This window comes from Streptomyces sp. CB02056 (genome assembly GCF_001905545.1).
Taxonomy (GTDB): Bacteria; Actinomycetota; Actinomycetes; order Streptomycetales; family Streptomycetaceae; genus Kitasatospora.
Genome location: NZ_LIPD01000020.1, coordinates 1 through 56,920, shown reverse-complemented (window position 1 = coordinate 56,920; position 56,920 = coordinate 1). Strand labels below are relative to the sequence as shown.

Below are 56,920 nucleotides of genomic sequence, written 5' to 3'. Positions count from 1 at the left end.
CGCGGCCACCCTGACCGCTGCCGCCCTCGCGCTCAGCGGCTGCGGCAGCGCTGCCACGTCCTCGACGAGCACCCCCCTGGTGGACCGCGGGACCGTCCGGATCGCGGCGGCCGGCGAGACCCCGAGCTTCGACCCGTACTCCACCTTCGGTGCCTCCCAGGCCCGCTACGCCTACGACTCCCTGGTGAACGTCGCCCCCGACGGCACCCTGGTCACCGGCCTGGCCACGTCCTGGCAGGCCACCGCCACCACCGCCGACTTCACCCTCCGCCCGGGCGTCACCTGCTCCGACGGCACACCCCTCACCGCCTCCGCCGTCGCCCGGTCCCTCAGCTACGCGGGCGACCCGGCCAACCAGCTCGCCGGCGCCCAGACCGTCCTGCCGAACGTGCCGTTCACCGCCACCGCCGACGACGCGACCGGCACGGTGTCGGCGACCACCACCGCCCCCTTCCCGTTCCTCACCCGCAGCATCGGCCTGCTGCCGATCGTCTGCCCGGCCGGCCTCGACCACCCCCGGTCGCTGGACCGCACCACCCAGGGCACCGGCCCCTACGTGCTCACCCGCTACACCCCCGGCGGCCCGTACGAGTTCACCGTCCGCGACGGCTACACCTGGGGCCCCGCCGGGGCGAGCACCGCGGAGCCCGGCCTCCCCGCGCGCATCGTCATCTCCGTCGTCCCCCAGGCCTCCACGGCGGCGAACCTGCTGCTCACCGGGGGCGTCGACATCGCGAACGTGAACGGTCCCGACCGCGGCCGGCTCACCGGCCACGGCCTGGCCGTCACCGACGTGGCCACCGTGGTCGGGCTGACCTTCTTCAACCAGCGCCCCGGCCGGGCCCTCGCCAACCCGGCGCTGCGCCGCGCCCTGGTCTCCGCCCTCGACCGCCAAGGGCTCGCCAACGTCGCGGTCGGCGGCACCGGCCGCCCCGCCACCGACTTCGGGGCCGAGGGCGGCGTCTGCCACGCCGACCTCGCCGACGCCAACCTGCCCGCCCAGGACGGCGCCGAGGCCCTGCGCGTGGCCGGCTGGACCCGCTCCCCCGGCGGCCCGCTCACCAAGGACGGCCAGGCGCTGCGGCTCCGCCTGATCACCAGCCCCGACCTCGGCCCGACCCTCACCTCCGTCGCCGAGCTGATGGCCCGGCAGTGGACGGCGCTCGGCGCGCGGGTCGACCTGGTCAGCGAGAGCCTGCCCGCCCTCGTCAACGCCATGTACCAGAGCGCCGACTTCGACGTGGTGGTCGGCACCTCGCCGGGCTTCGCCCTGCCGGTCGGCTTCATCCCCTTCTTCTCCGGCCCCACCCCCGCCCAGGGCCTCAACTTCGCGGGCGTGCGCAACCCCGAGTACGACGCCCTGGTCGCTCAGGCCCTCCGGGAGACCGACACGACGGGCTGCGGCACCTGGAACCGGGCCGCCGCCGCGCTCTTCCGCGCGGCCGACGCCCTGCCGATCGCCGACGGCCGGAGCGGCGTGTACGGCCACCGCACCACCTTCGCCACCACCTTCGGCGGCCAGCTCGTCCCCACCAGCATCCGCCTCCACCAGTGACCGGGGCCACCATGTCCGTACCCCGACTGCTGCGGCACCCCTGGACCGTGTTCCTCGGCCGCCGCACCGTCCGGCTGCTCCTCTCCCTCGCGGTCGTCCTCACCGCCTCGTTCGCGATGATCCGCTTCGTCCCCGGCGACCCGGTCCGCGCCGCGCTCGGCGTCGACGCCGCCCCCGCCCTGGTCGCCGCCCGCAGACACAGCCTCGGGCTCGACGCGCCGTTCCTGTCCCAGTACCGGCACTACCTCGGCGGCCTCCTGCACGGCGACCTCGGCACCTCGCTGACCACCGGGACACCGGTCGCGGAGCTGGTCCGCACCCGGCTGCCCGCCACCCTGGAGATCGCCGGGCTGGCCTTCCTGGCCACCCTCGCCGTCGCCCTGCCCGGCGGCCTGCTCGCCGCCGTCCGCACCCGCGACGGCCGCCGCCCGCGCACCGAGCTGGCGTTCACCGCCGTCACCGCCGGCCTGACCGGGGTCCCGGACTTCGTCCTGGCCGCCGGACTCACCGCGCTGCTGGCCGTCGGCCTCCAACTCCTCCCGGTGGCCGGTGCGGCGGGCGTCGAGTCCTTCGTCCTGCCGGTCCTCGCCCTCTCCCTCGCGCCCACCGCCGTCCTGCTGCGCATCGTCCGGGTGGAGGCGTTGAAGGTGCTGGACGAGGACTACCTGCGCACCGCCCGGAGCAAACGGCTGTCCCCCGCGCGGTACTACCTGCGGCACGCGGCACCGAACACGGCCACCGCCGCGCTCACCGTCGCCGGGAGCCTGCTGCCCGGCCTGATCGCCGGCACCGTGCTGGTCGAGAAGGTCTTCGCCTGGCCCGGCATCGGCTCCGCCCTGGCGCAGTCCGTGGTCGCCCAGGACTACCCGGTGGTCCAGGCGATGGTGCTGGTGCTGGGCACCACCGTGCTGCTCGCCGGCCTCCTGGTCGACGTGCTGCTCGCCGTGCTCGACCCCCGCTCGGCGATCAGGGAGATGTGACCATGAGCCTTCCGTCCGGCCTCCGGCGCTCGCCCATGGCCTGGGTCACCGCCGTCATGCTGGCCTCGCTCGTCCTGCTCGCGCTGGCCGGACCGCTGGTCTGGGGCGCGGCGGCCGAGCGCCCGGACCCCTCGGCGGTGCTCCAGGGGCCGTCCGCGGGGCACCCGTTCGGCACCGACAACCTCGGCCGGGACCTGCTCGCCCGGGTCCTGGCGGCCACCCGGCCCTCCCTGCTGCTCGCGCTGGCGGCCGTCCTGCTCGGCGCGAGCGCGGGGGTCCTGCTCGGGGCCGCCACCGCCGTGCTCGGCCGGCGCGCCCGCCGGCTGACCGCCGGACTGGTCAACCTCCTGCTCGCCTTCCCGGCGCTCCTGGTCGCGATGTTCCTCGCGGTCGTGTTCGGCGCGGGCGCCGCCGGGGCGATGCTGGCCCTCGCGGCCGCGGGCGTCCCCGGCTTCGCCCGGCTCGCCCAGACCCTCGCCGCCGGGGTGGCGGGCACCGACCACCTGGCCGCGGCCCGGGTCCTCGGCCTGCGCCGCCTGCGGCTGCTCTGGCGGCACGTCCTGCCCAACATCGCCGAGCCGCTGCTCCTGGCCACCACCACGGCGGCGGGGACCTCCCTGGTCGCCCTCTCCGGGCTGAGCTTCCTCGGCCTGGGCGTCCAACCACCCGGCTACGACTGGGGGCAGCTGCTCAACCAGGGGCTCGACCGCGTCTACGCCGAGCCGCTGCCCGCCCTCGCACCCGGTCTGGCCATCCTCTACGCGGCCCTGACCTTCCAACTGCTCGGCGAGGTCCTGGCCGGGAGCGTCGCCCGGCGCGGCCCGGCGCCGCGCACGCCCGTACCGACGCCCGCCGCGAGCGGCCCCGCCGAGGACGGCCTGGTGCTCCAGGTCGAGGACCTCCACGTCGAACTCCCCACCCCTGACGGCGTGATCCGGCCGGTGCGCGGAGTCAGCCTCGCCCTGCGGCCGGGCGAGACCGTCGGGCTCGTCGGCGAGTCGGGGTCGGGCAAGTCGCTCACCGCGCTCGCCATCGCCGACCTGCTGCCGTACGGTGCCCGGGCACCCCGGCGCACCCTGCGGCTGCTCGGGGCCGACCTCGCCGCCCTGCCCCCGAAGGAACGGGACCGGCACCTCGCGACGGGCCTGGCGGTGATCTTCCAGAACCCGGCCTCGGCGCTCAACCCGTCCCTGCGGATCGCCACCCAGCTCACCGAGACCGTCCGGGCCCACCGGGGCGCGAGCCGCGCCAGGGCCGCCGCGGAGGCCGCCGACGCGCTGCGCCGGGTCGCCCTCCCCCCGGCGCTGCTGCGCTCCCGCCCCCACCAGCTCTCCGGCGGCCAGCGCCAGCGCGTGATGATCGCCTCCGGGCTGATGGTGCGTCCGGGCCTGATCATCGCCGACGAGCCGACCACCGCGCTCGACGTCACCGTGCAGCGGCAGATCACCGGGCTGCTGTCCGAGATCCGGCGGGACACCGGCGCTGCGATCCTGTTCATCAGCCACGACGTCGCGCTCGTCGGGGAGTTCTGCGAACGCGTCCTGGTGATGTACGCGGGCACCATCGTCGAGGCCCTGCCCGCCGACCGCCTCGCCGACGGCGCCCGGCACCCCTACACCCGGGCCCTGGTCGCCTCGGTCCCGGAGCTCACCGCCGACCGCGACCGGCCGCTGCGGACCGTCGACGGCGCACCGCCCGACCCGCTGGTGCCCGCCCCGGGGTGCGCGTTCGAGCCCCGCTGCCCGCGCCGCCGGGACCACTGCGCCGAGCAGGCCCCGCCGCTGGAGGACCTCGACGCCGGCCACCGGGTCGCGTGCTGGTCCCCGGTACCGGTGGCGGCGGACCCGGAGACGGTGGCCGCGTCATGACCGAACTCCAGGTGACCGGCCTCACCGTCCGCCACCCCGGCCCGCGCGGCCCGGTCACCGCCGTGGACGGCGTCTCGCTGGAGGTCCCGTCCGGTACGACGCTCGGGCTCGTGGGCGAGTCCGGCTCCGGCAAGTCGAGCCTGGCCCGCGCGATCGTCGGCCTCACCCCCGTGCACGCCGGCCGGGTCCTGCTCGACGGCCGGGAGGCCCGCACCCGCACCGTCCGCGACCGCCGCCGGCTCGGCCGCCTGGTCCAGGTCGTCCTCCAGGACCCGGACACCGCGCTCGACCCGCGGATGACGGTCCGCCAGACGCTCGTCGAAGCGGCCACCGTCTTCCGCCGGCTCGACCGGCCCGCACGCGCCGAACGCGTCGCCGAACTGCTCGGCCTCGTCGGCCTGGACCCGCGGCTCGCCGACCGGCTGCCGCGCCGGCTCTCCGGCGGGCAGCGCCAACGGGTCGCCATCGCCCGCGCCCTGGCCGTCGAACCCGGCCTGCTGATCGCCGACGAGATCACCTCGTCGCTCGACGTCTCGGTGCAGGCCTCCGTCCTCAACACGATCCGGGAACTCCAGCAACGCCTCGGCCTGTCCATGCTGTTCATCGGCCACAACCTGCCGGCGGTCTGCCACGTCTCCGACGCGGTGGCGGTCATGCGGCACGGCCGGATCGTCGAGACCGCCCCCACCGGAACCCTCCTGCGCGCCCCGCGGCACCCGTACACTCGGACGCTACTCGCCGCCGTGCCGAGCCTGCGCACGCCGCCGCCCGGGGAGGGGCCGCCATGACCGACGCTCGACCGGACGCCGTGGTCGTCGGAGCCGGGGTGATCGGCGCCGCCGTCGCCCTCGAACTCGCGCGCGCCGGGCGGCAGGTGGTCGTCGTGGACAAGGCGGGCGCCGTCGGCCACGGGTCCACCAGCGCCTCCAGCGCGATCATCCGCTTCAACTACTCCACCTTCGCGAGCGTCGCCACCGCCTGGGAGGCGCAGCACCTCTGGACGTCCTGGCCCGACCACCTGCGGCTCACCGGCCCCCGCCCGCTCGCCGCCTTCCACCGCACCGGCGCCGTGCTGCTCGACTCCCCCGAGGTCGAACCCTCCGAGACCGCCGCCCTGTTCGAGCGCGCCGGCGTCCCGTACGAGCGGTGGGACGCCCCGACGCTGCGCGAGCGCCTTCCCGGGATCGACCCCGGACGGTACTGGCCGCCGAAGCCGGTGGACGACGACGCCTTCTTCGCCGACCCGTCCGGCGAACTCGGCGCCCTGTTCACGCCGGACGCCGGGTACGTCGACGACCCCCGGCTCGCCGCCCTGAACCTCGCCGACGCCGCGATCGGGCTGGGCGCCCGACTCCTCCTCCACCACACCGTGGTGGCCGTCGACCGGCACGCGGACCGGGTCACGGGCGTCCGCCTGGCCGACGGCTCGCGGATCGCCGCACCGGTCGTGGTCAACGCCGCCGGCCCGTGGTCGGGCGGCCTCAACCGGCTGGCGGGCGTCGGCGACGACTTCACGATCGGTGTGCGTCCGCTGCGCGAGGAGGTCCACCAGGTCCCCGCACCGGACGTCCGGACCGCCGACCCCTTCCCCCTGGTCGCCGACCTCGACGTCGGCACCTACGTCCGCACGGCCCCCGGCGGGCAGCTCCTGGTCGGCGGGACCGAGCCGGACTGCGACCCGCACGAGTGGATCGACGACCCGGACGGGGCCGATCCCCGCCCCACCGCCCGGCGCTTCCGCACCCAGGTGACCCGGGCGGCACGCCGGTTCCCGGCGCTCCGGGTCCCCAACCGGCCCCTCGGCGCGGCGGGCGTGTACGACGTCGCCGACGACTGGACCCCGATCTACGACCGCACCGCCCTCGACGGCTACTACGTCGCGATGGGCACCAGCGGCAACCAGTTCAAGAACGCCCCGCTGGTGGGCCGCTACCTCGCCACCCTGATCGACCGGGTCGAGGCCGGGCACGACCACGACGGCGACCCGGTGCACTTCCGCTGCGACCACACCGGCACCGTGGTCGACCTGGGCGCCTTCTCCCGTCGCCGCCCGGTCCGGACGGACTCCGCGCGGACGGTCATGGGCTGATCGGGGGCAGCTCGCGCACCAGGTCCCCGACCACGCCGACCACGAACTCGGGCGCCTCGTGCGGGAAGTCGTGGCCCGTCCCCGCCGGTGTGTACACCAGCCTCGACGCCGTCGACGCCGCCAGGTAGCGGACCCGGCTGCGGAGGTAGAAGCGGCTGATCCGCTCGGCCTCGACCACGTCCCTGGCACCGGCCAGCACCGCCTCGCCGCCGATCAGGTCCCGCGGTACCACCAGCACCAGCGGCAGGTCCCCGAGGTCCCCGTCGTACACCACGGTGTCCCAGCCCACCTGTGCCAGCCCGGACGGCGACAGCTCGGCGAAGATCGACGCGGCGGCGCAGCACGGCCCGGTCCGGCCGCCGGGGCCCCGGTGCGCGCCGAACAGCTGTCGCACCGCCGCCAGCAGGACGCCCCGGCGCAGCGCCGCGAGCTGCCCGTTGGGCGGCGCGAAGGCGATGACCTCCAGGGGGGTCGGGTCCAGCAGGACGAGCCCCGCCACCAGGTCCGGCCGGCGCCTGGCCACGTTCGCGACCAGCAGCCCGCCGAAGGAGTGGCCGACGAACACGAAGGGTGCCCGCTCCCCCGCCGCCTCCAGCGCCGCCGGCAGCTCCGCCGCCTCGGCCGCCGTCGTCCGGGGGAACGGCCCGACGTCGCTCCAGCCCGTCCCCGGGCGGTCGACCAGCACCGACCGGGCCTGGGCCGACAGCATCATGTGCAGTTCCCGGAGGTCCTCGCCGGGGGCGTGCCCGCCGGGCATCCAGACCACCGTCGGCCCCGCCCCGGCCCGCCCCTCGGCGAGGACGTGCATCCGATGACCGCCCACGTCCACCAACCGCCCCGGCGGCGGGTGCGCCCGCGCCTCCCGGGCCACCAGCACCAGATGCCGAACGGCCCCGGCCGCCAGCACAACCCCGACGGCCAGCGCCAGGCCAGCGAGCACCACCGCCCAGGCCGCCCCCACCGCGAGGAGGCCGCCGCCCGCCGCCGCCACCGCCAGCGCGACCGGCGCCCCGATCCAGTCCCGGCTCACCACCGCGAGCAGGGAGTTCGCCATTCGTCCGTCCCGTCGCATCGGCCCTCCGCGACAGCAGCGCGTCCGACAACTGCCCCCTGGCCTTCTCTTTCCCGCCCGCTCGTGCCCTCACCCTGATCAACTCCCCCACAGTCCGGCATTCCGGGCCCCGGACGCACCCGGGGCCGGGCCGGTCGGCTGCCGGCCGGGCACCACCGGACCGACCCGATCCGTCCGGCCCCCTGGTCCCGGCTCCGTGACCGGCCGAAGATGGCGGCATGGGTGTCGACGGAGCGGGTGCCGGGCTGCTGGTGACGAACGTGCGCGTCTTCGACGGGACCGGAGCCGAGGCGGCGCCGGGGTACGTCCGGGTGGAGCGGGACAGGATCGCGGAGGTGGTGCTGGGCCGCCCCTTCCCGTCCGGTCCCACGGGTGGCGCGACGGTGCTCGACGGCGGCGGCCGCACCCTCATCCCCGGGCTCACCGACGCCCACGTCCACCTGTTCGCGGCCGGCGGCACCATGGCCGAGCTCCAGCTCGCCCCGACCGGCACCGTCTACTACCAGGCCCTGGCCGCGGCCCGCTCCATGCTGATGCGCGGCTTCACCACGGTGCGGGACATGGCCGGCGACACCGAGCCACTGCGGCGGGTGCTGGACCGCGGGCTGTTCCCCGGCCCGCGGATCTACCCGAGCCAGGCGGCCGTCTCCCAGACCTCCGGCCACGGGGACTTCGGGACGGTCCACGACGCCCCCACCGCCCTGGGCGGGCCGCCGGCCCGGAGCGAGCAGCTCGGGTTCACCCGAGTGGCCGACGGGCCGGAACGGGTGCTCGCCGCGGTGCGCGAACAGCTCAGGAAGGGCGCCACCCAGATCAAGCTGATGGCCGGCGGCGGCGTCAGCTCCGAGTTCGACCCGCTGGACGTCCTGCAGTTCACCCCGGCCGAACTGGAGGCCGCCGTCGCCGCGGCCTCCGACTGGGGCACCTATGTGACCGTGCACGTCTACACCTCCGAAGGCGTCCGCCGCGCGGTACGGGCCGGGGTGCGCTGCGTCGAACACGGGCACCTCCTCGACGAGGACACCGTCCGCCACCTCGCGGAGCAGGGCGTCTGGCTCAGCACCCAGCCGTTCGAGGTCGACGACCACCACTACGCCTCCCCGGACAGCGCCCGCAAGAACCGCGAGGTCTGCGAAGGCGTCGCCCGCACCATCGGCTGGGCGGTGCGGCACGGCGTTCGGCTGGCCTTCGGCACCGACCTGGTCTTCGACCCCGGGAAGGCCCACCGGCAGAACGAGATGCTCGTCCGGCTCGGCGAGCACCTCGGCCCGGTCGAGGCCCTGCGGACGGCCACCTCCGGCAACGCCGAGCTGTTCCGCCTGTCCGGCCGCCGGGACCCCTACCGCGCCGCGCCGCTCGGCGTCATCGCGCCGGGCGCCTGGGCCGACCTCCTGGTCGTCGACGGCGACCCGACCTCCGACCTGTCCGTCCTCGCCGACCCCGAACGCAACCTGCGACTGATCGTCAAGGACGGCGTCGTCCACAGGAACGAACTCGGCTGACCCCCTGGCTGGCCGGTCAGACGTGTCGGCCGGTCAGGCGTGCCGGAGGCAGAGGGTTCCCCACTGGAATCCCGCACCGATCCCGGACAGCACATAGGTGTCCCCCGGGAGCAGGGCGCCTTCGGCCACGGTGGCGTGGAGCGCGGTGAACAGCCCGGCCGACCCGGTGTTGCCCAGCCGCTCGACCGTGACGGGGACGCGCTCGCGGGGAACGCCCAGGGCGGTCATGGTCTCGGTGAGGATGTTCAGGTTGGCCTGGTGCAGGAAGAAGTGCCGGATCCGGTCAACCGGCACACCGGCCCGGTGTGCGGCGCTCGCGATGCTCTCGGGCAGGCGGGCGGTGGCGGTGTTCCAGACGGCACGGCCGTCCATCCGCAGGTAGTGCTCCCCGGCGGCGACGGTGGCCGCGGTGGTGGGCAGCCGGGAGCCCCCGGCGGGGATCTGGACGCCGTAGGAGAGCTGGGATCCCAGGTCGTAGGAGAGCAGGCCCGCTCCGGCCTCGTCGGTGCGGGCGAGCACCACGGCCGCCGCCGCGTCTCCGAAGAACACCCCGGCGGTGCGGTCGGTCGGATCGGTGACCCTGGAGGCGCAGTCGGCCGCGAGCAGCAGGACGGTGCTGATGGAGGGGTTCTGCAGGAGGTGGGCGGCGATCAGCATGGCCTGGACGCCGGAGGCACAGGCCGCCTGGGTGACGTCCAGGGACAGGGCGCGGTGGGCACCGAGGGCGTCCTTGACGATCAATGCGGTCGACAGGAGCGGCTGGTCCCCGGTGTAGGAGGCGACGACGACCGCGTCTAGCTGGGCAGGCCCGACCCCGGCGGCCTCCAGGGCCGGGTGGGCCGCGGCGACGCACATGTCGGAGGTCGCCAGGTCCGGGGCCAGCCGCCGGCGCTCACGGATCCCGGTGCGGCTGGTGATCCACTCGTCACTGGTGTCCAGGGTGCGGGTGAGCTCCTGGTTGGTGACGACGGCCGGCGGCAGGTGCACCCCCGTCCCGGCGACGGCGAACGGCACGGGCAGGCCGGCGCCGGTCTGGTGGTGCAGCGTCTGCTCCACGGTGACGGTCACAGCAGGGTGCTCCGCCCGGATTCGATCGGTCCGCCGCGAGAGGCTCCCATGGTTCTTTTCCTTCCCCTGCCGGTCCGTCATTTTTCAGTACCGTCGCATCGTTCCACGAAACATCGGGGCCAGATGTCTCGTGGTAATCCGTAAGCGTGACGAAGCCGCCGACGAATTGACATCCAGCCGCCGTGATGTGCTATCGACCGGATTCCTGAAATGGATCCGCGCAGGAAAGATGAATACGCCGCTCTCGCAATTGACCGTCCACTCCGAAAAGTCGTACGAAAAGAGCGCGGATGACCGATCCAACGGCGTATCGGGGGTCGCCGGCGGTGAGGACGTCGAACTGCGGGGCTCGACGGCGGCCCGGGCATCATCGCCGCCGGTGGCTGCGGCGAGTCGCGAATCTCGATGGCGTTGCGGCGCTGGTGCTGCCAGGGTGTCCCCGTGCTGAAGAAGTTACTCTTCATGACTCTAGCCGGACATGGACACATCAATCCAATGGTGCCGTTGGTCGAGGAACTCGTACGGCGCGGGCACCAGGTGGACTACGCCACCGGAGCAGGCCACGCCGCCGCGGTCACCAGTGCCGGCGCACGCTGGTTGGAACTGCCGCCGCTGGAGCCGTTCACACCACCATCGAAGATCGGCCCAGAGGCCGTGGCCGGCTGGTTACGCCACTACTTCGCGGCGATGCGCGCGACCTACCCGGTGTTGCAGAAGTACTGTGCCTCGGAGCCGGTGGACGCAATCTGTTACGACACGACGAACTGGCCTGCCCGGACCATCGCCAGGAGGCTGGGGATCCCCGCCGTGCAGTGCTTCCCTCACCTCGCCTCGAACGAGGCGTACTCACTGGACCGGCAGTTGACCGCGGGGCTCGACACCGGCGATCCGGCGATGGCCTTGCTCGCCGCTGACTGTGAGGCCTTCTCCACCGAGTACGGCGTCCCGCTCGGTGTCGCCGACACCATGACGATGGCGGACGGGCTCAACCTCGTGTTCGTCCCGCGAGAGTTCCAGCCGGCCGCTGACAGCTTCGACGAACGTTTTCACTTCGTCGGCCCCTCGATGGGCAGTCGCGAGCAGACCGAGCACTGGTCGCCGCCCGACCCCGACGCGCCACTGCTGTATGTCTCACTGGGCACCGTCTTCAACGGTCGCCCGGAGTTCTACCGCGCCTGCATCGACGCCATCGCCGACGGGCCCTGGCAGCTGGCGATGACCGTGGGCGATACGGATGCCGCCGTACTCGGCGCCATCCCGAGCCGGGTGGACGTCCGGTCGCGGTTCCCGCAACTGGCGGTACTCCGCCATGCCACCGCCTTCGTATCGCACGCCGGGATTAACTCCGTTATGGAGGCGCTGCATTACGAGGTCGGCCTCGTCGCCGTCCCGCGGACACCCGAGCAGGCTGCCAACGCCGGGCGCCTGGGGGAACTCGGGCTCGGCGAATGCCTGGACGCCGACATGGTGAGCGCCGAAGCACTGCGGGCGGCGATCGACAGGGTCGCCTCAGACCCGGCAGTACGCGTCAGCCTTGCGGGAATGCGCCAAGCCATCCTGCGAAGCGGTGGAGTCACACGCGGCGCCGACGTGATCGAGCAGTACCTCCGTCAGCACTCCGTGTGACTCTGCGCTCCTGCGTCGCCCTCACCGGAAGCGGGTGCGGCCACCGCGTGATCGTCAAGAGCTGTGTGGACCGGTCGTCGCCGTCTCCGTCGACGGCGACCGCCTGGACTCCGGGACACCGGTGTTCACGAGGACGGCTGTCCCGGAGCATCGGTGGCGGCCGGTCCGGCACCAGGCCGGTCCGTCACCAGGTGGCGGGCAGGTGCAGGGGGCTGCGGGTGGAGGTGCCCAGCCGCCATTCGATCCCGGTGGTCGGCAGGGTGAGGCGCAGGCCGGGCAGGCGGGCGGCGAGACGGTGGAGGGCGATTCGCATCTGGAGGCGGGCCAGCCACGCGCCGGGGCAGAAGTGGGGACCGGCGCCGAAGGCCAGGGTGCCGGCTTCCAGCGGGTCGAACAGCCGGCTGAGGGAATCGGGTGGGAAAACGCCCGGGTCCCGGCTGGCGGTGGTGCGGTCGGCCGCGACGATGTCGCCGGCGCCGATGGTCACGCCGCCCAGCTCGACCTCCTCGGCGGTACGAAGGAGGCTTCCGGGGCGTTCCCTGTTGGCGCCCAGGGGGATGGTGTGCAGCAGCCGCTCCGCCGCCAGGGCGGCCGCCGCCTCGTCCGAGCCGATGCGCCTCCAGGCGTCGGGGCGTTCGGCGAGCAGGTAGAGCACCGCGTTGGCCAGCGTGGTCATGCTGGTCTCGTGTCCGGCGACGAGCAGTCCGCACACCAGGTTGACCAGTTGGCGATCGGACACCTCACCCTCGCGGTCCGCGGCCCGGACGATGGCGCTGACCAGGTCGTCGCCGGGTGCGCGCCGACGGCCGGCGAGCAGCCTGGCCACGTACGCGGTGAACTCCCGCATCGCGCGGCTGACTTCGGCGGGGTCGCGGTCGGCGGTGGCGAAGGCGAGTTCGGTCCAGTCCCGGACGCGTCCGAGGTCCTCGCCGGGGAGGTCCATCATCCTGGCGATCACCGCGCTCGGCAGCGGCCTGGTGTACCCGGTGACCAGATCGGCCGGGGCCCCGTGCCGCACGAGGTCGTCCAGCAGCCGGTCGACCACGGAGGTCACCCACGGACGCGACCGCTCGATCGCGCCGGGGGTGAACGCCCGTTGGAAGACGCGGCGCATCCGGTGGTGCTCGATCCCGTCCTTGTGGAACATCGAGTCCCGGTCGCTGCCCAGATTGGGCGTGTCACTCAGCGGCGGCGCGTCCGGGGCGAACAGCAGCGACCGCTTGAACCGGGCGTCCACGAGAGCCCGGCGGACGTCGTCGTAGCGCGTGACCAGCCAGATCGGAGTGCCGTTCGGCAGCTGCTCACGGCGCGGCGGCCCCACGGACGGCAGCTCCATGCGGTGCATCGGGACCAGCCGTGCTCCGGGGACAGTGATTGTGAGGTTCTCGGTCTGGGGCAACGGTTCCCCCTGGGATCGTCGGATGGCTGCGGTGCGGTCGGCAGGCACCGGCGGCTCTCGGGCGGGTCACCGCCCGCCGTCGGCGTCGGACGGACGGGCACGGTGGTTCGCGGACGTCATGGTGGCGAAGCGGCAGCCGGGGCGCCAACCGGCCCGCGCAGGGTTCACCCGTCCGGCGGCAGGCGGCCGGGCGTCCCGCCCCCGATCCGACGGTTCCCCTACCCCTGTCCACCTACCGCCGGCCGCTCGCCGCGAGCGGGCGGGAGCGCAGCAGGGCGCGGGTCGGCAGGGCCGTCGCGGCGAGGCAGAGGACCACGGCCGCGGCGGCCAGCGGCAGGGCGGTGCCGGGCGGGACGTACGGCGGGGCGTCGGCGAGGCCCCGGGCGATCGGGACCAGGGTGATCCAGGCGATCAGGCCGCCGAGCAGCAGCCCGGTCACGGCCACCAGCAGGGCCTCCCAGCGCATCATGCCGCGTATCTGGCGGCGGGTGGCGCCGGTGAGGCGGAGCAGGGCCACCTCGCGGCCGCGGTCCAGGACGGTCATCACCAGGGTGTTGGCGGCGGTGATCGCGGCGAAGCCGCCGAGGACGGCCGCCATCACGGAGTTCGCCCAGTCGCCGGCCTCGCGCCTGCGGTCGGTCTGCGCGACGTACCCGGCGCGGTCGGCCACCGTGAGCCCGACGACCGTGGCGGCCCCGGTGGTGGAGGCCTCGGCGGGGAGCTTCGCCAGCCGGGCGGCGACGTCCGCGCGGTCGGCTCCGGGTGCGTCCGCGACGAGCACCTGGCTGTCGTAGGCGACGGCGGCGTGTGCGGCGACGGCGGCCCGGGGCAGGATCAACTGCCCGAAGCCGAGGCCGCGTTCGTAGGTGGCGACGACCGTCAGCTGTGTCTGGGTGCCGTCGCCGAGCCAGAAGGAGGCGCGGTCGCCGACGCTGTGGCCGAGCCTGTCGGCGAGGGCCGCGTCGAGGGCGACGGTGTCCGTGCCCCGGGCGAGGTCGGCGAGCGAGCCGCTGCGCACGCCCAGGTCGAGGACCCGGGGCAGCCTCGCCGGATCGCCGGACACGCCGAGGGCGTTGGCGGAGCGGAGCTTCCCGTCGGAGCGGTAGACGGCTCCGGTGCGCAGCACGCCCACGGCGGCTTCGACGCCGGGCACTTCGGCGGCCCGTTCGGCGGTGGCGGCGGGCAGGCCGCGACCGGTGGAGCCGAGCACGTGGTCGGCGACGACCCCGGCACGCAGCTGTTCGCCGGTGGCGTGCCCGACGCTGCTCTGGATGAACAGCATGGTGCCGCAGAAGGCGCTGACCATCACGATGGGTGTGATCGCGGAGGTCAGCCGGCGGGCGTCGGCCCGGGCGTTGTCGGCGGCCAGCGATCCGGCGGTGCCGCCCACGCCCGCCCGCAGCGGCAGGCCGAGCACCCCGGCGGCGACCCGGGCCACCCAGGGGCCGAGCAGGGCGGTGGCCACCAGGAAGCACATGACCACGCCGAGCGCGGTGTTGGCGGCGTTCTCACCGCTCAGGCCGGCGGCGACGGCGGCCAGCACGACGCCGCCCACGACCGCCGCCAGACCGAGGAGGGCCCGCACCACGCCCGCCCGTCCGGCCGGCACCGAGGCCTCTCCGAGTGCCTGGCCGGGGCGCAGGCGGGAGGGACGGTGCGCGGCGAGGTAGCCGGCGGCCAGCGCGGCCAGCGAGCAGGTGGCGACGGCGACGAGCGCGGGGACCGCTCCGACGTCCAGTTCGACGCCCTCGGGGACGGCGCCGCGGGAGACCAGTCCGTCGAACCACCAGCGGGCCAGCGCCACGCCCGGGACGAGGCCGAGCAGGCCGGCGAGGGGTGCCACCAGCATCGCCTCGGTGGCGACCGTACGGCGGATCTGGCGGGGGGTCGCGCCGACGGCGCGCAGCAGGGCGAACTCGCGGGCCCGCTGACCGACGGCCAGGGCGACGGTGGACACCACCACGAAGACGGCCGTCATGGTGGCGGTGCCGCCGAAGGATCCGCCGATCGCGATCAGCAGCGTCCGGCTCTGCCCGAGCCCAGGCTGCTCGACGGAGCCGCGGTCCTCGCCGGTGACCACCCTGATCCCGGTGGGCGACGCCCCGGAGGCCCGCGGGCCGGCGGTGTCGCGCAGGGCCTCGCGGAGCTGGCGGGCGAGGTCCTCGGCGCCGACGCCCTCGCTCGGCTGGACGGCGATGGCGTCCACCCGGCCGGGGTGACCGGAGAGCTGCCCGGCCACCGCGTCGGCGAACCAGGCCGTCGGGCCGGCGTTCTGCGGCGCGGCCAGGCCGGAGATCCGGTAGGTGCCGCTGCCGCCGGGTGCGACCAGGGTGAGGCTCGCGCCGGGTGCCAGCCGGGCGTCCCGTGCGGTGGCGGCGTCCAGGACCACCTCGTCCGGGCCGGGGGCGCGGCCCTCGACCAGGGTGTCCGCGCCGCCGGCGATGCCGAGCGCCGCGTACCCACGCCCGGTCAGGCCGGGTGCGGCCGGACCCGGTTGGATCGGGAAGGCGGTGTCGGGACGGGCCGCCGCGACACCGGGCAGGGCGGCGATGCGCTGGGCCAGGGCCGCGTCCACCCGGGGCCGGTCGGGCACCGGCCGGTCGACGGCCTTCTCCTTCTTGTTGACCTTGCGGACGATCCCGATGTCCGGACCGGCCGCGACGACGACCGGCGCCTGCGCGTAGCGCACCGGGGGCACGTTCGCGGTGACGCCGGTCTGCAACAGGGTGCCGCAGCCCATGATGACCGCCGCGCCGAACAGCAGGGCGACGAAGGTCCCCGCGAAGGAAGGCGGCCGGAAGCGCACCGAGGCGCGCGCGAGTCCGTTGCTCATGCCGCCGCCCCCGACACGGCGGTGGAGCTGTCGCGGCCCGGCGCGAGGTCGACCCCGCGCACCGCGTGCACCGTCTCGCCGCCGCGCCCGTGGCCGCGCCGCACCGCGCGCGGTCCGATCGCGGGGCGGGCGGGGGCGTGAGGCTCGGGCGGTTCGTACTCCGGGCGGTGGTGGCGGGCTGCCATGGTGCTGCCATCCCTCGTGGATCGTGTCCGTCAGCGACGGGGTCCAGGCTAGGAACGGCGGGTGGGCACGAACCATGGTGGCGACCGGCGTGCGCGGGGTGGGGATAACCCCACCCGACGCGCGCGGGCCTCGGGCGGGCCGGACCGGCTCCAGCGGGCCTTGCCGCCCGGCCACGGCTCAGCCGCAGTGCTCGAAGCTGTAGCCGGTGTCACCGGTGCCGGAGAACTCGTTGTACTTCAGCCCCCCGATGAAGTCGATGCAAGCCCCCTTGGCGTACGCGTAGACCGGGCCCGCGTACTGGGTGTAGTTGCTGCCGACACCGTCCTTGATCCAGGTGCTGTCGCGGGAGCGCCGTATCTCGACGAAGATCTCGTGCTGGCCGCTGACGACCGCGTCGTTGCCGCGGGCGATCGCGCAGTTGTACCCGTTTCCGCTGTTGTAGTAGATGTCGATGAAGCCGACCACCGCGGCCACGTTGTGGATGTCGTTGATCTCCCAGCTCCGCTTGAAGTCGTACGCGCTCCCGCACTTGTTGACCCGGGCGGAGGCGTGGGCCGCGCCGGCGGAGAGGCCGACCAGGCCTCCGGCGAGGACGGTGGCCGCGAGGACCGTCGCGAGACGCTTCCTGATCATCGAGAACTCCTTCGAGGGCCGGGGTTCGCGGACCGCTTCCGCGATCCGCACGGAACTGCCGGCGGCGGGTGGTGCGTTGCTGGATCGCGTCGCCGCCGGGTGGTACGTCGGGCGGCCGACCGCCCCCGTTGTCGTCGGTCGGCCGCCCGGTCGCGGCGCTCGGGGTTCGTGGTGCGGACTCCCCGGCGCCCGTCAGAGGGCGGCGCCCGGCCCGCTCGAACGGGCCCTGCCGCCCGGCGATGGTTCAGCCGCAGTGCTTGGAACCGTAGCCCGAACCCCCTTGCCCCGTGAACTCGTTGTACTTCAGCCCACCGACGAAGTCGATGCAGGCCCCCTTGGCATACGCGTAGACCGGGCCCGCGTACTGGGTGTAGTTGCTGCCGGCACCGTTCTCGATCCAGCCGTCCGTTCCGGAGCGCCGTATCGCGACGTAGATCTCGTGGTGACCGGTGACGGCCGCGTCGCGCCCGCGGGCGATCGCACAGTTGTACCCGTTCCCGCTGTTGTAGTAGATGTCGATGAAGCCGACCACCGGAGCCGCGCTGGAGTTGTCGGTGATGTCCCAGCTCCACTTGAAGTCGTACGCACTCCCGCACTTGTTGACCCGGGCGGAGGCGTGGGCCGCGCCGGCGGAGAGGCCGACGAAGCCTCCGGCGAGGACGGTGGCCGCGAGGACCGTCGCGAGGTGCTTCCTGATCATCGGGAACTCCTTCGAGTGCGGTGGTTGCCAAGGTCCGGGGCCGTCGGGTGACCGCCGCCGCGGGACGGCGCAGCCCCGGCTCCGGCACCGGAGGTCCCGGACTGCGTGTCCCGTCGCAGGCGGGCTGCGACAAGTTGTCCGAAGACCCGGTGGAGTTCCCACAGTGCGGGCGTATTTGATTGTCCATCTACAAGACTCGGCCGCGGCCCAGGTGAACAGCGGACAACCCGGATTGACCACGGACACGGCAGGGGGCAGGGAATGGGGAGCGCCGGACGCCCACAGGGGCGGTTCAAGGGCGAGACCGAGCAGGCGAACGACCTGGCCGGGCTGGTGCGGGAGGTGACCTCCGGGCTCACCGTCCGCGAACTCGCGCGCCGGTACCCGGCCGGCAGGACCAGCTGGAGCGAGTACCGCTCCGCGGAGAAGGACATCCCGTGGCACCTGCTCCGGCAGCTGATCCACGACCGCGTGACGGACCCCCGGGCCCAGGCGGTGCTCCTGGCCCGGGCCGGTCAGCTGCACGAACGGGCCGGCCTGGCGGCCAGGGGACTCCCGTCGCCCGCGGCGGGGCGGTCGGACGCGCGGCAGGCACTGGATCTGGCCAGGCAGGCGCAACGGCAGGCCGAGGCCGGCGTGGCGGAGGCGGAGGAACTGATCCGCGTGCTGATCGCCATCGTGGCCGAGCTACGGGGTGAACTGGGCGCCGCCGGAGCGGACGGGCCGGCCCCCGTCGCGCCGCTGCCGCCCGGCGGCGGCGATGCGGGGCAGCGGCGGGCCCGGCTGTTGGAGGCGACGCGCTGCCTGGACGAGGTGCGCCGCATCCGGGAGAGCGCGTACGACGCACGGCGGACCGCGGAGCAGGAGCAACGCGCCATGGGGCTCCTGGTCGACCAGGAGCAGTCGCCGGCCGGGGCCGACGGTGGCCGACAGCCGGGTACGGAGCCGGCGGTGGCCGACGGGGTGCCGGCGCACCTGCCCGTGCTCCGGCGCCTGCACACGGACCTCCTCGCGGTACGCACGGCCCTGGCCGGCCGGTACCTGGAGGTGGCCCGGATGGCCCCGGCCACGACCGGCCCCGCGGTTGTCCGCGGTGAGCTGGTCCCGGTCACGGACAATCGCCCGACCAGCCTCTTCCCGCCGGGCCCGGCGTTCGACGGCCCTCCGCCCGTCGATCCGCTCTACCCCACCGAGCCCGCCGGGACACCGGGGCGTCGGGCCGTCAGGACGGGCGCGGCCGTCGGCGCGGCGGCGGTCCTGGCCGGGGCCCTGGTCCTGGCGGGCGTGCTGGTGGGCGTACAGCTGCGCCCGGTGCCCGCCTCCTCCGGCGCGCTCCCCCTGGCGGTCGGTACCGACCCCGCGCCGACGCCCGGCACGAGCGCCGAACCGTCCGCGCCATCGGCGGGCAGCCCGTCGGCGCGGCCCCCCGGCGACGGTCCGGCCACCGCGTCGACCGCACCCCCACCGGACGGCGGGCCGGCTCCGGCGGCGGGGGTTCGGAGCGCAGCGGCGCAGCCCGGTCCGACGGTTCCCGGCGAGCCGCCCCGTGCGCTGTCGGAAGCCACCGGCCCTCCGGCCTCGACCGGGGGCGACCGACCCGCGCCGCCCCCGGCGCCCACCGCCTCCGCGTCCGCATCCGCGTTCCCGGCACCGGGGCGCCTCGGCGGCACCCCGCTCGTCCCGCCGACGGGATCGGTGGCGATCAGGAACAACAACAGCCTGCAGTGCATCGCCACGCCCGGCGGGAGCCGGGAGGAGGGCGCGCAGGTCCAGCAGTATCCCTGCGGGGACTTCCCCGACCACTTCTGGCAGACCCAGCAGGCCTACACGGACGCCGACGGCGACACCTACTACCGGATCGTCAGCTACAACAGCGCCCTCTGTCTCTCCGTCCAGGACTCCAGCACCGAGGCCACCGCCCAGGTCGTCCAGTCGGCGTGCCGGAACAACCCCGGGCAGGCCTGGAAGATCGAGAAGTGGCCGCACGGCATCCGCTTCGTCAACGGCAACAGCCGCCAGTGCCTCGCCGTCTCCCACGGCAGCAACGCCCCGCAGGCCCCGCTGATGCAGTACCCGTGCGGCGACTACCCGGACCACCACTGGGGCTACGGCTCACGCCGCTGAGGCTCGTTCCAGAGGCCGGGAACGGGGACTTCCCGGCACGAGCAGGGTGTCGCGGGCTGGCCCGGATGCCGTGGCGCGACGGGCGCACGCCATGCGCCGGCGTGGACGCAGACCGCCCACAGGGAGGGGGTCGCCGGATAGCGGTCGCGTACCGCCCGGACGCCGGGGTCCGCGGTACTGCGGGCGGAGAGGTACGCCAATCCCGGCCAGGGGCGGGCCCGTTGGGCAGTGCTGATCGCGGCTGTCGGCCGGCCGCCGGCGAGGCGGGCGGGCGCCGGCGAGGCGGGCGGGCGCCGGTGCCTCGCCGCGGCGGGGCGGCGGCCGGCCGGCTAGACCGCGGCGGTCAGGGCCACTTCACCTCGGAGAGGTGCTCCTCCACGCGGAGGATGTCGGCGTCGGTCAGGGCGAAGCACGCGCGGACGTAGGGATAAGGGGCCGGCCCGAGATGGAACGCGTCGGCCGGGATGGTGGCGATGCCGGCGGCACTCAGGATCGTCTCCGCGACCTCGCCGCTGTCGCCGCCCAGCGGAGTCCCGTCCACCAGGAGGTAGTAGGCGCCTTCCGGGTCGTTGGTCGCGAGGCCCGCGTCGCGGAACGCCGCGGCGATCCGGTCGCGCTTGCGGCGGTAGTCCTGGCGCGTCCGCGCGTAGAAGGAGTCCGGCAGGGTGAACGCCCGTGCCGCGATCTGCTGCAGCGGGGTGGGGGCGCACACCGAGAGCGCGTCGGCGGCGATGCGCAACGGCGCGATCAGCTCCGGGGGTCCGGCGGCGTAGCCGAGCCGCCATCCGGGGATGCTGTAGGTCTTGGAGAGGCCGGAGACCGTGATCGTGCGGTCGCGCAGCAGGTCGAACGACGCCGGCGAGCGGTGCGGTTCGTCCCCGTAGTAGAGGTGCTCGTAGATCTCGTCGGTGATCACCAGCAGGTCCCGGTCCGCTGCGAAGCGCGCCACCTCCTCGATCTCGTCCGGTGGCATCCGGTGGCCCGACGGATTGCCGGGTGTGCACAGCACGATCGCCCTGGTGCGGTCCGTCGTGGCCGCCTCCAGGGCCGCCCTGTCGATCCGGAACCCGGGGGCGTCCGTCCTGACCGCCTGGGGAACGACCCCGTGGATCTCCGCCACGGTGCGGTGGTAGCCGTAGAAGGGTTCGGGCAGGAGCAGGCCGTCTCCCGGGTCGAGGTGGGCCAGTACCGCCGCGTTGTACGCGCCGGTGGCACCGATGGTGGCCACCACCCCGTGCTCCGGGTCGACGTGGACTCCGTTGTACTCCGCCAGCTTCCGCGCGACGGCCTGCCGGAGGACGGCGTCTCCGTGGGCGGGGCTGTAGGAGTGGTCGGCGGACGCGAAGTGTGCGGTCGCGTGGTCGAGCAGGTCGTCCGGGGGCGGCGTGCGGGACAGGCCCTGGCCGAGGTTGATGCCGCCGACGGCGACGCACCGCTCGGTCATGGCCCTGATGGTCGACTGCCGGAACCCGTCGAGCCTCCGCGCGTGCGGCTTCATCGGTGCCTCCTCCCGTGTTCGGGCCGGTCGTGGGGTCGGTGGGTGTTCACCCGGTGGGTGTTCATGCGCTGACTGTTCATGCGGTGGGTGTTCATGCGGTGACTGTTCATGCGGCGGTCCATCCACCGTCCGCCTCGATGACGGCTCCGTGGACGTAGCTGGACGCCTCCGAGGCCAGGTACAGCACGGTCCCGACGAGCTCCTCGGGCCTGCCCCAACGCCCGGCGGGTACCCGGGTGAGCAGGCCCGCACTGCGCTGCGCGTCCGTGCGCAGACCGGCGGTCAGGTCCGTCTCGAAGTAGCCGGCGGCGATCGCGTTCACGTGGACGCCCCGCCCGGCCCACTCCGCCGCACAGGATCGGGTGAGCTGTACCAGCGCGCCCTTGCTCGCCGCGTAGGCGACGACGTTGCGGCCACCGCTGTGGGCCAGGACCGATGCGATGTTGACGATCTTTCCGCTGCCCTGCCGGAGCATGGCCCTCCCGGCGGCGCGTGACACGAGGAACGCGCCGGTCAGGTTGGTGTCGATGACGCGCTGCCAGGTCTCGGCCGGGTAGTCCTCGGCCGGGAACCTGTCGATGATGCCGGCGTTGTTGACGACGATGTCGAGTCCGCCGTGTTCGCGCACCGCACGGGAGAGGACGTCCTCGACCTCTGCCTCCCGCGTCACGTCCAGCCCGACACCGACGGCGGATCCTCCGTCGACGGCCAGTTTGCCGGCGACCGCGTCTGCTGCTTCGCTGCTGCGCCCGGCGACGATCACTCTGGCACCGGCGCGGGCCAGGCCGGCCGCGATGGCCTGGCCCAGCCCGCGGGTGGCCCCAGTGATCAGGGCCACCTTGCCTGTGACGTCGAACAGGTGCAGCGGACTGGTGTCATCCATGTCCGCCACCACAGTCCTCTCCGTTCTCTCCGTCCGGGTGTTACGCCGTCAGCTCGGACTCGATGGTGGTGCTGTGGTACCAGGGGTTTCCGGCGGATTCGGAGATGAGGTCGCGCGACCGCGTCTCGTGGTGCCGGCCGAGGCGGAGTGCCGCGTGCTGCACCACGTTGAGGGCGGTGAAGTACTTCCGGAGGAAGTCCCCCTCCGAAAGGTGCACCCGGGAGAACCGGATGTTCCGGTTCTCCGGTCGGTCGTCGGTCAGCAGACGCTGCAGGTTCTCACCCTTGGCGAGGGTGTACTCGTCGTCGTCCGCGTCGGAGAACCAGACCGTGCTGTGCTTCCGCACCGGGTCGGAAAGCGTGGCCACCTCGCTGTGGCAGAATTCGTGGAAGTAGTTCCGGGCGGTCGGAACCATGGCCATCTCGTTGAAGTGCATCTTGGCCAGCTTGAGCAGGCTCTCGTGCCATTTCGGGGACGCGATCATGATGATGTTCGCGTCCTCGCTCGCGTCGGCGATCCGACGGGCGGCCTCGCGGCCGTTCTCCTCGAAATCCGCCTCGAGCAGGCCCGCCAATTCGCCCAGCCGGGCGTGGTGGTCGTCGCTCAGCACCCCGAATTCGTGGAACATGTCCATCAGGATGGCGAAGTACTGCGAGACGTGGAAGAGCGGGTACTCGCGGTCCGGTTCGCGCAGCCGCCAGTAGGCGATGGAGGCGCCGTCCGCCCGCCCGAGCTCGGCCAGTTTGCCGCCGGAGGTGAGCAGGAGCACCTGGTCCCGGACGGCGCGAAGCCGCTGGTAGGCGAGGACCGGCTCCTGCGAGTGCCCGCTGTAGGAGCTGATGATGTACAGGGTCGCCTCGTCCTCGAGGACCGAGGGAGCGGCCAGGAAGCGGAAGTCGTAGTCGTTCACGACGTGCACTTCGAGGGGCAGGCCGATCTCCGTGAAGTAGCCGCGGACGATATCCGAGACGATGGCCGAGCAGCCCATTCCGGTGAAGACGATGCGCTTGAACCTCCCTTCGGAGAGACGCTGTCGAAGGTCCGGGGTGACGTCGTCGAGCGAGTACTCGTCGGGCTTCGTCAGGCCGGCCCGGTACTCCTTCTCGATGAATTCCTCGTAGCGGTCGAGTCGGGACTTCATGCGATCTCACTCCATCACGGTCGCGTGCGGGTCGAAGAAGTCGTGCGACTCCGGATACCGAACTCCGGAGACCCGGGTTGCTTCGGGTGATTCGACTCTAACAAGCGCGGAAGGCCTCGTGGCATTCACATCGGTAAGTCTGCGAATCGACCAGGGACCGCATGGTCCGATTTCGCCGGTCTCACATGCTGAGAGGGTTTCTGACGGAATATGAGAACGGCGGCGGCAGTCGAACGGACAAGTCCCCTGAATGCAGACGACCGCCACGCTTCGGGACACGGAGGAACCGGCCGTTCTCACCAACTTGCCCAAAACCCTTCTCAACCGCGCCATGATTGGTGTATGACTGCGCAGCTACTGACGTTCGTACTCGCTTCTCTTCTGATCATCGTTGTTCCGGGCCCCGACCTGGTGCTCCTGCTGCGGAACGCGGCACGGGGCGGCCGCCGGGGCGCGGCCGCGACCGCGATGGGCATCATGCTCGGCAACGCGGTCCTCGCCGGCGCGGCCGTCGCGGGCCTGACCGCGCTGCTCACGGGCTCCGAAGTGCTCTACACCGCCGTGCGGATCGCCGGCGCCCTGTACCTCGCCTACCTGGGCATCCGGTCCCTGATCGACTTCATCCGCCTCGGCCGACGCGAGGACGGAGCTGACGACGCGACGGCCGCGCAGCCCGCCGGTCACGGCCGCGGAGGCGGTGGCGGGGCGCCGGACAGCGGGGCGGACTTCCGCCAGGGCCTGCTGAGCAATCTGCTCAACCCGAAGGTCGCCGCCTTCTACCTCTCCCTCTTCCCGCAGTTCCAGCTGCCCGGCATGTCCGAGCTCTCCCAGCACGTGCTCCTGGCCGGGCTGTTCTGGCTGCTGGCCCTGGCCTGGTACGTCGTGGTGGTCGCGGTCCTGGGCGCGATCCAGCGCGTCCTGCTGCGGCGCAAGGTGCAACGGGGGCTGTCGGGGGTGGCCGGGGTGGCGCTGCTCGGGCTCGGGGCGGCGGTGGGGGCCCGTCAGTAGCGCGTTCCCGACTCCGGCGAGGCGACGGGGGCAGCCCCGGCGGGGGGCGCTCCGGTCGCCTCGGGGGCGCGGTCGGTGAGTCCGGTGACGCGCAGGGTGATGTTGAGGCGGCCCCGGGCGGGGCCGACGGCGGGGTCGCCGGTGCCGGGGAGGATCTTCGGCACGGCGTGGTACGCGAGGCGGGAGGGGCCGCCGAAGACGAGCAGGTCGCCGGAGGCGAGGGTCAGGTCGGTCCAGGGCCGGTTGCGGGTGCGGGTGTTGCCGAAGCGGAAGAGGCAGGTGTCGCCGATGCTGAAGGAGACCACCGGGGCGAGCGAGCGCTCGTCCTTGTCCTGGTGCATGCCGAGCCGGGCGTCGGCGTCGTAGAAGTTGACCAGCGCGGCGTCGGGTTCGTAGGCGGCGCCCTGGCCGGGGTCCTGGTAGGCGTCGGCCACCGCCCGGCGGCCCAGGTCGGCGAGCCAGTCGGGGAAGCGGGCGACCCGTCGGCCGTTCACGTCGTCGGCGGTGCGGGTGTAGGCGTACGGCTGCCAGTGCCAGCCCAGGCACACGGTCTGTACGGACATGACGCCGCCGCGCGGCAGCCGGGTGTGCCGGATCGGGACGGGCCCGGTGGCCCAGGCGCGGCAGGCGGCGACGAGGTCGCGCTGCCGGTCGGGGGTGAGCCAGCCGGGCAGGTGGACGGCGCCCGGCGCGATCTCGCGGCGCTCGTAGCCGGCGGGCGGCGGGCCGAACAGGGCGGGGGTGGTGGTCACGCGGCGGCGCCCGGGGTGGCAGGCGGGAAGGAGTCGGTCCAGCCGGAGGCGATGCGCCAGGTGCCGCCGTCCGCGCTCGCGCCGCGTACGCCGTCCAGGACGCCGGGCCCGGCGAGCGCGGCGGCGACCGGCTCGGCGAGGGACGCGAAGCCGAAGGTGCGGTCCGGGCGCCAGGGGGTGCTGTGGCGCAGGCGTCGGGCGAGTTGGGCCCAGCCGAGCGGGGCGGCGGCGATGACGAGGGCGTCGGGTTCGGGGGCGGTGAGGCGGTGGGCGGGCCGCAGCCAGGAGGCGGCCTGTTCGGGCCAGTCGACGACGGCCAGGACGGCATGGCCGGCGGCCTGCCAGGCGTCGGCGAAGGCGGCGGCCGCCGCGCGGGAGGCGTCGTCGCGGCTGTGGCCGATCGCGACGCCGTGCAGGGGCGGGCGGCGGTGGTCGGCGAGCAGGCGCAGCAGGGCCGCGAGTTCGGGGGCGGTGTGGGGGGCGGGTGCGGGGAGGTCGCCGTAGGCGGTCGGCCCGGGTTCGGGGAGGAGCGGGGAGCGGTCGGGTGCGGGGCGGGGGTTCACGGGGTGCGGTCCTTCCGGCGGGTCTTCCACTGCCGGTACCTCTCGGGCAGGCACACCGAACAGGGCCGGTAGGCGGCGGCGATCGCGGTGGCCTCGTCGGCGAAGAAGACGCGGTGGCGCACGTAGCCGCCGGCGGCGATGGTGCGCAGGGCGGAGGGGCAGTCGAGGCGGCCGTAGAGGCGGCCCCGGCGGTGGCCGCCGAGGGTGCCGGGCGTGGTGCTGGAGTAGGGGCGGTTGTCGGGTCCGGTCAGGGTGTAGCGGCGGGACGGGACCGGGGCGGTGCCGACGGTGGGCGCAGCGGTGTCGGCAGTGGGCCCGGGTGTGCCGGTGGCGGCCATGGCGGCGGGGCCTCAGGCGTCGTGGAAGACGAGGCCGAGGGTGTGGCGGCGGCCGCTGCGCACGGTGCTGACGCCGTGCCGGACGGGGCCGGCGCGGTGGCCGCGGGCCGAGGGGACGGGGCGGTCGCGGGTGGTGAAGATCAGGCCGTGGCCCTGGGGGACGACGGTGGCGGTGCCGCGGGACTGGGCGCGGGGGCGCTGTTCGACGAGGAGGAACTCGCCGCCGGTGTAGTCGGTGCCGTGGGCGTCGAGGCCGATGACCACCTGGAGGGGGAAGACGAGGTCGCCGAAGACGTCGCGGTGCAGGGCGTTCCAGTCGCCGGGGCCGTAGCGCAGCAGGATCTGGGAGCTCTTGTCCTGGCCGGCGGCGTGGCACATGGCGGTCCACTCGGCGAGGGTGTCGGGCCAGGGGGCGGGGCGGCGGAGCTTGTCGGCCCAGGTGCGGGCGACGGTGAGCAGGTGGGGGTAGAGGGCCTCGCGCAGGGCGGCGACGGGTTCGGGCAGGTCGTGGGTGAAGTAGCGGTACTGGCCGGAGCCGAAGCGGTGGCGGGCCATGTCGACGGTGGTGCGGAACAGTTCGGGCCGGTCGTAGAGCGCGGCGAGCTCCCGGCACTGGGCGGGGTCGAGCAGGCGGGGCGTCGGGGCGCAGCCGTGGGCGTCGAGTTCGGCGGTCAGGGCGGTCCAGTCGGCGGTGTCGAGGGCGCTGACGGCGGCCTGGACGGTGCCGGCGGCGGTGTCGGGGACGGCCTCGGGGGCGAGGGTGTTCACGGGGTGTCCTGGGGGTGAGCGGGCGGGCGCGTGGTCAGCGGGCGTTGTGGAAGATCACGCCGAGCGTGGTGCGGCGCCCGGACTCGACGGCGTTGGTGCCGTGGCGCATCGGGTGGCGCCGGTAGCCGCGGCTGCCCTGGACGGGGCGGTGCTGGACGGGGAAGACCAGGGCCTGGCCGAGCCGCGGCCGCACCACGATCGCGCGGGACTGCGAGCGGGGCCGCTGTTCGACGAAGACGTTCTCCCCGCCGGTGAAGTCCTCGCCGGGCCGTTCCAGCATGATCGTGGCCTGCAGCGGGAAGACGAGGTCGCCGTAGATGTCCTGGTGCAGGCAGGCGTGGTCGCCCGGACCGTAGCGCAGGACCAGCGGGGTGGGACGGTGCTGGCCCGCGGCGGCGCACTCGGCGTGCAGCTCGGCGAGGGTGAGGGGGAAGGTCCGCTCGCCCAGCCGCGCCGCCCACTGGTTGGCGATCCGCGCCAGCGGCGGGTACAGCCGCTCCCGCAGCGCGTCCAGGACCGGTACGGCGGCCGGGTCGGCGTAGTACCGGTAGGTGCCGCGGCCGAAGCCGTAGCGCTGCATCACCACGGTGGAGCGGAACAGGCCGTCGTCGTCGAAGGTGTCGGCGAGCTCCCGGCACTGGGCGGGCGACAGCAGGGGCCCGGTGAGCGCCACCCCGTCCCGGTCCAGCTGCTCCCGCACGTCCTGCCAGTCGACCGGGGCGAGCGCGGGCAGGACGGCCGGGCCCGGGGAGGCCGGGCCCGGCGCGGGCGCGGCGGTGTCAGGTTCGGCGGTGGCAGCTTCGGCAACGGCGAAGAGGGTGTCGTTCACGGGGAGGTCCTTCGACGGGCGGGGGCGAGCAGGCGCACGGCCCGCGGGAAGGCGGGCCGTGGCCGGCGTGCGGTCGGGCTGTCCCGATCGTCACCCGTGGAAGGGTCCGTGTGCTGGCGGCATTCGGACGTCGCGTCGGGCGCCGCGTCCGAGGTCGGACGGGTCCGCCGTCAGGACGTGCGGGAGCGGGTGGGCGCCAGGTCCGCGACCAGCAGCGCCAGCAGGTCCGCCGGCGCCTCGATGAAGCGGTAGTGGCCTCCTTCCAGGAGTTCGAAGGTGGTGTCGCCGCAGGCCGGCCAGCCGGTCATCAGGGACGGCTCGATGCCCGTGTCCTCGGTCCAGCCGATGGCGGTGACCGGGCACGGCAGCCGGACCGGCTCGGCCACGTGGTAGCGCTTGTTCATGTCGACGTCGTTGCGCAGCACGCCGAGGTAGAGCGCGAGCAGGCTCGGTTCCAGCGTGCCGCCCAACTCCGCGACGAGCCCGCGCAGTTCGTCTGCCAGCTCGTCGTCGTTCATGCCGAGGAAGCGGCCGTAGGGGCCGTCCTGCGGCGCGACCTCGGAGGAGACGAACAGCCGGGTCGGGGCGGGGTAGCCCCGCTGGACCAGCCGTACGGCGGTCTCGTAGGCCGCCAGCGCGGAGCCGCAGTGGCCGAACAGGGCGTAGGGCCGGTCCAGGTAGGGGCGCAGCGCCTCGCAGAGGTCGTCGGCCAGCGCCTGGTAGGTGGTGTGGGCGGGCTCGCGCATCCGGTTCTCCCGGCCGGGCAGCTGCACGGGGCAGACCTCGACGCCGTCGACCGAGGACGGCCACTGGCGGTACATGCTGGCACCGCAGCCGGAGTAGGGCAGGCAGAACAGCCGCGCCGGTGCCACCGGCGACGGCTCGCGCAGGAACCACTTGTTGCGGGTACGGGCCGTCGGAGCGTCCACTGATGACCTTCCGTGTGGGGTTTCTTCTCTGGTTCGGCTGCGGTGAGAGTGCCGGGCCCTACCGGGTCCGCGCGGTGACCGGCAGGTGGGTGAAGCCCGCGATGACGTTCGAGCGCATCCGTCGCGGCGCCCCGGCGAGTTCGAAGTCCGTGAACCGGCCGAGCAGTTCGGCGAACAGGATCCGCAGCGCGACCCGTGCGACGGTGTGGCCGATGCAGTAGTGCGCGCCGACGCCGAAGGCGATGTGCTTGTTGGGGCGCCGTCGGATGTCGAAGGTGTACGGGTCGGCGAACACGGTCTCGTCGCGGTTGGCCGAGGCCAGCCAGACGACGACCGCGTCCCCCGCGGGGATCGGCACGCCCCGGACCTCGACGTCGCGGGTGGTGTGGCGCATGAAGTGCTGGGTCGGCGAGGCCCAGCGCAGGGCCTCCTCCACGCCGCTGCCGAGCAGCTCCGGGTGGGCCGCCCAGTCGTCCAGGACCGGGGTGCCGGCCAGTTCGGCCATCGCCGCGATCGGCGGCTGGGCGGTGGTGACGGTCGCACCGAGCAGCAGGCTGTAGCAGTTGGAGACGATCTCGCCCGGCGACAGCCGGCGTCCGTCCAGTTCCATCGTGAGCAGCACGCTGACCAGGTCGTCGCCCGGTGCGCGCCGGCGCTCGGTGACGAGGTCCTGGAAGTAGGCGAACAGTTCGCGGTGGGCGGTCACCAGGGTGGCCTGGGGCCCGTCGGCGAGCTGGAACTCGGGGTCGTCCGCGGCGATGCAGGCGTGGGCGAGCCGGACCAGCCGCGGCCAGTCCTGTTGCGGCAGCGCCATCATGGTGCCGATCACCGCCATCGGCAGGGTGGCCATGGCGGCGGCGAAGTCGTACGGGCCGCCGTCGGCCAGCGGCCGGAGCAGGTCGACGACGACCCGGCGGATGGCCTCCCGGTCGTTCTCCACCGTCTTGATCGACAGGGCCTGCTGGAGCGGGCCGCGCAGGTGGGCGTGCCGGGGCGGGTCGGTCGCGGCCATCTGGCGGCCGCCGGCGGGGTCGCCCTTGCCGAGGAGGTTGAGCAGGGTGCCCTGTTCGGAGGTGAACGTGGCGTGGTCGCGCAGGACCCGGTTGGCCTCGGCGTGGCCGACGACCGACCAGTAGCCGATGTCGCCGACCGGTTGCCAGCTCACCGGGGCCTCGCGGCGCAGCCGTCGCCAGGCCTCGTGCGCCCCGCCCGCGTGGTAGAGGTCGGGGTCGATCAGGTCGACCGGCTGCGGGGCGAGGACCGGGCAGCGCGCGGTCGGGGGGACCGTCGTCATCGGGGCCGCTCCTCCCCCGCCGCGTCGGCCGGGCCGCCTGGCGCATCGGCCCGGCCCTCCGGACCCGCCGTCCCCAGCCGCTCGCTGAGGGCCGTCGCCAGCTCGGCGACGGTCGGCGACATGTAGAGGGTCTGCGCGGGGAGGTCCACGTCGAACTCGCGCTGGGTGGCGACCAGGAGGTCGGTGGCCAGCAGGGAGTGTCCGCCGAGGTCGAAGAAGTCGTCGTCGACGCCGACCGGTTCGATGCCGAGGACGTCGCCCCACAGGTCGGCCAGTCGGGTCTGCACCTCGGTGACGGGCGGGACGAACTCGTTGGGCACGTTGCGCGGGACCCGGGTGGCGGTGGGCAGGGCCCGGCGGTCGATCTTGCCGTTGCGGTTCACCGGCAGCTCGGGACGGACCAGGATCGCCCAGGGGATCAGGTAGTCCGGCAGGCTCTCCCGCAGGTCGTGGCGCAACCGCCGCCCGAGGTCGGCGTTGCCCTCCGGGCCGGGTTCCGCGGGCACGACGTAGGCCAGCAGCCGGGTGCCGCCCGCCGGGTCGGGCTGCGGCAGCACGACCGCGTGCCGCACGCCGGGGAGCCGCTCCAACTCGACCTCGACGGCGCGCGGTTCGGCGCGGTAGCCCTGGACCTTGACCTGGTCGTCCGCGCGTCCGACGAACTCCAGCGTGCCGTCCGGCAGCCAGCGCACGAGGTCGCCGGTCCGGTACATCCGGGCGCCGGGCTCGGTGCCGAACGGGTCGGGCAGGAACCGTTCGGCGGTCGCGGCCGGGCGGCCCAGGTAGCCGCGGGCCAGGCCCGCCCCGGCCACGTACAGCTCCCCGCACTCGCCGACGGGCACCGGCCTGAGGTCCTCGTCGAGCACGGCGACCCTGGTGCCGCTGATCGGGCGGCCGATCGGCACGCTCCGCAGCTCGGGGAGGGTGCTGCTGGTCCAGCAGGTCGTGTACGTGGTGTTCTCGGTCGGCCCGTAGCCGTTGGTGAAGAGCAGCTCCGGGTAGCGGGCCAGGAGGTGCTGGACGTGGCCAGGCGAGGCCACGTCGCCCCCGGTGAGGACGTGCCGGACGTCGGCGAACGCCTCCGGGTGGGAGCTCACCATCTGGTGGAGGAGCCCGGTGGTCAGCAGCAGGACCGTCACGCGCTCGGCGCGGACGACGCGCGCCACGTGCTCCAGGGTGATGGCAACCGGGGGGAAGAGGACCAGCCGGCAGCCGTTGACGAGCGGGGTCCAGATCTCGAAGGTGGAGGCGTCGAACGCGACCGGCGCGAGGTGGAAGAAGACGTCCTCGGCGCGGACGTCCACCCAGTCCGCACCCCGGACGAGCCGGTCGACCGCCCGGTGGGGCACGCCGACGCCCTTGGGCTCGCCGGTGGAGCCGGAGGTGTAGCTGACGTAGGCGAGCCGGTCCGGGTCGCCGGGGCGGGCCGGGGCCGCCGGCGCGGTGGCCGGCTCCTGCGCCGGGTCGCCCTCCGTCACCGTGACGACGGCGTGGGGCAGCCGCTCCCGCAGCTCGGGCCCCGCGGCCTCCTCGGTGATCACCATGGCCGCGCCGGCGTCTTCGAGCAGCAGCGCGTGGCGGGCGGCCGGGTCGTCCGGTTCGAGCCCGAGGTACGCCCCGCCCGCGATGAGGACGGCGAGCAGGGCCACGATCAGCTCCGGCGACCGCGGCACCAGCACGCCGACGACGCCCTCCGGCGCCAGTCCGGCCTCCCGCAGCCGCCCGGCGAGCCGGTTGGCGCGGTCGTCGAGCTGCCGGTAGGTCAGGGTCCGTCCGTCGCAGGTGACGGCGGGCGCGTGCGGGGCCCGCACGGCCTGTTCGGCGACCAGCTCGTGGATCGCCCGGGCGTCGAACGGTGGCCGTCCGCTGCCGACGAACGCCGGGATGTCGGAGGTGAGGACCGTCTGGGTCAACTGCTTCCCGCTTTCCTGTGCTGAAGTGTCCCCGTCGGGGGTGAACGCGCGACCGCGTAGGCGGTCGCCGCCGGTGCCGCTGTGGCTGTGGTGGTGGCTGCGCCTCAGACCGCCGGCACGTGGAAGAAGGTGTCGCGCGCGGCGATGCGGCCCTGCGGCGTCATCCGGAAGAAGTCCGCGAACCGCAGCTCGACCTCGCCGCCGTCGTGCAGCACGCCGCGGAACAGGCCGTGCACCGCCACCTCGCCGCCGGTGGTGACCACGGTGGCCAGGGTGTGGGTGCCGGAGCGGATCACCCGCTGGTCGCGGTAGAAGCGCTCCAGTGCGGCGTGCCCGACCATGGGCGGGTACCCGGGGCGGTGGTAGCGGGCGTCGGGGGTGAACAGGGCGACCAGCGCGGGCACGTCGCCGGCGTCGACCAGCCGGTAGTACCGGCGGACCTGGGACTCCGCCGGCGCTACGGCGGTCGGTGCTTCCGGTGTCGCGGGCGGTGCCGGGGTGTCGTCGGGCTGGGAGGGGGTGTGGACCATGCCGAAGGTGCTTCCTGTGATCGCCCTCAGGGGCTCAGGGTCGGGTACGGGGTGAGAGGACCGGTACGGACGCGGCGTCCGGGGCCTCCTCCAGGGCTTCGACCAGGCGCGCCGGGGTGGGTGCCTGGAACAGGGCGCCGAGGGTGAGGTCCCGGCCGAACCGCACCCGCACCCGGTTGACCAGCCGGGTCGCGAGCAGGGAGTTGCCGCCGAGCGCGAAGAAGCCGTCGTCGACGCCCACCTCGGGGCGGCCGAGCACCTCGGCGAACAGCGCGCACATCGTCCGCTCCGCCGGGGTGCGCGGCCCGGGCCCGGACGGTGCCGGCTCGGGGTCGGGGACGGGCAGCGCGGCCCGGTCGATCTTCCCCCTGGGCGTCAGGGGGAAGGCGTCGAGCACGACGATCGCCGAGGGCACCATGTAGTCCGGCAGGGCCGCGGCGGCGTGCTCCCGTACCGAGGCCGGGTCGAGCGCCGGGTCTGGCCCCGGGGCCCCGGCCGGGACGACGTAGCCGATCAGACGCCGGCCGGAGGAGGCGCCCGGGCCGGCGACCACGGTCGCCTGGGCGACGGCGGGGTGCCCGGCCAGGACCGCCTCGATCTCGCCGAGTTCGATGCGGAAGCCGTGGAGCTTGACCTGTTCGTCCGCGCGGCCGAGGAACTCCAGCTCCCCCTCGGCGTTCCAGCGGACCACGTCGCCCGTGCGGTACATCCGCTCGCCCGGTTCGCCGAACGGGCACGGCACGAACTGGGCGGCCGTCCGGCGGGGGTCGTTCAGGTACCCGCGCGCCACGCCCGCGCCGGCGACGTACAGCACGCCGGCCACCCCCGGCGGCACCGGGGACAGCGCCTCGTCCAGGACGTACACCCGCCGGTTGTCCACCGGCCGGCCGAGGGGGACGACGTCGGGCACGGCCTGGCCGGGGCGGAGCACCCGGCGGGTGGTGAACGTGGTGGCCTCGGTCGGGCCGTACCCGGCGACCACCACGGAGTCCGGGCAGCGGTCCAGGACGCGCCGGACCGCGTCGGCCGGCACGATGTCGCCGCCGGTCCACACCTGGCCGACCCCGGCCAGCGTGCCCGGGGACTCCTCGGCGAACACCCGGAACAGCCCGGCCGTCAGCCAGAGCGCGCCGACCCGGTGGTCGACGATCTGCCGGTGGAGGTCCGCGAGCGCCAGCTCGCCGGGCGGGGCCACGACCACCCGGCCGCCGTTGAGCAGCGGCACCCACCACTCGTAGGTCGAGGCGTCGAAGGCGTGCGGGGAGTGCGCGAGCACGCGCGGGCCGTCCTCCTCGTGCCAACAGCCTTGCGCGGTCAGGCTGATGACGTTGCGGTGACTCAGGGCCACGCCCTTCGGCGTGCCCGTGGAGCCCGAGGTGTACAGGACGCAGGCCAGGTGGTCCGGGCGCAGCGGCACGACGGGGTCGGTGACCGGCTGGTCGGCGAGGCCGGGGTCGGCGTCGACGACGACCCCGGGGGTGCCGAGGGACGGCGCATGCTCCCGGGTGGCCCCGTGGGTGAGCAGCATCGCCGCCCCGGTGTCGTCCAGGACGCGGCGCAGGCGGGCCGCCGGGGCCCGGGTGTCCAGCGGTACGTAGGCGCCGCCGGCCTTGGTGACCGCCAGGACCGCCACCACCACGTCGACGGAGCGTTCCATGAGCACGGCCACGGTGCTGTCGCAGCGGACGCCGAGGGCGATGAGCCGGTGGGCCAGCCGGTTGGCCCGGGCGTTCAACTCGGCGTAGGACAGGGTGGTTTCGCCGCACACCACGGCGGGCGCCTCGGGCCTGCGCGCGACCTCGGCCGCGAAGGCCGCGGGCACCGTCGGGTGCGGCAGCGGCAGCGTGGTGCGGTTGGCGGCCACGACGGTCCGGTGCCGTTCCCCGGGGGTGAGGAGGTCGGGCCGGCCGATCGGCCGGTCCGGGTCGGCGGCCACCGCGTCCAGGAAGCGGAGGAACCGCTGCTGGTGGGCGGTGAGTTCGGCCTCGGTGTAGAGCGCGGGGTTGGCGTCGAGGTCGAGCCGGGGCTCGGTGCCGTCGGAGCGGTCGTAGACGGAGAAGGAGAGGTCCTCGACCGGCCCGTTGGACAGGTTGTGCACGGTGGCCCGGACGCCCGCGAAGTCCAGGTGGTAGTAGAAGGACATGATGTTGACGACGGGCCCGAACAGGACCCGCTCCGAGCGGGCCGGGTCCAGTTCCCTGCGCAGGTCCTCGCTGCGGTGGCGCTGGTGCCCGCGCTGGGCGGCGACCTCCTCGGCCACCTGTCGCGCGAGCGCGGACAGGCTCTGCTCGGGGTGGACGCGCAGCCGCAGCGGCACCACGTTCGCCACCATGCCGGGGACGGCCGGCGCGGCGGAGCCGGTGCGCCCGGTCACCGGCATGCTGAGCACGATGTCCCGTTCGCCGCTGAGGCGGTGGAGGTACGCGGCGACCGCGGCGGTGAAGGCGGTGGGCCAGCTCGCCCCGGCGGGTCGCGCGGCCCGCCGCAGCGCGGCCAGGGTGGGCGCGTCGAGGCTGCCGGTACGGCGCAGGAAGCCGTCCGAGGCGGGCGCCGAGCGGCTGGCGAGGCTGACCGGGTCCGGTCGTCCGGCCAGCCGGGACGCCCAGAACTCCCGGTCCCGCTCGGGCTGTTCGGAGGCGTGGTAGGCGGCGTCGTGCGCCAGCAGGGCGCTCAGCGGCCCGAAGGCCGGCCCTGCCCCGGCCCGGCCCCCGACCAGTCCGGTGTAGGTCTTGGCGACGCGGCGCGCGATGAGCGACATGCTGAAGCCGTCGACCACGATGTGGTGGACGCGCTGGTACCAGAGGAAGCGGTCCGGTGCGACGGCGAACAGGGCCTGGCGGAACAGCGGGTCCCGGGTGAGCCCGAGCGGGGTGGACAGGTCGGCGCGCATCCAACGCTCGGCCTCCCCCAGCGGGTCCGGCGTCGAGGTGAGATCGACGTGGTGCATCGTCCAGTCGGGCAATGGGGTGACGACCTGCCGGGGGCCGTCGGCGCCGTCGGTGAGGCGGACGCGCAGGGACTCGGTCTCGTCCACCACGCGCCGTACGGCCGTCTCGAACAGCTCCGGGTCGATCGGCCCGGGGATGTCCACGTACTCGCCGGTGTTGTAGGCGGGGCTGCCGGGGCGCAGGTGGTGGGCGAACCAGATGCCGGACTGCGCCGACGACAGCGGCAACTCGTGTCGGTCGCTCATCCGAGCTCCTCCAGGACGGCCGACAGCGCGTCGGCGAAGCGGGCGACGTGCGGCGGCGACAGCATGTCGTGGTGGTTGCCGGGGACCTCGACCACGCTCAACGCCCCCCGGGTACGGTCCCGCCACCGGGCGGGGACCACGACCGGGCCGCCGAGTTCGGGGTGGGTCTCGGCGCTGGTGAACAGGTGGATCGGTGTCCGCAGCCGTGCCGTCGACCGGTAGCGCCGGGCGGCGGCGCCGTTGGCGGTGAACACCCGTGCCATGCGCCGCAGTTGTTCGGTGCGCACGTGCGAGGGAAGGTGCTCGCGGCCGTCCGCGTCGTGGAGCAGCAGGGCGAGGGCGGCCTCCTCGTCGAGCTCGTGGAGGTCCCCGCCTTCCCTGGCGGCGGCTTCACCGGTGGACGCGGGCGCTCCGACGTCGATGATCCCGAGGAACCCCGGGGGGTTCCCCTGTTCCTCCAGCAGGCGGGCCAGCTCGAAGGCGACCAGCCCGCCGAAGGACCAGCCGGCCAGCAGGTACGGGCCGTCGGGCAGGACGGACCGCAGCTCCCGCAGGTAGCGTTGCGCCTGCTCCTCGACGGTGGCCAGGGGCGGCTCGTCGGTGTTGTAGCCGACGGCCTCCAGGCCGTAGACGGGCCGGGCGGCGTCAACCGGGGATTCGGCGAGCCGCTCGGTGAGCTGTCCGGCCAGGTGGAGGAAGGAGCACACGTCGCCGCTCTGCGGGTGCACCAGGATCAGCGGCGCCCAGCGGCGGTCCCCCTCGGCCAGCGGAACGACCAGTCGGCGCAGGGCCCGCGCCGCGTTGGGCAGTTCCGCGCACAGCCCCTCGACGGTGGGGTGGCGGAACACCGTGTTCAGCGGCACGGTCACCCCCCACTCCCGCCGGACGGCCTCCACCAGCTCGACCGCCCTCAGGGAGTGCCCGCCCAGCGCGAAGAAGTCGTCCCGGACGCCGACCCGCGGGGTGCCCAGCACGCGCTCCCAGATCCTGGTCATCAGGAGTTCCGGCAGGTCCCGTGGCGGGAGCGCACCGGCCGCGTGGTCGTGGCGGGCGGGCTCGGGCAGGGCCCCGCGGTCCACCTTGCCGTTGGTGGTCAGGGGGATCCGGTCGAGCGCGGTCAGCGTCGTGGGCACCATGAACTCGGGCAGGGTCTCGCGCAGGGCGCGCCGCACGGCCGCCAGGTCAGCAGGCCCGTCCTGCCACACCAGGTAGCCGGCCAGTTCGGCGTCCGTCCCGCCGCCGCGCACCGTCACCGCGGCCCTGGCGACACCGGGCTGCGCGCACAGCGCGGCCTCGATCTCGCCCAGCTCGATGCGGTACCCGCGGATCTTCACCTGCTCGTCGGTGCGGCCGAGGAAGACCAGGCTGCCGTCCGGCAGGTACCGCGCCAGGTCGCCGGTCCGGTACAGCCGGCCGCCGTCCGCGCCGAACGGGTCGGGCACGAAGCGCTCGGCGGTCAGCCCCGGCCGGTTGGCGTACCCGCGGGTGACGCCGACCCCGCCGATGTGGATCTCCCCCGGGACGCCGACGGGCACCGGGGCGCCGGCCGGGTCCAGCAGGTAGATCCGGAGGTTGCCGAGCGGCCGGCCGATCGGCACGGACCCGCCCGGCCGGGCCAGGTCCCGGTCGGCGTCCACCCGCCGGGTGACGCAGCCGACGGACGCCTCGGTGGGACCGTAGCCGTTCCAGAGCGTGGAGACCCGGTCGAGGAGCCGCCGGGCCAGGGCGGGCTGGAGCGGTTCGCCCACGCAGATCGCCTGGAACCGGCCGCCCTGCCAGCCGCCGTCCAGCAGCAGGAGCCAGGTGGCTGGGGTGGCCATGAGCGTGGTGACGCCGAACTCGCGCATCATCTCCGTCAGGCGCGGGCCGTCGACCGCGACCTCCGACGGGGCGATCACCACGCTCGCGCCCCAGGCCAGCGGCATGAGCACCTGGGGGACGATGACGTCGAAGGAGATCGAGGCCACCGAGGCGACGACGTCGGACCCGTCGAGGTCCAGCTGGCGGCCGCGGACCACCAGGTAGTTGACGACGCCCTCGTGCGGGACCAGCACGGCCTTGGGGCGGCCGGTCGAACCGGAGGTGTAGATCGAGTACGCCAGGTTGGCGGGCGTCGCGAGCGGCGGCAGCCGGTCCTCGGGCAGGGCCGCGACGAGCGGGGCCTCGGCGTCCAGCCACACCGTCTCGGCGCCGTGCTCCGGCAGCCGGTCGGCCAGGGAGCGCCGGGTGAGCAGCAGCGGCACGTCGGCGTCGGCGAGCATGAACGACATCCGCTGGGCCGGGAGGTCCGGGTCCAGCGGCAGGTAGGCGGCGCCCGACTTGAGGACGGCCAGCAGGGCCACGACCAGCTCCGCCGAGCGCGGCAGGCAGACACCGACCAGGCGTTCCGGCCGGGCTCCCCGGGCTCGCAGGTGCCGGGCCAACTGATTGGCCCGGCCGTCGAGTTCCCGGTAGGTCAGTCGCTCGCCTCCGCAGCGGACCGCCACCGCGTCGGGGGTCAGCCGGGCCCGCTCCTCGACCAGCTCGTGCACGCAGAGGTCGGCGGGGAAGGGTTCGTCGGTGGCGTTGGCGGCCACCAGCAGCGCCTCGCGCTCGGCCTCGGTGAGCAGGTCCAGGCGGGAGACGGGACGGTCGGGGTCGTCGGCCGCGGCGTCCAGCAGCCGGAGGTAGTGGCCGACCAGGCGCTCCACGCTCGCGCGGTCGAACAGCGCGGTGTCGAAGGCCACGGTGCCGGTCGTCCCGCCCGTCCCGGTCGTGCCGTCCGGGCCGCTCGGCCGGTCGGCGATCACCAGGCTGAGGTCGACCTTGGCCGTGCCGTTGTCGACCTCCAGCTGTTCGACCTCCGCCCCGGCCAGCCGGAGGGAGGCGGTCGGGTCGGACAGGCCGGCGACCATCACCTGGAACAGCGGGTTGCGGTCGAGGCCGCGGGCCGGCCGCAGCTCCTGCACCAGCCGCTCGAACGGCACGTCCTGGTGCGCGTAGGCGTCCAGGGCGGTCCGGCGGACCCGGTCGAGCAGCTCGGCGAAGCCCGGGTCGTCCGCGAGGTCGGTGCGCAGGACCACGGTGTTGATGAACGAGCCCACCAGCGGGTCGAGTTCCGGCCGGGTGCGGCCCGCGACCGGCGTGCCGACCGCCACGTCGGACTGCCCGCTGTAGCGGGCGAGCAGGGCCTGGAACCCCGCCAGCAGGGTCATGAACATCGTCGCGCCGTGCCGCCGGCCCAGCACCCGCAGCCGCTCGGCCAGTTCCTCGGGCACCGTGAAGGTGATCCGCTCGCCCCGGCCCGCGCGGACCGGTCCGCGCGGACGGTCGGTGGGCAGGTCCAGCGGCGACAGCCCGGACAACTGTGCGCTCCAGTAGTCCAGTTGGCTCTGCAGGCGGTCACCGGAGAGCCGGGCCCGCTGCCAGTGGGCGAAGTCCGCGTACTGGATCCGCAAGGGCGGCAGCTCGTGCTCGCGGCCTTCCAGCCGGCTCCGGTACATCGCCGACAGGTCGTCCCACAGCAGCGGCATCGACCAGCCGTCGACCGCGATGTGGTGGACGACCACCACCAGGAGGTGCTCGTCCTCGTCGACCCGCAGCAGCGACGCGCGCAGCAGCGGGGCGGCGGCCAGGTCGAAGGGGCGCAGGATCTCGGAGTGGACGAGGTCGAGGGCGAGTTCCGTCCGGCGTTCCGCGGGCTCGGTCCGCAGGTCCGTGACGGGCAGGTCGACCGGCCGGGCCGGCTCCACCGAGGGGACGGGGCGGCCGTCCTCCTCGGGGAAGGCGGTGCGCAGGACTTCGTGGCGCCGCACCAGCTCGGTGAGGCCATGACCGAGGGCGGCCACGTCCAGCGGGCCGCGCAGCCGGAAGACCTCGTGGACGTTGTACAGCGCGGGGCCGTCGGACAGCCGCTCGATCAGCCACATGCGTTCCTGGGTGAACGACGGCACCCGCGCACCCTCCGGGCGGGGCGGGACCGCGGCCTCCGGCTCGCCCTCGGCGGCCCTGGTCCGGGCCGCGCGGACGCGCTGGTCGAGCAGGGCGCGTAGGCCGGCCCGCGTGGAAGCGGTCGGCTGGCCGGACTCGGGGCGACTGTGCTGTGCCTTCACGGGTGACGGGCCTTTCCGGCGGGGAGCGGTTCCGCCTCGGCTTCGCCGAGGTCCGCCAGCAGCGCCGCGTCGATGCCGTCGGCGAGTTCGGCGACGGTCGGGTGGTAGAAGAGCAGGACGACCGGCAGTTCGAGGTCGAGCGCCCGGCCGAGTCGGGACATGACCTTCGAGGCGAGCAGCGAGTGGCCGCCCAGCTCGAAGAAGTCGCTGTGCACGCCGTCCGGGGTGACTCCGAGCACCTCGGCCCAGGTCTCCAGCACGAGGAGTTCGGTCTCGGTCTCGGCGGCGCCGGCCTGGGAGGCATCGGGCCGCGGGGCCGCGGGGTGCACGGTGGGAGCAGAGGCGCCGGCGCGGAGGCCGGGCGGGGTCTGCCAGGCCGAGATCGGCCGCTCGGGAGCGCCGACGAGGTGGTCGAGCAGCGCCGTGAAGCCCTCGGCGAGCCGGCGCACCGTGTCGCGCTCGAAGAGGTCGGCCGCGTAGCGGATGACGCCGGTGAGGCGGTCGCCGAGGTCCGTCAGGGAGACCTCGATGTCGAACTTGGCGACGTCGTTCGGTATCTGATGACTGCTCACCTCCAGCCCAGGAAGGCCGGACGGGAGCGCGGGCGGATCCTCCAGCTGGAACATGACGGTGACCAGCGGGTGCTGGCCGAGGTCGCGTTCGGGCCGCAGCTCCTGCACCAGCCGCTCGAAGGGGACGTCCTGGTGGGCGTAGGCCTCCACCGCGCACCGCCGCACCCGGGCGAGCACGTCGGTGAATCCGGGGTCGCCGGACAGGTCGGTGCGCAGGACGAGGGTGTTGACGAAGAAGCCGACCAGCGGCTCCACCTCGATCCGGGTCCGCCCGGAGATCGGGGTGCCCACCGTCACGTCGTCCTGTCCCGTGCAGCGCGCGAGCAGGACCTGGAAGGCGGCCAGCAGCGCCATGAACGGCGTCACCTCGTGGGTGCGCCCCAGTGCGCGGATCCGGTCGGCGAGGTCCGCCGGGATCTCGATCGCGACCTGGTCGCCCCGACCGGACCACGCCGCGGGGCGCTCCCGGTCCGTCGGGAGCACCGACGGGACAAGATCGGCCAAGTGCTCTCGCCAGTAGTCGAGTTGGCCTTGCAGCGCGGTTCCGGCCAGGTGGTTCCGCTGCCAGTGCGCGAAGTCGGCGTACTGGACGGGCAGGTCCGGCAGGGCGATCGGCCGGCCGTCGACGGCGGCGCCGTACCCGGCGGAGAACTCCTGCCACAGCACCGGCAGCGACCAGCCGTCGCAGGCGATGTGATGGATCACCAGGACCAGCAGGTGGTCGTCGGGGGCGACGCGGATCAGTCGGGCCCGCAGCATCGGGGCGGCGCCGAGGTCGAAGGGGGCCGCCAGGTCGGCGGCCACCAGCTCCCGGGCCCGCTGCCAGGCCTGTTCCGCCGGGGTGTGCGCCAGGTCGGTGATCGTCGGCACGAAGGTCTCGACCGCCTCCGTGACGTGGCACGGGCCGTCCTCGGAGTCGGCGATCCTGCCGCGCAACACCTCGTGGCGCCGCACGACGTCGGTCAGCGCCCGGACGAGCGCCTCCTGGTCCAGCCGGCCACGCAGGCGGACCGCGGTCGGGACGTTGTGGTCCGGCAGGCCCGGCCGCAACCGGTCGAGGAACCACAGCCGTTGCTGGGCGAAGGACAACTGGGTCGGAGCGTGCGCGCTCCGATCGGAGCCAGGCATGACGGATCCACCTTTCACGGCGATCGGGAGCGCTAAAGCACCCCGGAAATCCCCTCGCCGATTCGCTTCTTCGCGAACAGTACGGCGGATACTAGGCAGCTCCCGTCTCACTCCGCAAGACAGAGAAGGGGGTCGAAGGCATCAGGACAATCTTTACGCCAGACCCCGCTAATCCTTATGTAGATTGAACACGCTCGACGGCTAGCATCCGCGCGCCCGACCGCTACACCCTCCCTGACGTGCCGTCATGGTGCAGATCGAGCACACCACTTCCGTGGACGAGCGCCACGTGATAATTCTTCTTTCGCCGGGAAGGCGGCCGGACGGGCCCCTTTCGTGTCGGCCCTTCATTGTTCCGAAAAAGATCGGTGAACCCGTTGCATGAACTCATCCGTTGTCCATAGAGCCCACCCCGTTGCATGAACTCGGAGAAGTCATGATGCAGCAGCCAAGCCTGGTGGGTTCATTCGTCTCGCACGCCACCGACCACCCCGGTGATCCGGCCCTGGTGTGGCACGGGGAGGAGACGACCTACCGCGAACTCCACCGGGCGGCGGAGCGGGAGCGCCTGCGGATCGCCCGGCTCGCCCCGGACGGCGACGAGCCGATCGGCATCCCGGCCGCCAAGTCGCCCTCGACGATCGCCCTGGTGCTCGCCTGCCTGCTGGAAGGGCGGCGCTTCCTGCTGCTGCCGGCGCCCGTACCGGAGGGCGGGACCGCCCACGCGCCGGCCGAGCGGGCCGGCATCCGGCACGTCCTCTCGCCGGAGGACCCCGGTCCGGACGCCGGGGAGCGGTCGGCCGAACCGAAGCCGCCACGCGCCACGGAACCCGCCGACGTCTCCTTCATGTTCACCACCTCCGGTTCCACCGGGCAGCCGAAGATCGTGCCGCTGAGCACGGGCGCGGTGGACCGCTTCACCACCTGGGCCGGCGAGCGGTTCGGCATCCGTCGGGGAACGACGGTCCTCAACTACGCGCCGCTCACCTTCGACCTGTGCCTGCTGGACATCTGGGCCACGCTCAAGCACGGCGGCCGCGTCGTCCTGGTCGATCCGGCCCGGGCCACCCAGCCGGGCCACCTGCTGGACCTGCTCTCCCGCCACGAGGTCCAACTCGTGCAGGCGGTACCGATGTTCTACCAACTGCTGGTGGACGCGACCGCGCAGAGCGGCCGCCGGCTCGGCACCGTCGAGCACGTCGTCTTCACCGGCGACAGCCTGCCCGCCCGCTGCCTGGCCGAGCTGCCGCGCCTGTTCCCCGGCGCGCGGCTCCACAACGTCTACGGCTGCACCGAGACCAACGACAGCTTCCTGCACGAGGTCGACGGCACCGAGCCGCCGGACGGCCCGGTGCCGATCGGGCGCCCGCTGCCCGGGGTCCACGCGGTGATCGTCGGTGATGACGGCAGGATCGTGACCGGGCCGGGCACCGGCGAACTCCACGTCGCGACGCCCTTCCAGACCGACGGCTACCTGGACCGGAGCCAGGACGCCGGCAGGTTCGCGACCCACCACCACGACGGGGAGACCCGGCGCTACTTCCGCAGCGGCGACCTCGTCCGGCGCGACGAGGAGGGCCGCGTCACCCTGGAAGGCCGCAACGACCACCAGGTCAAGGTCCGCGGCACCCGGGTCAACACCCACGAGGTCGAACAGGTGCTGCTCGACCACCACGAGGTCGTCGAGGCGGCCGTGGTGGCCGTACCCGACCCGGTGGCCGGCCGCCTGCTGCGCGGCCTGGTCCGCCGCGCCCCGGACAGCCGGCTGAACTCGCTGGCGCTGCGCCGGCACTGCGCGCAGCGCCTCCCGCTCACCGCCGTCCCCTCGACCCTGCGGATCGTGGACGACCCGCTGCCCAGGACGTCCACCGGAAAGATCGACCGCGCGCCCGTCGAGCGCGCCTGCTCCCCCTCCCAGCCCACCGAAGGAACGGCCACGTGAACCACGCCGCGGTAGTCACCCAGTTCATCATCGAGGAGTTCCTGCCCGACGTCGGCCCGAACGAGCTGGACGCCGACTACGACCTCGTGGACGGCGGGGTCATCGACAGCCTCGGCCTGCTCAAGACGATCGCCTGGCTGGAGGACCGCTTCGACGTGCGCGTCGAGGAGTTCGACCTCGACCCGGACAGCTTCCGCTCCGTCGGCTCGATCAGCAGGTTCATCGACCAGGCCCAGCCGCAGCGGACGGACGCCCTCTAGTCATGCACGAGGTGCTGCGAGCGCTGATCCGCCGGGACCGCGCCGTCGACCAGGAGCTGTGGGGGTCCTTCTGGGACCAGCTGCGGGACGGCGCCCTGCGGCCCGGCGAGACGGTGGCGCTGCTGTCCTCGCTGTCCACCCGGATGCCCGACCGGGACACGCTGGTCGCCATGCTCCGCTCGCTGGACGAGCGGCGGCCGGCCGTCACCGCGCGGCTGGACGGCACGGCCAACATCGTCGGCACCGGAGGCGGGCCGGCCACGTTCAACATCTCCACCGCGGCGGCGTTCCTCGCCGCGGCCCTGGGCGTCCGCGTCGTCAAGACGGGCTCCCGCGCCTACACGGGCACCTGCGGCTCCCACGACCTGCTCGACCGCCTCGGCATCGGACGGACCACCTCGTACGAGCGGACCGAGGAGCGGCTGGAACACTTCGGCATCGCCTTCCCGGGGACCTTCGTCTACCCGCGGGAGGTGGCGCTGCTGGCCCGGAGCATCGTGCCGATGGACCTGCGGATGATCGGCGGGTTCATCAACTCCGTCGGGCCCTTCCTGGCCGCGGTGCCGGTCTCCGCCCAGCTCGTCGGCGTCTCGGACCGTTCACTGCTGCCGGCGCTGGGCCAGGTCGCCGCCACCGTCACCGACCGGAGGATCTGGCTCTGCTCCAACGAGCTGGGCGTCGACGAGCTCGTCGGCTCCGTCGACAACCTCCTCCTCCCCAATGACGGCACCGACCCGATCCACCTGCCGGCCGAGGCTCCCGCGAGCGCGACCGACACGATCGCCGAACTGCGGCCCGCCACCGGAGGAGAAGACGTGATCGAGCACTTCCTCGGCGTGCTCTCCGGAACGGGGACGGCGCTCGCCACCCGGACCGTCTGCCTGAACGCCGCCGCACTGGCCGTCGCGAGCGGGCTGATCGACGGGTGGCCGGAGGCGATCCGGGCGGCCGAGGACGCCCTGCACGGCGGCGCCGCCCGCGACCTCGTCGACCGCCTCCGCACCCGACCGGCGCGTGCGCGGTGAGCGGGTTCTTCGCCCGCCGGCCACCGGACCGGCCCGGCCTGGCCGTGTTCCTCAACGCCGGGGACCCCCCGCTGCCCGTCCTGGCCGACGTGATGCGGATGCTCGACGACTGCCGGGTGGACTGCCTGGAGCTGGCGGTGCCCTTTCCGAACTCGGTCACCGACGGGCCCGTCATCCGCCGCTCGGCGCAGCGGGCCCTGGCCGACGGCGTCGGACTCGACGAGGTGCTCGACTTCCTCGCCGGGGTCCTGCCCGGGCTGCGCCACCTGCGGGTGGCCCTGCTGGCCGACTGGAGCCACACGGTCAGGGCCCCGACCGTGCCCGGCTTCGTCCGGCGGGTCGCCGACGCGGGCGTCCACGGGCTGCTGGTCCACGGACTGCCGCCGCGGCTGCGGGCCGGGTGCCTCGACGCGGTGCGGGCGGCCGGGCTGCCCCTGGTCGCCACCTGCTACGCCGCGTCGGCGCCCGAGGTGCGGGCCGCGGCAGCCGACTGCGCCACCGCGTACCTGTACCTGGTGGCCCACTACGGCCGCAGCGGCGGCGGGCTCACCGCCGACCACCGGGAGCTGGCCGCCGCGCTGGCCGCGCTGCGGACGAGGACCACCGCACCGATCGCCGTCGGGTTCGGCGTCCGCTCCCGGGCGGACATCGACCTGCTGCACGGCCTCGGCGCCGACGCCGCGGTCGTGGGCAGCGCCGGGGTCGCCCGGATCGAGCACGCCCTCGCCGAAGGGGCCGACGTGGTCGAGGAGTTCCACACCTTCATCCAGACCGTTTCGCCGTACTCACCAAGCCGCCAGGAGGCACACCGATGATCGTCCGACACCTTGCCGACGTGAAGACCGTGGACTGGGGCAACGGGCTCAGCCGCAGGTTCCTGCTCGAGTCCGACGGCCTCGGCTACACGATGACGGACACCACCGTCCGGGCCGGCACCAAGTCGCGGCTGGAGTACCGCCGCCACCTGGAGGCCTGCTACTGCATCGAGGGGAAGGGCGAGGTCGTGGACACCGACGGCACCTCCCACCCGCTGGAGCCGGGCACGCTGTACGCACTCGACCGCAACGACGCCCACTTCCTGATCGCGAGCCCGGAGGAGGACCTCCGCCTGGTGTGCGTGTTCTCGCCCGCGTTGCGCGGCGACGAGCGCCACAACCTGGACTCGGCCGACTTCTCCGAGTACTGACAGGGACGGACAGATGATCAGGTGGAACGCCGACCAGCTCGCCCTGGGCGAGGGGATCGCCCAGTGGTGCGAGGAGCTCAGCTCCGGCCATCTCGAAGGGGACTCCGAAGGCGCCTTCCCGTGGGACAAGTGGAAGCTGATCCAGAGGTCCGGGATCCTCGGCCTGCCGTTCGACGAGCAGTGGGGCGGGCTGGGCCAGGACCTGCTCACCACCATGCACGTGCTCGAACGGCTCGGCACCGGGTGCCGTGACGGCGGACTGAACTTCTCGGTCGCCACCCACCTGGTCGGCGTCGGGGTCCCGCTGCAACGGTTCGGCTCGCCGGAGCTCAAGGCGCGCCATCTGCCGGGGATCTGCTCGGGAGAGACGATCGGCGCGCACGCGATCAGCGAGACCGAGAGCGGCTCCGACGCGCTGGCGATGAGGACCACGGCCACCCGCGAGGGCGACGACTTCGTCCTGCGGGGCGGCAAGTCCTTCATCACCAACGGCCCGGTGGCCGACGTGTTCGTGGTGTACGCGCGCACCCATCCGAGCAGCGGCCCGCTCAGCATCACCGCCTTCGTCGTGGAGCGGGACACCCCGGGCCTCGTCATCGGGCCGCCCGTCGCCACCATGGGGCTGCGGACCGCGCCGCTGAGCGAACTGCACTTCGACGACTGCCGGATCCCCGCGTCCGCCGTGATCGGCCGGGTCGGCTCCGGGTTCCTGGTCCTGGACCACGTGATGAAGTGGGAGATCCTCTGCTCCTTCGTCATCAGCACCGGGCAGATGCGCCACCGGCTCGACCGCTGCGTCGAGTACGCCAAGGAACGCGTCCAGTTCGGCAGTCCGATCGGCTCGTACCAGTCGATCTCCCACAAGCTCGTGGAGATGAGCATCGGCCTGGACACCGCGCGGAAGTGGCTCTACGACACGGCCGTCCGGCTGACGCAGGGCGAGAACGTCACGAGGGACATCGCCGTCAGCAAGCTCCTCGCCAGCGAGAGCAACCTCTCCTCCGCCCTGGCCGCCGTGCAGATCTTCGGCGGCAGCGGCTACCTGGCCGAGTACGGGCTGGAGAAGGACCTGCGCGACGCGGTCGCCGGCCCGATCTACTCGGGCACGTCGGAGATCCAGCGCAACCGCGTCGCCGCCATGCTGGGGCTGTGACGCCCGATGCTGCTCAAGATCTGCGGAGCCGCCTCGGCCGAGGACGTGGCCTCGCTCGACCGGGCCGGAGCCGACCTCGTCGGCCTGTGGCACGGCGTCCCGAGGGGTCACGCCGACCTGACGCTAGATCAACTCACTGTGGCGGCCGACGCTGTCCATCGAACCGCGCGACTGCGCCCGGTCCTCGTGACCTTCCTCAACGACGCCGAGGCGCTGCGCGCGGCGACGGCCGCGGCCCGGGTGCCGTGGGTCCAACTCCACGGCTACCAGCCGCCGGGACTGGTCCGCGCCCTGAAGGGCAGCACGGACCTCATCGTGGTCAAGGTGCTGCACCTCGGTGCGGACACCCGCGCGGAGCGGTCCCTGATCCCGGCGTACGAGCGGGCGGGAACGGACCTCTTCCTGCTGGACGCGGTGGCCGGGGACGGCCGGATCGGCAGCACCGGGCAACCGGCCGACTGCGCGGCCGTCCTCGGGATCGCGGACCGCCTCTCGCGCCCCTTCCTGCTGGCCGGCGGCCTCTCGGCCGACAACCGGGAGGCCTACCGGGCGGTGCTGGACCACCCCCTCTTCCTGGGCATCGACGTGGACACCGCGGCCAGGGACCCCGACGGACGGCTGAGCACCGAGCGGGTCACGGCCGTACGGCGCGGCTGGCGGGTGCCGGACGGCGCCGGGGCGGCCGGGAGGCCCGGATGACGGCCGCGTTCATCGAGGCGCTGCTGGACGCCCGCCGACCGGTGATCATGGAGCTCAAGCGCCAGGACGCCGCCGGGCAGGACCTGTTCGGCGACAGGTCGGCCGCCCGGCTGGTCGCCGACTACCAGGAGGTCGGCGCCCCCTGCCTGTCCGTGGTGACCGGGCGGTGGTTCGGCGGCACCCCGGAACTGCTGCGCGAGGTCGTGGCGGCGACGGACCTGCCCGTACTGCAGAAGGACTTCATCACCCGCCGGAGCCAACTGCACCAGGCCCGCGAGAGCGGCGCGGCCGCGGTCCTGCTCACCGCCGCGCTGCTGCCGCGCGCCACCCTGGGCCACCTGGTCGAACTCGGCCTGAGCCTGGGCCTGACGCCGTTCGTCGAGGTCGTCACCGAGGAGGAGATCAGCCGTGTGCCACGCGCCGAGGAGTGCGTGATCGCGGTGAACAACAAGGACATCGGCGACCGCGAACGCGGCGCCGGCGACCTCGGGCGGAGCTCGGCCCTCCTGCCCGCGGTGCTGGGCAGCGGCACCCGGTGCCCGGTGAGCGCCGGGGCCGTCCGCTCCCCCGAGGACGCGGCCCGCCTGCTCCAGGAGGGCTTCGCCGGTGTGCTCATCGGGACGGGCCTCCTGCGCGCCCCCAGCCTGCCGGCCTGGCTGGACGGCCTCGACGCCCGCCGTGGCACCCGCGCCGACCCTCGCCACGAACCGGCTCCACCCCCAACCATCGACATCCGGAGGTAACGGCATGACCAGCGAAGCACCCGAGCAGTGGAAGGTCGTCGTCAACGACGAGGAGCAGTACTCGATCTGGTCCGCCGACCGCGAGACCCCGGCGGGCTGGCACGAGGACGGCGTACGGGGCGCGAAGGACGACTGCCTCGCGCACATCGAACGCGTCTGGACCGACATGCGCCCCCGCAGCCTGCGCCTGCGGTCCGTCCCGGAGGAGGGTGGTGCGCAGTGAGCCGGACGCTCGCGCCGCACGGTGCGCGCCCCGCGACCGGGCCCGTGCTCTCCACCACCCTGAACCTCCCGGAGTGCCGGGCCCGGGGCTGGGTCGTCGTCGACTCCATGGTCGACGGCCTGGCCATGGGCGGCACCAGGATGACCCCGACGGTGACCGAGCGGGAGCTGGCCGGGCTCGCCCGGGCAATGACCCACAAGCTGGCGCTGGTCGGCCTGCCCATCGGCGGCGCCAAGGCCGGCATCGCCCCCGATCCCGGCGCCGCTGTCGAACGGCGGGCGGTGATGCGGGAGTTCGGCCGCGCCGCGGCCCCGCTGCTGCACGGCGGGGTGTACCTGGGCTGCGACCAGGGCACCACCTACGCCGACCGGCGGCAGGCCTTCGAGGCCGCCGGGTACGACGTCACCCGCCGCCCCGGCACCACCCGCCTCACCGTCGGCTGGGCCGAACTGTGGGACCACATGGCCGACATCACCGGGTTCGGCGTGGCCGTCGCGGTGCTCGGCGCCCTGCGCGCCTCCGGTGCGCGGACCCCGCAGCGCGTCGCGATCCAGGGCTTCGGCACCGTCGGGCGCGCGGTGGCCGACCACCTGGCCGCCCACGGCCACCTGGTGGTGGCGGTGGCCGACGTCCTGGGCACCGTCGAGGACCAGCGCGGACTGCCCGTCGCCGAACTCACCGCGCTCACCAGCAGCGACGGCACGATCGACCGGAGCCGGCTGCCCGCCCGGGTCACGGTTCACGGGCCCGGGCAGGCCTGGCTGCACGTCGACGCCGACGTGCTGGTGCTGGCGGCCTCCCCCGCCGCGGTCGACGAGGAGGCGGTGCCGGCGGTCCGGGCCCGCCTGGTGGTCGAGGGCGGAAACCTGAGCTGCACCGAACCGGCCCGCCGACTGCTGCGCGAGGCCGGCCACACCGTCCTGCCGGACGTAGTGGTCAACGTCGGCGGGGCGGCGGCGACCGGGTGCGTGCTCACCGGGCTGGCCCCGTCCGACCTGCCGCTCCCCAAGCTGTCCGGGTGGCTGCGCGACTGGGTCGCCGGCCGGGTCGCCAGGAACTGCGAGCTGGTGCAGGAGCTGAGCGCCTCGGGCAGCGCCGACCCGGTCGCCCAGCTCCTCGGCTCGCGCGCGACCCCGCCCGGCGCCACCGGATCGGAGGTCCCGGCCGACCGGTGACCGGGCCGGCGGACGCGCCGCCCCGCGGAACGCGGCCTCGCGGCGGGGCGGCGCGGCGCGCCGGCTACTTGACCGAGCCTGCGGTGAGCCCGGAGACGACGTGGCGCTCGATCACCGCGAACAGGACGACGACCGGCACGATGGCCACCAGCGAGGCGGCGAACACGTAGTTCCACTGCACGCTGTAGGCGCCGATCATGTTGTTGATGCCGACCGTGAGCGGCTGCCGGTCGGGCGAGTTGGTGAGGGTCAGGCCCATGATGAACTCGTTCCAGGCCGAGATGAACGTGAAGATCACGGCGGTGACCACGCCGGGCAGCGCCAGCGGCAGGGTGACACGGAACAGCGCGCCCATGCGCCCATTGCCGTCGATCATCGCGGCCTCCTCCAGCTCCCTGGGGATGGAGCCGATGTAGGCGCTCAGGATCCAGATCGCGAAGGCCAGGTTGAAGGCGGCGTTGGCGAGCACCAGGACGATCGGGGTGTCCAGCAGGTCCAGTGCGAAGAACTCCCGGTAGAGGCCGACCTGAAGGGCGGTGGGCTGGAACATCTGGGTGACCAGCACCAGCAGCAGGAAGGCCCTGCGGCCGCGGAAGCGCACCCGGGCGGTGTAGTACGCGGCGGGCAGGGCGACCAGCAGCACCAGCAGCGTCGAGCCTCCGGCCACCAGCAGGGTGGTCCGCAGGTTCTGGCCGAGCGTGGTGTCCGTCCAGACCCTGGTGAAGGCGGAGAAGTCGAAGTGCGTCGGCAGGTAGGAGTTGTCCCGCAGCTGGCCGGCCGGGCGTCCGCCGGTGATCAGCATCTCGACGTACGGGAGCACGAAGAGAGCGGCGAGCGCCCAGGCCAGCGCGGTGAGCAGGACGGTCCGTGCGCGCGGGCGGTGCTTCGCCGGCGGCGACTGCGGGGTGGTCACCGGCCCTCCTCCCCGTTCCAGCGGCTGACCTTGAGGAAGACGGCCACCATGAGGACCACGACGACGAAGTTGACCACGGACATCGCGGCGGACTCGGCGACGTCGTAGCCGCGCAACATGTACATGAACACGGTGGTGGTGGCGGTGTCGGCGTTCGGGCCGCCCTGGGTCATGCCCCAGATGACCGGGAAGGAGTTGAAGACGTTGATCAGGTTGATCACCAGACCGACCAGGAAGGCCGGGCGCAGCAGCGGCAGGGTCACCTTGCGGTAGGTCTGCCAGGGCGTGGCGCCGTCGACCCTGGCGGCCTCGTGGACCTCCTCGGGGATGGTCTGCAGGCCGGCCAGCAGGGTGTAGGTGGTGAACGGCAGTGAGACGAAGACGGCGACGAGCACCAGCCAGGGCTTCGCGTGGGCGGCGTCGCCGAGCCAGGCCTGGGAGCGGTCGATCAGGCCGAGGTCGAGCAGCAGCCGGTTGAACACGCCGGCGACCTGGTCGAGCATCCAGCGGAAGCCGATCGCCGTCATCAGTACGGAGGCGGCCCAGGGCGCGACGAGCGCCCAGCGGGTGACGCGACGGCCGGGGAAGTTCCGGTTGAACAACTGCGCCAGCGCGAGCGAGATCAGCATGGTCAGGCCGACGACGACGACCGTCCAGACGACGGTCCAGGTCAGCACTCCGGCCAGGCGGGGGTCTCCGAAGAGCTTGCGGTACTTGACCAGGCCGGCCGGGCCGTGGTCGGTGCCGGTGGTGTCGATCTTCCGCAGTGAGGTGGCGACCATCTCGACGACCGGCCACACGACCACGCCGAGGATGAGCACGATGGCCGGGGCCAGCCACGGCAGTGGCCCGAGCCGTTCGAACAGGGCACGGCGCCCGGGTGCGGGGCCCGGGGCCGACGGACGCCTCGGCGGCGCGGCCGGCCGGGCGGGTTCGCCGGGCCGGGCGTCTGTGCTGCTGGGGAATGACACGGTGTCGGGATTCCTTGTTCGCTCGTCCGGGTCACTCACCGGCCTGCTGCGCGGCCTTCTGGAGCGCGTCGAGGGTCTTCTTCGGGTCGCTGACCGCGCTGCCGATCTGCGTCTTGATCTGCGCGGAGACCGCCGGCCAGGTCGGGTCGCTGAGGGGGTAGAACGTGGCGGTGGGCAGGATCTGCAGGAACGGTGCCAGGGCCTGCTCGTCCGGGTCTGCCTGGAGCGCGGTGAGCGCGGACCGGGTGACCGGCAGCAGGCTGTACTCCTTGTCGAACCTCACCGCGTTGTCCCGGCCGTAGGCGAAGTCGAGGAAGGCCTTGATCTGTTCCTTGTGGCCGCCCTTCCTGAAGGCCATCATCCAGTCGGCGACGCCGAGGGTGGCCTTTCCGGTGCCGTCCTTGCTGGGCATCGCGGTCCAGGTGACGTCCATGCCCTTGAGGTCGTTCAGCTGGGTGGGGATGCCGTTGAGCATGCCGACCTTGCCGGAGGCGAAGTCCTTGGCCAGGTCGGTGCGGTTGACGGAGGCCGGGCTCTGCTCGGTCAGGCCGGCGTCCACCCAGCTCTTGAGCTGCCCGAAGGTGTCGACGTTGGCCTGCGAGTTGATGCTGTACCGGCCCTTGGCGTCCTGGTAGCCGCCGTGGTTCTCCAGCATCCAGATGAACGACTCGCCCTGCGCCTCCTCCTTGCCCAGCGGCACGCCGAGCGGGATCTCCACGCCGGCGTTCTTCAGCGCGGTGGCGGCGGTGGTGAGGTCGGCCCAGGTCCTGGGCGGGGCGGCCGGGTCGAGGCCGGCCTTCCTGAAGAGCTCGTTGTTGAACAGGAACATCCGGGCGCTGGAGATGAACGGGATGCCGTACCGGGTGCCGTCCTGCTCGCCGGCCTGCGCCATCGCGGGGAGTAGGTCCGCCGCGGTGCTGCCGGAGAGGACCTCCTGGGCCGGGTAGAGCTGGCCGTTCTTGGCGAAGTCCGCGTAGCCGCCGGTCTGCAGGACGTCCGGCTGGTTGCCGTTCTGCACCATCGTCTTGACCTGGGTGTCGATGTCGTTCCAGTTGATGACCTGGAGGTCGACCTTGATCTCGGGGTTCTGCTGCTCGAAGGCCGAGATCACGCCCTGCCAGTACGCCTGACTCGGGTTCTGGCCGTTGGAACCGTAGTCGGCGGCGACGAACCTGATCGTCGTCACCCCGTCGGCGGAGGTCGAACCGGAGGCCGAGCCCTTGCCGCATCCGGACAGTGCGAGCGTTCCGGCCAGGGTGGCCGCGGACAGGGCGAAAAGGCGCCGCTTCATCTCTGGTACCGCCTTTGCGAGTGGGGGCCGACCCCGCGGTGGCCCGGGTGGGGGATGGTGCGACCTGCACGAAGCTGCGCTGCATGACCACTGTTTGCTCAACATCGAGCAGATACGCCGAACTGAGTTTGCCTCGCCGGCCGGGTGCCGCAAGGCACTCGGTGGATCAGTATTGCTCACAGATGACGCGTTGGGCTATGAATAGAGCAGTTTCAAGCAGATGCTTGCAGCGGAAAGCGGCGCCCGGTGCGGACCTGTCCCCGAGCGCGCCGCCCATGCCCCCAGCGAGGAGAGCCAGATGAGTCACGTCGAACGGGAGATCGCCAGCCAGCCGGAGTGCTGGCGCAGGGCACTGGAACTGGAGCCCGCAGGACTGCCCGAGCACGGCGAACGGGTGGCCGTGATCGGCTGCGGCACCTCGCTCTACATCGCGCAGGCGTACGCGGGCCTCCGCGAGGGTGCCGGCCTCGGTGAGACCGACGCCTTCGCGGCCTCCGAGTTCCCGGCGGCCCGGGCCTACGACCGTGTCGTCGCCATCACCCGCTCGGGAACCACGACCGAGGTGCTCGCCGCGCTGCAGCGCTGCGGCGGGACGCCGACCGTCGCGCTCACCGGCGACCTCGCCACCCCGATCGGCACGGCCGCCGGCACCGTGGTCGACCTGGAGTTCGCCGACGAGAAGTCGGTGGTGCAGACCCGCTTCGCCACCACCGCGCTGGCGCTGCTGCGCGGCCGCCTCGGGCTCGCCCCCGCCGACCTGGCCGCCCACGCCGAGCGGGCGCTGGCCGCCCCGCTGCCCGAACGGGCCACCGAGGCGGGCCAGTTCACCTTCCTCGGGACCGGCTGGACGGTCGGCCTGGCCCACGAGGCGGCCCTCAAGCTGCGCGAGGCCTCCGGGTCGTGGACCGAGTCCTACCCGGCCATGGAGTACCGGCACGGCCCGATCAGCGTCACCGGCCGCGGCAGCGTGGTGTGGTTCTTCGGCGAGCCACCGACCGGGCTGGTCGACCAGGTCGAGCCGACCGGCGCCGTGCTGTCGGTGAGCGCGCTGGACCCGATGGCCGACCTGATCCGCGCCCAGCGGCTCGCCGTCGAACTGGCCAAGGGCCGCGGCCTGGACCCCGACCAGCCGCGCAACCTCACCCGCTCCGTCGTGCTCACCCGGCCGTGACCGCGACGGCGATCGCCCTCGACGTCGGCGGAACCCACATCAAGGGCGCGGCGGTGGCCGCGGACGGCCGCCTCCGCCACACCGGGCGCTGGTTCACCCGCGCCGAACGCGGGCCGGAGGCCGTCCTCCAGACCGTCCTCGACCGCGCCGCCGAACTCGCCGGGCGCTTCCGCCCGGCCGCCGCGGGGATCGCCGTGCCCGGCATCGTCGACGAGGCGGCCGGCACCGCGGTGCTGGCCGCCAACCTCGGCTGGCGGGACCTGCCCGTCCGGCAGCTGCTGTCCGAACACCTGGGCATCCCGGTCGCGTTCGGGCACGACGTGCGGGCCGGGGGCATCGCCGAGGCCAGGGCCGGCGCCGGCCGCGGCAGCCGCGACTTCCTCTTCGTACCCGTCGGCACCGGGATCGCCGCCGCGCTGATGGTCGACGGGCGGCCGCTCACCGGCAGCCACACCCGGGCCGGCGAGCTGGGCCACCTGGTGGTGCGTCCCGGCGGCGAGCCGTGCGCCTGCGGCCGTCGCGGTTGCGTGGAGACCCTCGCCTCGGCGGCCGCCGTCGCCCGCCGCTACACCGCCGCCACCGGGGAGGCGGGCGTCACCGCCGAGCAGGTCGGCAGGCGCGCCGCGACCGGGGACCGCACGGCCGCCACCGTCTGGCGGGAGGCCGTCGACGCGCTCGCCGACGGCCTGGCGAGCGCGATCACGCTGCTCGACCCCGAGCGGATCGTGATCGGCGGCGGCCTCGCCCGGGCGGGCGAGCCGTACTTCGCGCCACTGCGGACGGCACTGACGGCGCGGCTCTCCTTCCAGACGATGCCGGAGCTCCTGCCCGCCGAACTCGGCCACGAGGCGGGCTGTTTCGGTGCCGGACTGCTCGCGCGGGACCTTCTGGGCGAGGGAGCGGCGGCGTGATCCTCACCGTCACCCTGAACGCCGCCCTGGACATCACCCACCACCTGGACCGGATGCGCCCGCACGGCAGCAACCGGGTCCGGGCGGTGGCCCAGCGCGCGGGCGGCAAGGGCGTCAACGTCGCCAGGATCCTGCACGCCCTCGGCCACCCGACCGTGGTCACCGGCCTGACCGGCGGCCTCACCGGCCGGGCGATCCGCGCCGAACTGGCGTCCGCCGGCCTGGCCGACCGCATGCTGGCGATCGCGGGCGAGTCACGGCGGACGGTGGCCGTGGTCGAGGAGGACGCCGGGGACACCACGATCCTGCTCGAACCCGGCCCGGTGGTGGGCGTCGGGGAATGGGCGCGGTTCCTCGACCACCTCGACACCCTGCTGCCGCACGCCGCGGCGGCGGTCCTCTCCGGCAGCCTGCCGCGCGGCGTGCCCGAGGACGCCTACGCCCACCTGCTCCGGCTCGCGCACGCGCACGGCGTCCCGGCGGTGCTCGACGCCGACGGGACGGCGCTGAGCACGGCGTTGGCGGCCGGACCGGCCCTGGTCAAGCCGAACGCGGAGGAACTCGCCGCCGCCACCGGCCTCACCGATCCGGTGGCCGCCGCCCGCAGGCTGCGGGCCGCGGGCGCCGGTGCGGTGGTCGCCTCGCTCGGCGCCGACGGCCTGGTCGCCGTCACCCCGCACGGCGGTTGGCGGGCCCGCTCGCCCGAGCGGCTGGCCGGCAACCCCACCGGCGCGGGCGACGCCGCGGTCGCCGCGCTCACCCTCGGCCTGGTCGGCGGTGAGCCCTGGCCCGACCGGCTGGCCGAGGCCGTGGCACTGTCCGCGGCCGCCGTCGCCGCACCGCTGGCCGGCGACTTCGACCCCGCCCTCCACCACGCCCTGCGGTCCCGCGTGGACGTCCGCCCCTTCGCCACCGAGGAGTCCGACCCATGCCCCTGAGCGGAACCGGCCCGATCGCCGCCGCCGCGGCCGAAGCCGCGTGCGGTGTCGGCGCCTTCAACGTCATCCAGCTGGAGCACGCCCAGGCGATCGTCGCCGGGGCCGAGGCCGCCGGTGCACCGGTGATCCTGCAGATCAGCGAGAACGCCGTGCGCTACCACGGCGCCCTCGGGCCGATCGGCGCCGCCACGCTGGCCGTCGCCCGGGCCGCGCGGGTGCCGGTCGCGGTCCACCTGGACCACGCCACCTCCGTGGAACTCGTCGGCCAAGCCGTCGAGTTGGGCTTCACCTCGGTGATGTTCGACGCTTCGGCGCTGTCGTACGGGGAGAACGTGCGGGCCACCGCCGAGGTGGTGCGCCGGTGCCACGCCACGGGCGTCTGGGTGGAGGCCGAACTGGGCGAGGTCGGCGGCAAGGACGGCGTCCACGCCCCGGGTGTGCGCACCGATCCGGCCGAGGCCGCGGCGTTCGTCGCCGCCGCCGGCGTGGACGCGCTCGCGGTGGCCGTCGGCACCTCGCACGCGATGCCCACCCGCGACGCGGCGCTGGACTTCGAGCTCATCGGACGGTTGCGCCGGGCGGTGCCGGTCCCGCTCGTCCTGCACGGCTCCTCGGGTGTGGCGGACGGGGACCTCACCGCGGCCGTGGAAGCCGGCATGACCAAGGTGAACATCGCCACCCACCTCAACCGGGTGTTCAGCACCGCCGTCCGCCGGGCCCTGGCCGACGACGCGCGGCTGGTCGACACCCGCCGCTACCTCGGGCCGGCCCGCGCCGCCGTCGCCGCCGAGGTCACCCGGCTGCTCGGCGTCCTCAAGGCGACGGCACCGGCGGCCTGAGCCACCACCACCGCCCACGGCCCGACCGGGACCACCACGACACACCACGGCCGCCCGTCCCCGCGTGGGGGAGGGCGGCCGTCGGCGTCGCTCAGGCGGGCTCGACGGTGGAGAACCTCTCGCCGCCGACGATCCACCGGCCGCGGCGCATCACCGCGACCAGGTCGTAGCCCTCCGAGTCGACCACGACCAGGTCGGCGAGCTTGCCGGTCTCCAGCGAGCCGATCGAGTCGCCCAGGCCGAGCAGCCGGGCCGGGGTGGCGGACAGCGACTCGACGGCCTGGCCGAGCGTCAGCCTCCCGACGGTGAGGGCTCTTCGGAACACCCGGTCGAGGGTCGCCGTGGACCCGGCGATGGAGCTGCCGTCCGGGAGCATGGCCACGCCGTCCTTGACCTCGACCTGGAGCGGGCCGAG

General features: G+C 73.9%; 49 protein-coding genes (1 of these 49 cut by a window edge). 23 read left to right on the top strand and 26 right to left on the bottom strand.

The window, feature by feature from the left end; translation table 11 throughout:
* The 5 genes in view from AMK13_RS36475 to AMK13_RS36455 are tightly spaced (at most 11 nt apart) and all read left to right on the top strand, a layout consistent with a single transcriptional unit that may run on beyond the window.
* Positions 1 to 1,555, top strand: the 3' portion of a protein-coding gene (locus tag AMK13_RS36475) for an ABC transporter substrate-binding protein (RefSeq protein ID WP_074005857.1). 29 nt of this gene lie to the left of the window's left edge; only the last 1,555 of its 1,584 coding nucleotides appear in the window; its start codon lies off the left edge, out of view; it ends in the stop codon at positions 1,553 to 1,555.
* 11 nt (positions 1,556 to 1,566) lie between these two features.
* A complete protein-coding gene (locus AMK13_RS36470; protein WP_074005856.1) occupies positions 1,567 to 2,535 on the top strand; it encodes an ABC transporter permease in 969 nt (322 codons plus the stop codon).
* Between the two features lie 2 nt (positions 2,536 to 2,537).
* The gene (locus AMK13_RS36465; RefSeq protein WP_241853187.1) at positions 2,538 to 4,403 is read left to right on the top strand and encodes a dipeptide/oligopeptide/nickel ABC transporter permease/ATP-binding protein; all 1,866 of its coding nucleotides are present in this window, start codon (positions 2,538 to 2,540) and stop codon (positions 4,401 to 4,403) included.
* Positions 4,400 to 5,191 (top strand): ABC transporter ATP-binding protein, encoded by a 792-nt coding sequence (locus tag AMK13_RS36460; RefSeq protein WP_074005906.1) that lies wholly within the window; start codon positions 4,400 to 4,402, stop codon positions 5,189 to 5,191. The genes AMK13_RS36465 and AMK13_RS36460 overlap by 4 nt, the downstream gene beginning before the upstream one ends.
* Entirely contained in the window at positions 5,188 to 6,492 is a 1,305-nt protein-coding gene (locus tag AMK13_RS36455) for an NAD(P)/FAD-dependent oxidoreductase (RefSeq protein ID WP_074005855.1), read from the top strand. The genes AMK13_RS36460 and AMK13_RS36455 overlap by 4 nt, the downstream gene beginning before the upstream one ends.
* On the opposite strand, the gene AMK13_RS36450 is transcribed toward AMK13_RS36455, so the two are convergent.
* The gene (locus AMK13_RS36450) at positions 6,482 to 7,546 is read right to left on the bottom strand and encodes an alpha/beta fold hydrolase (RefSeq protein ID WP_074005854.1); all 1,065 of its coding nucleotides are present in this window, start codon (positions 7,544 to 7,546) and stop codon (positions 6,482 to 6,484) included. The two genes, AMK13_RS36455 and AMK13_RS36450, sit on opposite strands and share 11 nt — an antisense overlap.
* A 236-nt stretch (positions 7,547 to 7,782) precedes the next feature.
* Here AMK13_RS36450 and AMK13_RS36445 point away from each other — a divergent pair, with 236 nt between their 5' ends.
* Positions 7,783 to 9,066 (top strand): metal-dependent hydrolase family protein, encoded by a 1,284-nt coding sequence (locus AMK13_RS36445; protein ID WP_074005853.1) that lies wholly within the window; start codon positions 7,783 to 7,785, stop codon positions 9,064 to 9,066.
* 33 nt (positions 9,067 to 9,099) lie between these two features.
* Here the strand turns inward: AMK13_RS36445 and AMK13_RS36440 are convergent, their stop codons facing one another.
* Positions 9,100 to 10,134: a 3-oxoacyl-ACP synthase III family protein gene (locus AMK13_RS36440; protein ID WP_074005848.1), complete on the bottom strand. Its 1,035-nt coding sequence runs from the start codon at positions 10,132 to 10,134 to the stop codon at positions 9,100 to 9,102.
* A gap of 441 nt (positions 10,135 to 10,575) precedes the next feature.
* Here AMK13_RS36440 and AMK13_RS36435 point away from each other — a divergent pair, with 441 nt between their 5' ends.
* Entirely contained in the window at positions 10,576 to 11,760 is a 1,185-nt protein-coding gene (locus AMK13_RS36435) for a macrolide family glycosyltransferase (protein WP_107418960.1), read from the top strand.
* 184 nt (positions 11,761 to 11,944) lie between these two features.
* Here the strand turns inward: AMK13_RS36435 and AMK13_RS36430 are convergent, their stop codons facing one another.
* From AMK13_RS36430 to AMK13_RS36410, 5 genes are all read right to left on the bottom strand, one after another.
* Positions 11,945 to 13,096: a cytochrome P450 gene (locus AMK13_RS36430; RefSeq protein ID WP_241853186.1), complete on the bottom strand. Its 1,152-nt coding sequence runs from the start codon at positions 13,094 to 13,096 to the stop codon at positions 11,945 to 11,947.
* Between the two features lie 295 nt (positions 13,097 to 13,391).
* Complete coding sequence (locus AMK13_RS36425; RefSeq protein WP_074005845.1) at positions 13,392 to 15,992, bottom strand: ABC transporter permease; 2,601 nt, start codon at positions 15,990 to 15,992, stop codon at positions 13,392 to 13,394.
* On the bottom strand, positions 15,989 to 16,177 hold the full coding sequence (locus AMK13_RS36420) for a hypothetical protein (RefSeq protein ID WP_074005844.1): 189 nt from the start codon (positions 16,175 to 16,177) through the stop codon (positions 15,989 to 15,991). Before AMK13_RS36420 ends, AMK13_RS36425 begins: the two co-directional genes overlap by 4 nt.
* 178 nt (positions 16,178 to 16,355) lie before the next feature.
* Positions 16,356 to 16,811 carry a hypothetical protein gene (locus AMK13_RS36415; protein ID WP_074005843.1) on the bottom strand — a complete coding sequence of 152 codons (456 nt, stop codon included), beginning with the start codon at positions 16,809 to 16,811 and terminating at the stop codon, positions 16,356 to 16,358.
* A gap of 244 nt (positions 16,812 to 17,055) precedes the next feature.
* A complete protein-coding gene (locus AMK13_RS36410) occupies positions 17,056 to 17,511 on the bottom strand; it encodes a hypothetical protein (RefSeq protein WP_074005842.1) in 456 nt (151 codons plus the stop codon).
* 261 nt (positions 17,512 to 17,772) lie between these two features.
* On the opposite strand from AMK13_RS36410, the gene AMK13_RS36405 reads away from it, so the two are divergent.
* Positions 17,773 to 19,635 carry an RICIN domain-containing protein gene (locus AMK13_RS36405; RefSeq protein WP_074005841.1) on the top strand — a complete coding sequence of 621 codons (1,863 nt, stop codon included), beginning with the start codon at positions 17,773 to 17,775 and terminating at the stop codon, positions 19,633 to 19,635.
* A gap of 343 nt (positions 19,636 to 19,978) precedes the next feature.
* Here AMK13_RS36405 and AMK13_RS36400 read toward each other — a convergent pair whose 3' ends face one another.
* The 3 genes from AMK13_RS36400 to AMK13_RS36390 form a co-directional block, all read right to left on the bottom strand.
* Entirely contained in the window at positions 19,979 to 21,133 is a 1,155-nt protein-coding gene (locus tag AMK13_RS36400) for a pyridoxal phosphate-dependent aminotransferase (protein ID WP_074005840.1), read from the bottom strand.
* A 106-nt stretch (positions 21,134 to 21,239) separates the two neighbouring features.
* Positions 21,240 to 22,028, bottom strand: a complete 789-nt coding sequence (locus tag AMK13_RS36395; RefSeq protein WP_198959502.1) for an SDR family NAD(P)-dependent oxidoreductase — start codon at positions 22,026 to 22,028, stop codon at positions 21,240 to 21,242.
* A 28-nt stretch (positions 22,029 to 22,056) separates the two neighbouring features.
* Complete coding sequence (locus AMK13_RS36390) at positions 22,057 to 23,157, bottom strand: SIS domain-containing protein (protein ID WP_074005839.1); 1,101 nt, start codon at positions 23,155 to 23,157, stop codon at positions 22,057 to 22,059.
* A gap of 342 nt (positions 23,158 to 23,499) precedes the next feature.
* On the opposite strand from AMK13_RS36390, the gene AMK13_RS36385 reads away from it, so the two are divergent.
* Positions 23,500 to 24,165, top strand: a complete 666-nt coding sequence (locus AMK13_RS36385; protein WP_063780371.1) for a LysE family translocator — start codon at positions 23,500 to 23,502, stop codon at positions 24,163 to 24,165.
* Here the strand turns inward: AMK13_RS36385 and AMK13_RS36380 are convergent.
* From AMK13_RS36380 to AMK13_RS36325, 12 genes are all read right to left on the bottom strand, one after another.
* On the bottom strand, positions 24,159 to 24,917 hold the full coding sequence (locus AMK13_RS36380; RefSeq protein ID WP_079272837.1) for an alpha-ketoglutarate-dependent dioxygenase AlkB family protein: 759 nt from the start codon (positions 24,915 to 24,917) through the stop codon (positions 24,159 to 24,161). The genes AMK13_RS36385 and AMK13_RS36380 overlap by 7 nt on opposite strands.
* Complete coding sequence (locus tag AMK13_RS36375; protein WP_107418958.1) at positions 24,914 to 25,480, bottom strand: hypothetical protein; 567 nt, start codon at positions 25,478 to 25,480, stop codon at positions 24,914 to 24,916. Before AMK13_RS36375 ends, AMK13_RS36380 begins: the two co-directional genes overlap by 4 nt.
* Complete coding sequence (locus tag AMK13_RS36370) at positions 25,477 to 25,818, bottom strand: Ada metal-binding domain-containing protein (RefSeq protein WP_107418957.1); 342 nt, start codon at positions 25,816 to 25,818, stop codon at positions 25,477 to 25,479. Before AMK13_RS36370 ends, AMK13_RS36375 begins: the two co-directional genes overlap by 4 nt.
* A 12-nt stretch (positions 25,819 to 25,830) precedes the next feature.
* Positions 25,831 to 26,493, bottom strand: a complete 663-nt coding sequence (locus tag AMK13_RS36365; RefSeq protein WP_074005901.1) for a 2OG-Fe(II) oxygenase — start codon at positions 26,491 to 26,493, stop codon at positions 25,831 to 25,833.
* A gap of 127 nt (positions 26,494 to 26,620) precedes the next feature.
* Positions 26,621 to 27,415: a 2OG-Fe(II) oxygenase gene (locus tag AMK13_RS36360; RefSeq protein ID WP_079272835.1), complete on the bottom strand. Its 795-nt coding sequence runs from the start codon at positions 27,413 to 27,415 to the stop codon at positions 26,621 to 26,623.
* Positions 27,416 to 27,585: 170 nt separating this feature from the next.
* Positions 27,586 to 28,344, bottom strand: coding sequence for a thioesterase II family protein (locus AMK13_RS36355; protein ID WP_074005837.1), 759 nt, complete (start codon positions 28,342 to 28,344; stop codon positions 27,586 to 27,588).
* A 58-nt stretch (positions 28,345 to 28,402) separates the two neighbouring features.
* On the bottom strand, positions 28,403 to 29,638 hold the full coding sequence (locus tag AMK13_RS36350; protein WP_074005836.1) for a cytochrome P450: 1,236 nt from the start codon (positions 29,636 to 29,638) through the stop codon (positions 28,403 to 28,405).
* Positions 29,635 to 31,551, bottom strand: a complete 1,917-nt coding sequence (locus tag AMK13_RS36345; protein ID WP_074005835.1) for a non-ribosomal peptide synthetase — start codon at positions 31,549 to 31,551, stop codon at positions 29,635 to 29,637. Before AMK13_RS36345 ends, AMK13_RS36350 begins: the two co-directional genes overlap by 4 nt.
* Before the next feature lie 104 nt (positions 31,552 to 31,655).
* Positions 31,656 to 32,081, bottom strand: coding sequence for a nuclear transport factor 2 family protein (locus AMK13_RS36340; RefSeq protein WP_074005834.1), 426 nt, complete (start codon positions 32,079 to 32,081; stop codon positions 31,656 to 31,658).
* A 34-nt stretch (positions 32,082 to 32,115) separates the two neighbouring features.
* Complete coding sequence (locus tag AMK13_RS36335) at positions 32,116 to 35,274, bottom strand: non-ribosomal peptide synthetase (RefSeq protein WP_074005833.1); 3,159 nt, start codon at positions 35,272 to 35,274, stop codon at positions 32,116 to 32,118.
* The gene (locus tag AMK13_RS36330) at positions 35,271 to 39,365 is read right to left on the bottom strand and encodes a non-ribosomal peptide synthetase (RefSeq protein ID WP_079272834.1); all 4,095 of its coding nucleotides are present in this window, start codon (positions 39,363 to 39,365) and stop codon (positions 35,271 to 35,273) included. Before AMK13_RS36330 ends, AMK13_RS36335 begins: the two co-directional genes overlap by 4 nt.
* Positions 39,362 to 41,065 (bottom strand): condensation domain-containing protein, encoded by a 1,704-nt coding sequence (locus AMK13_RS36325; protein ID WP_074005832.1) that lies wholly within the window; start codon positions 41,063 to 41,065, stop codon positions 39,362 to 39,364. The genes AMK13_RS36330 and AMK13_RS36325 overlap by 4 nt, the downstream gene beginning before the upstream one ends.
* 436 nt (positions 41,066 to 41,501) lie before the next feature.
* On the opposite strand from AMK13_RS36325, the gene AMK13_RS36320 reads away from it, so the two are divergent.
* The 10 genes from AMK13_RS36320 to AMK13_RS36275 are packed head-to-tail and all read left to right on the top strand — an operon-like array spanning position 41,502 to position 49,471.
* A complete protein-coding gene (locus AMK13_RS36320) occupies positions 41,502 to 43,007 on the top strand; it encodes an AMP-binding protein (RefSeq protein ID WP_074005831.1) in 1,506 nt (501 codons plus the stop codon).
* Positions 43,004 to 43,267: a phosphopantetheine-binding protein gene (locus AMK13_RS36315; RefSeq protein WP_074005830.1), complete on the top strand. Its 264-nt coding sequence runs from the start codon at positions 43,004 to 43,006 to the stop codon at positions 43,265 to 43,267. The genes AMK13_RS36320 and AMK13_RS36315 overlap by 4 nt, the downstream gene beginning before the upstream one ends.
* A gap of 2 nt (positions 43,268 to 43,269) precedes the next feature.
* Positions 43,270 to 44,292 (top strand): anthranilate phosphoribosyltransferase, encoded by a 1,023-nt coding sequence (locus AMK13_RS36310; RefSeq protein WP_074005829.1) that lies wholly within the window; start codon positions 43,270 to 43,272, stop codon positions 44,290 to 44,292.
* Positions 44,289 to 45,107: a tryptophan synthase subunit alpha gene (trpA, locus tag AMK13_RS36305; protein ID WP_074005828.1), complete on the top strand. Its 819-nt coding sequence runs from the start codon at positions 44,289 to 44,291 to the stop codon at positions 45,105 to 45,107. Before AMK13_RS36310 ends, trpA begins: the two co-directional genes overlap by 4 nt.
* On the top strand, positions 45,104 to 45,478 hold the full coding sequence (locus AMK13_RS36300) for an ectoine synthase (RefSeq protein ID WP_049650325.1): 375 nt from the start codon (positions 45,104 to 45,106) through the stop codon (positions 45,476 to 45,478). The genes trpA and AMK13_RS36300 overlap by 4 nt, the downstream gene beginning before the upstream one ends.
* Before the next feature lie 13 nt (positions 45,479 to 45,491).
* Entirely contained in the window at positions 45,492 to 46,631 is a 1,140-nt protein-coding gene (locus tag AMK13_RS36295) for an acyl-CoA dehydrogenase family protein (protein ID WP_074005827.1), read from the top strand.
* 6 nt (positions 46,632 to 46,637) lie between these two features.
* A complete protein-coding gene (locus AMK13_RS36290; protein ID WP_074005826.1) occupies positions 46,638 to 47,330 on the top strand; it encodes a phosphoribosylanthranilate isomerase in 693 nt (230 codons plus the stop codon).
* Positions 47,327 to 48,073 carry an indole-3-glycerol phosphate synthase gene (locus AMK13_RS36285; protein ID WP_074005825.1) on the top strand — a complete coding sequence of 249 codons (747 nt, stop codon included), beginning with the start codon at positions 47,327 to 47,329 and terminating at the stop codon, positions 48,071 to 48,073. Before AMK13_RS36290 ends, AMK13_RS36285 begins: the two co-directional genes overlap by 4 nt.
* 4 nt (positions 48,074 to 48,077) lie before the next feature.
* On the top strand, positions 48,078 to 48,296 hold the full coding sequence (locus tag AMK13_RS36280; protein WP_049650321.1) for an MbtH family protein: 219 nt from the start codon (positions 48,078 to 48,080) through the stop codon (positions 48,294 to 48,296).
* Positions 48,293 to 49,471, top strand: coding sequence for a Glu/Leu/Phe/Val dehydrogenase dimerization domain-containing protein (locus AMK13_RS36275; RefSeq protein ID WP_074005824.1), 1,179 nt, complete (start codon positions 48,293 to 48,295; stop codon positions 49,469 to 49,471). Before AMK13_RS36280 ends, AMK13_RS36275 begins: the two co-directional genes overlap by 4 nt.
* A gap of 64 nt (positions 49,472 to 49,535) precedes the next feature.
* On the opposite strand, the gene AMK13_RS36270 is transcribed toward AMK13_RS36275, so the two are convergent.
* Genes AMK13_RS36270 through AMK13_RS36260 form a run of 3 tightly spaced genes read right to left on the bottom strand, consistent with a single transcriptional unit; the run spans position 49,536 to position 52,646 of the window.
* On the bottom strand, positions 49,536 to 50,384 hold the full coding sequence (locus AMK13_RS36270; protein ID WP_074005823.1) for a carbohydrate ABC transporter permease: 849 nt from the start codon (positions 50,382 to 50,384) through the stop codon (positions 49,536 to 49,538).
* Positions 50,381 to 51,355, bottom strand: a complete 975-nt coding sequence (locus AMK13_RS36265) for a carbohydrate ABC transporter permease (RefSeq protein WP_074005822.1) — start codon at positions 51,353 to 51,355, stop codon at positions 50,381 to 50,383. Before AMK13_RS36265 ends, AMK13_RS36270 begins: the two co-directional genes overlap by 4 nt.
* A gap of 31 nt (positions 51,356 to 51,386) precedes the next feature.
* Entirely contained in the window at positions 51,387 to 52,646 is a 1,260-nt protein-coding gene (locus tag AMK13_RS36260; RefSeq protein ID WP_074005821.1) for an extracellular solute-binding protein, read from the bottom strand.
* Positions 52,647 to 52,944: 298 nt separating this feature from the next.
* Between AMK13_RS36260 and AMK13_RS36255 the strand changes: the two genes are divergently transcribed.
* The 4 genes from AMK13_RS36255 to AMK13_RS36240 are packed head-to-tail and all read left to right on the top strand — an operon-like array spanning position 52,945 to position 56,505.
* The gene (locus AMK13_RS36255) at positions 52,945 to 53,817 is read left to right on the top strand and encodes an SIS domain-containing protein (RefSeq protein WP_074005820.1); all 873 of its coding nucleotides are present in this window, start codon (positions 52,945 to 52,947) and stop codon (positions 53,815 to 53,817) included.
* Complete coding sequence (locus AMK13_RS36250) at positions 53,814 to 54,728, top strand: ROK family protein (protein ID WP_074005819.1); 915 nt, start codon at positions 53,814 to 53,816, stop codon at positions 54,726 to 54,728. Before AMK13_RS36255 ends, AMK13_RS36250 begins: the two co-directional genes overlap by 4 nt.
* On the top strand, positions 54,725 to 55,666 hold the full coding sequence (locus AMK13_RS36245) for a 1-phosphofructokinase family hexose kinase (protein WP_074005818.1): 942 nt from the start codon (positions 54,725 to 54,727) through the stop codon (positions 55,664 to 55,666). The genes AMK13_RS36250 and AMK13_RS36245 overlap by 4 nt, the downstream gene beginning before the upstream one ends.
* Complete coding sequence (locus tag AMK13_RS36240; RefSeq protein ID WP_074005817.1) at positions 55,657 to 56,505, top strand: class II fructose-bisphosphate aldolase; 849 nt, start codon at positions 55,657 to 55,659, stop codon at positions 56,503 to 56,505. The genes AMK13_RS36245 and AMK13_RS36240 overlap by 10 nt, the downstream gene beginning before the upstream one ends.
* Positions 56,506 to 56,596: 91 nt before the next feature.
* Here AMK13_RS36240 and AMK13_RS36235 read toward each other — a convergent pair.
* The coding region (locus AMK13_RS36235; protein ID WP_143204715.1) for an amidohydrolase family protein at positions 56,597 to 56,920 on the bottom strand (324 nt) is incomplete at its 5' end.

What these genes read in the sequence shown, in the direction of transcription:
- AMK13_RS36470 (WP_074005856.1), top strand. Translation starts at nt 1,567, where the DNA reads ATGTCCGTACCCCGACTGCTGCGGCACCCCTGGACCGTGTTCCTCGGC.
- AMK13_RS36465 (WP_241853187.1), top strand. Translation starts at nt 2,538, where the DNA reads ATGAGCCTTCCGTCCGGCCTCCGGCGCTCGCCCATGGCCTGGGTCACC.
- AMK13_RS36460 (WP_074005906.1), top strand. Translation starts at nt 4,400, where the DNA reads ATGACCGAACTCCAGGTGACCGGCCTCACCGTCCGCCACCCCGGCCCG.
- AMK13_RS36455 (WP_074005855.1), top strand. Translation starts at nt 5,188, where the DNA reads ATGACCGACGCTCGACCGGACGCCGTGGTCGTCGGAGCCGGGGTGATC.
- AMK13_RS36450 (WP_074005854.1), bottom strand. Translation starts at nt 7,546, where the DNA reads ATGGCGAACTCCCTGCTCGCGGTGGTGAGCCGGGACTGGATCGGGGCG.
- AMK13_RS36445 (WP_074005853.1), top strand. Translation starts at nt 7,783, where the DNA reads ATGGGTGTCGACGGAGCGGGTGCCGGGCTGCTGGTGACGAACGTGCGC.
- AMK13_RS36430 (WP_241853186.1), bottom strand. Translation starts at nt 13,096, where the DNA reads ATGGAGCTGCCGTCCGTGGGGCCGCCGCGCCGTGAGCAGCTGCCGAAC.
- AMK13_RS36425 (WP_074005845.1), bottom strand. Translation starts at nt 15,992, where the DNA reads ATGAGCAACGGACTCGCGCGCGCCTCGGTGCGCTTCCGGCCGCCTTCC.
- AMK13_RS36420 (WP_074005844.1), bottom strand. Translation starts at nt 16,177, where the DNA reads ATGGCAGCCCGCCACCACCGCCCGGAGTACGAACCGCCCGAGCCTCAC.
- AMK13_RS36415 (WP_074005843.1), bottom strand. Translation starts at nt 16,811, where the DNA reads ATGATCAGGAAGCGTCTCGCGACGGTCCTCGCGGCCACCGTCCTCGCC.
- AMK13_RS36410 (WP_074005842.1), bottom strand. Translation starts at nt 17,511, where the DNA reads ATGATCAGGAAGCACCTCGCGACGGTCCTCGCGGCCACCGTCCTCGCC.
- AMK13_RS36405 (WP_074005841.1), top strand. Translation starts at nt 17,773, where the DNA reads ATGGGGAGCGCCGGACGCCCACAGGGGCGGTTCAAGGGCGAGACCGAG.
- AMK13_RS36400 (WP_074005840.1), bottom strand. Translation starts at nt 21,133, where the DNA reads ATGAAGCCGCACGCGCGGAGGCTCGACGGGTTCCGGCAGTCGACCATC.
- AMK13_RS36390 (WP_074005839.1), bottom strand. Translation starts at nt 23,157, where the DNA reads ATGAAGTCCCGACTCGACCGCTACGAGGAATTCATCGAGAAGGAGTAC.
- AMK13_RS36385 (WP_063780371.1), top strand. Translation starts at nt 23,500, where the DNA reads ATGACTGCGCAGCTACTGACGTTCGTACTCGCTTCTCTTCTGATCATC.
- AMK13_RS36370 (WP_107418957.1), bottom strand. Translation starts at nt 25,818, where the DNA reads ATGGCCGCCACCGGCACACCCGGGCCCACTGCCGACACCGCTGCGCCC.
- AMK13_RS36350 (WP_074005836.1), bottom strand. Translation starts at nt 29,638, where the DNA reads ATGACGACGGTCCCCCCGACCGCGCGCTGCCCGGTCCTCGCCCCGCAG.
- AMK13_RS36340 (WP_074005834.1), bottom strand. Translation starts at nt 32,081, where the DNA reads ATGGTCCACACCCCCTCCCAGCCCGACGACACCCCGGCACCGCCCGCG.
- AMK13_RS36335 (WP_074005833.1), bottom strand. Translation starts at nt 35,274, where the DNA reads ATGAGCGACCGACACGAGTTGCCGCTGTCGTCGGCGCAGTCCGGCATC.
- AMK13_RS36325 (WP_074005832.1), bottom strand. Translation starts at nt 41,065, where the DNA reads ATGCCTGGCTCCGATCGGAGCGCGCACGCTCCGACCCAGTTGTCCTTC.
- AMK13_RS36320 (WP_074005831.1), top strand. Translation starts at nt 41,502, where the DNA reads ATGATGCAGCAGCCAAGCCTGGTGGGTTCATTCGTCTCGCACGCCACC.
- AMK13_RS36310 (WP_074005829.1), top strand. Translation starts at nt 43,270, where the DNA reads ATGCACGAGGTGCTGCGAGCGCTGATCCGCCGGGACCGCGCCGTCGAC.
- AMK13_RS36300 (WP_049650325.1), top strand. Translation starts at nt 45,104, where the DNA reads ATGATCGTCCGACACCTTGCCGACGTGAAGACCGTGGACTGGGGCAAC.
- AMK13_RS36295 (WP_074005827.1), top strand. Translation starts at nt 45,492, where the DNA reads ATGATCAGGTGGAACGCCGACCAGCTCGCCCTGGGCGAGGGGATCGCC.
- AMK13_RS36290 (WP_074005826.1), top strand. Translation starts at nt 46,638, where the DNA reads ATGCTGCTCAAGATCTGCGGAGCCGCCTCGGCCGAGGACGTGGCCTCG.
- AMK13_RS36285 (WP_074005825.1), top strand. Translation starts at nt 47,327, where the DNA reads ATGACGGCCGCGTTCATCGAGGCGCTGCTGGACGCCCGCCGACCGGTG.
- AMK13_RS36280 (WP_049650321.1), top strand. Translation starts at nt 48,078, where the DNA reads ATGACCAGCGAAGCACCCGAGCAGTGGAAGGTCGTCGTCAACGACGAG.
- AMK13_RS36260 (WP_074005821.1), bottom strand. Translation starts at nt 52,646, where the DNA reads ATGAAGCGGCGCCTTTTCGCCCTGTCCGCGGCCACCCTGGCCGGAACG.
- AMK13_RS36255 (WP_074005820.1), top strand. Translation starts at nt 52,945, where the DNA reads ATGAGTCACGTCGAACGGGAGATCGCCAGCCAGCCGGAGTGCTGGCGC.
- AMK13_RS36240 (WP_074005817.1), top strand. Translation starts at nt 55,657, where the DNA reads ATGCCCCTGAGCGGAACCGGCCCGATCGCCGCCGCCGCGGCCGAAGCC.